The organism is Hydrogenophaga pseudoflava, assembly GCF_031020795.1.
GTDB lineage: Bacteria > Pseudomonadota > Gammaproteobacteria > Burkholderiales > Burkholderiaceae_C > Hydrogenophaga > Hydrogenophaga pseudoflava_A.
In genome coordinates this window covers 1-55,348 of sequence record NZ_JAVHJP010000003.1, presented here as the reverse complement: position 1 = coordinate 55,348, position 55,348 = coordinate 1, and the positions used below count along the sequence as shown (strand labels likewise).

Here is a 55,348-nt window from a genome sequence, read left to right as displayed (position 1 = left end):
CTCGGGCGTGAGGATGAGCGCGTTGCGCTTGTCGGCGGTCACGGTGGTCACGATGTCGGCGCCCTTCACCGCGTCGGCCGTGCTGGCGCAGACGGTGATGCGCAGGCCACTGCCCCGCAGGTTGGTCACCAGCTTGGCGCTGGCAGCGGGGTCCACGTCGTACAGGCGCAGGTCGGTGATGCCCAGCAGGTGCTGGAACGCCAGTGCCTGGAACTCGCTCTGGGCGCCGTTGCCGATCAGCGCCATCACCCGGCTGTCGGGGCGGGCCAGCACCTGCGCCGCCAGCGCCGACATGGCGGCCGTGCGCAGCGCGGTGGTCAGCGTCAGTTCGCTCAGGAACAGCGGCGCGCCGGTGGCCACGTCGGCCAGCACGCCGAAGGCCATCACGGTGGACAGACCCAGGCGGGTGTTGCCGGGGTGGCCGTTGACGTACTTGAAGCTGTAGCGCTGCGCATCGGCCACCGGCATCAGCTCGATCACGCCAACGTCGGAATGCGCGGCCACGCGCGCCGTCTTGTCGAAATCGCCCCAGCGCAGGAAGTCGGCGCGGATGTGGGCGGCGATGGCTTCGATGCAGTGGGCCACGCCAACGCCGGCCACGAGTTCGGCGGCTTCGGGGGCGCCCAGGTAGAGCGTGCCGGCTTCGACGAAGCGGGCGAGATCGGGGTTCTGGACGTTGGTTTTCATGGCTTGTCTTCGGGCAGCACAGGGGGAGCTGGCAGTGTGGAGGAGGGCGATGGCAATGAAAACCGCCAAAAATGTTCTGAAACGGCAGAAAATCTGTCACTTCGGCAGACTCACCTGACGTTTTGACCATGGACGACCTTGATCAACGACTCATTGCCCTGCTGCGGCAGGACGCGCGGCTCTCGGTGGCCGACCTCGCCCACAAGCTGCAGGTCTCGCGCGGCACGGTCACCAACCGGCTGCGCAAGCTCGAAGACACGCAGGTGATCGTGGGCTACACGGTGCGTCTCAAGCCCGAGGCCCAGCCCGAGCGCATCCGCGCCTGGATGGGGGTGCAGGTGGAAGGCAACCGCACGCGCGAGGTGATCGCCAGCCTGCTGGGCGAGCCCTCGGTGGCGGCCCTGCACGACACCAACGGGCGCTGGGACCTGCTGGCCGAGCTGGCGGTGGGGTCCATGGCCGAGCTGTCGCAGGCGCTGGAGCGCATCCGCCTGCTCAGCGGCATCCGCGGCACCGAGACCAGCATCCTGCTGACCTCGTACCGCTGAAAAAAGCCCGGCCGGGGCCGGGCTGTGAAGACCCTGGAAACGGATCAGGAGCCCACCTGGGCGGCCAGATCGTCGAGGCTGTTGTGGCGGATGTGGCCGGGGGCGTCGTCCTGACCGCGACCGCGGCCGCGCGGCTTGTTCTGACCCGGGGCGTTGACGGTGCCAATGGTGTTCAGGCCGGGGGCGGTCAGGGTGCCGCGACCGCGCACACGGCCATCGCTGTCGTCCGGTGCATCCACACCGCTGTCCTCGACGCCGCGGGGGCGGTCGCGCCCGCTCACGTGGCCGTCGGCGTGGTGGTTCGGGCCGTCGTCCGCACCGCGGCCGCGGCGCCCGCCGTCCGAGCTGCTGCTCGAAGAAGAAGACGAGGAACTGCTGGAGGACGAGGACGAGGACGAGCTCGAGCTGCCGCCGTCGTCGCCACCGCGTCCACGACCGCGGCCCCGGCCGCTGTCGCCCGAGCCGCCGCCTGAAGAGCTGCTGGACGACGACGAGCTGCGGCCGCCGTCGTCGCTGCCGCGGTTGCGACCGCCGTCGTCGCCGCCACGCCCGCGGCCGCCATCGGACGAGCTCGACGAGCCCCTGGAGTCGCCGCCGCGGCCGCGACCGGAATCGCCGTCCTTGGCCAGCAGGGCGCTGGAGGCCAGGCCCAGTACAAGGGCGGTGACCAGGGTGGCGAGCTGCGATTTCCTGAAATCGAACATGTCTTTCTCCTGAAGTGTGTGAACGGGTGGGGACCGGGTGATGCGCCGAGGGGACTCCTCTCACGCAGGGCTTCAGTATGTGTGGGAAAAATTCCCACGTCAATGGTTTGTGTGAATTTTTCCCACATGAAGTGTTAAACTTCGTGTCATTCCGTCTCAGCCCACCCAAGCCCTCCCATGCCCGAGCGCGAACCGTCTCCAGCCCTGCGGGGTGCCGCGCCCGGCGGGCCGTCGCCCGCCCTGGTGCGCGCGCTGCGCAAGCTGCTGCGGCCGCTGGTCCGGCTCATGCTGGCGCACGGCGTCACCTACACCTACCTGGCCGACCTGCTCAAGGGTCTGTTCGTCGAAGTGGCCGAGCAGGATTTCCGCCTCGACGACAAGCCGCCGACCGACAGCCGCGTGAGCCTGGTGAGCGGTGTGCACCGCAAGGACGTGGCGCGCCTGCGCGGTCTGCTGGCCAGCGCTGAGGCGATCGAACCGTCGGTGGTGCCGCGTGGTGCCCAGCTGGTGGCGCACTGGATGGGCCACCCGAAGTACCTGCTGGAAGATGGCGGCCCGCGGCCGCTGGCGCGCCTGGCGAGCGAAGGGGGCGAACTTTCGTTCGAGGCGCTGGTCGCCAGCGTCAACAGCGACATCCGCTCGCGGGTGGTGCTCGACGAATGGTTGAGCCTGGGCGTGGTGCACCTGGACGAGGCGGGGCGGGTCTGCCTGAATACGGCGGCCTTCGTGCCCTCGCGCGGCGCCGATGAAAAGGCCTTCTACCTGGGCCACAACCTGCACGACCACGCCGCGGCCGCGGTGCACAACCTGCTGGCCGGCCAGCCACCGTTCATGGAGCGCAGCGTGCACTACAGCGGGCTCGCGCCGGCTTCGGTGGAGCGGCTGAACAAGATGTCCGAGCAGATGGGCATGAAGGTCCTGCTGGCGCTCAACAAGGCGGCCATGGACGCCGAGGCACAGGACCAGGCGGACGCTGGGCGGGACGGCCTGCCACCGCCCGAGCAGCGCTTCACCTTCGGCATGTACTTCTACAGCGAGCGCAGCGCGGCGCCGCCCCCGCCCACGGACGGGCAGGAGGCCCCATGAAGCGGTGGGTGCTGCCTCTGCTGCTGGCGCTGGCCGGCTGCGGCGGCCTGGCGCCCCGGCATCCGGCGCCGGGGGCCGCAGCGTGCAGCGTGGCCTCGCTGCGCAACCCGGCGGCCGACCCTTCGGGCCTCGGGGGCACCGGCGCACCCGCGGTGCGCGGGCCAGACCCCGGGGGCATCGGTGGCACGGGCCAGGTCGCCACGGGCAATGGCCTGGGTGGCACCGGCATCGTGGGCGTGGTCACCGGCTTTGCGAGCATCTGCGTCAACGGCATCGAGGTCGAGTACGAGCCGTCGACACCGGTGGAGCGCGGGGGCCAGCCCAGCCCGCTGGGCGATCTGGCCGTCGGCCAGCTGGTGGCCCTGCAGGCCGGTGGCACGGGGGATCAGCTGCGGGCCATGCGGATCGCGGTGATCGATGCCGCTGTCGGCCCGCTGACCGCGCTGGACGCCGCGTCCGGCCGCTTCGAGGTGATGGGTCAGGTCGCCACCGCACTGGAGCGCGGCGATCTGCAGGGGCTGGCCGTCGGCGACTGGGTGCGTGTCAGCGGCCAGCGAGTGGCCAGTGGCGAGATCCGCGCGACCCGGGTGCAGCGGGCGGTCGCCGGTGAGGCAGTAGTCACCGGTCCGTATGTGCCGCCGGGCGCCGGTGGAGCGCGCGTGGGCGACACACCGCTGGCCTGGTCGCCAGCACCGGACGGTGTCGCGCCTGGGCAGGAGGTCGGCGTGCGTGGCCGCTGGGTGGGTGGGCGGCTCCAGGTGCAGGCGCTGCAGGTGCAGCCGACCCGGGCTGCCATGGGCGGCAGCCGGGAGGTGCTGTTGCAGGGCTATGTGCACGGGTTCAGCGGCCGGGAGTTGCGGCTGGGCTACGAATCGCTGGTGCTGGACGAAGCAGCCCGCGTCGAAGGCGGGGACCTGGCGGCGCTGCGCGTCGACCAGCCGGTCCAGGTGCGGGGGCGGGTGGACGAGCAGCAGCGCCTGCGGGTCGAGCGGCTGGAGTTCCGCAGCGAGGGCCGGCGCGGCGAGCGCCAGGTGTCTCCGGTCGTGCCCACCATTCCACCCGCCATCGCCGGCAGCAGCGCCGACGACAGCGGTCGCGGGCGTGGGCGCGGGCGGGGAGGCCGGGAGACCGGTGAATCAGGTCGCGGCGGCTCGTCCGGCAGTGGCTCGGGCGGTGACTCCGGTGGCGACAGCGGTCGGGGGCGCGGGCGGGGCGGCGACAGCGGGTCCTCGGGCAGCGGCTCTTCGGGCAGCGGTTCCTCGGGCAGCGGTTCCTCCGGAAGTGGTTCTTCCGGCAGCGGCTCCTCGGGCAGCGGCGATTCCGGTGGGGACTCCGGCCGCGGCCGGGGGCGGGGGCGCGGCGGACGCGACTGAGCCTGCGCGTTCAGGGCCTGGGCGCCACCTCGATGCGCCACCAGGCCGGCAGCAGGCGCCGCACCTCGGCCCGCGCAAACCGGTCGTCCAGCAGCCAGACGCAGCCCCGGTCCTGCTCGGACCGGATCACCCGGCCGGCCGCCTGCACCACCCGCATCAGGCCGGGGAACAGGTAGGTGTGGTCGTAGCCGTGGCCGGTGTGCTGCTGCAAGCGCTCGCGCATGCGCTCGTTCTCGGCGTTGACCTGCGGCAGGCCCAGGGTGGCGATGAAGGCGCCCACCAGCCGCTCGCCGGGCAGGTCGATGCCTTCGCCGAACGCACCGCCCAGCACGGCGAAGCCCACGCCCTGGCCGCCCTCGACGAAACGGGCCACGAAGGCGTCGCGTGCGGGTTCTTCCATGCCGCGCGTCTGCGCCCAGTGGGGCAGGTCGGGATGCCGCTGGGCCAACCGCTGGCGCGCCAGGTCCAGGTACTCGAAGCTGCTGAAGAAGGCCAGGTAGTTGCCGGGGCGCTCGTGGAACTGGGCGCCGATCACGTCCACCAGCGCGTCCAGCGAACGCAGCCGGTCGGGGTAGCGGGTCGAGATCCACGGAGCGATGCGCACGCGCAACTGCTCGGCCGCGAACGGCGAGGGCAGGTCGACATGGGCCGCGTCGGCCGGCACGCCGAGCATTTCCTTCACATGCTCGACCGGTGCCAGCGTGGCCGAGAACAGGGTGGCGCTGTGCGCCCCGGCCCATCGCGCCACGAGCCAGGGCGCCGGCACCACGTTGCGGATGCGCAGCGTCGGCAGCCGCCGGCCGCGGCCGCCCGGCGGTGCAGCCCCTGGCCCCGCCTCGCACAGCGAGTGCTCACCGAAGCCTTCGGCGATGCGCACGAAGTGCAGCGCCTCGAACACCCAGTTCTGCAGCGCCGGGTCGGGCGTCTGGCCGGTCTGCGGGGTCAGCAGATCCAGCAGGCTGTTGCAGGTGTTCTGCAGGGTGGTGGTCCAGTCGTCCGGCAGGCCGGCGGCCAGCGCCTGCGTGCCTTCGGCTGCCGGCAGGTCGCGGGCCAAGGCGCTCCAGCGCCGGTGCAGGGCGTCCATGATCTTGCGCACCTCCGGCGCCGCCTCGTGCCGCAGGCGCAGGAACTCGTGCGCGTGCAGCGTGGCGCTGTACATGCTGCGCGCACGCTCGATGAGGTTGTGTGCCTCGTCCACCAGCAGCGCGGCGCGCCAGCCCTGGTCCTCGGCCAGCGCGAACCAGTGCGCGCCCACATCGAACCAGTGGTTGTAGTCGCCCACCATCGCGTCGCACCAGCGCTGCATTTCCTGCCCCAGGTAGTAGGGACAGACGCTGTGTTCCAGCGCCAGCCTGCGCAGGCTCTCGCGGTCGAGCCAGCCGGCCTGTGCGGCCGCCTCGCGCGCGGCGGGCAGGCGGTCGTAGAAGCCCTGCGCGAGCGGGCAGGACTCACCGTGGCAGGCTTTGTCGGGATGCTCGCAGGCCTTGTCGCGCGCCACGCGTTCGAGCACCCGCAGCGGCAGGTGCCGGGGCGCTCCAAGGCGCTGCAGCGCGTCCAGCGCCAGCTGTCGCCCGGTCGTGCGGGCGGTGAGAAAGAGCAGGCGGTCGGTGCTCTGCCCGGGCATCGCGCGCAGGCTGGCGAACACCGTGGCCATGGTTTTGCCGATGCCGGTGGGTGCCTGCGCCAGCAGGTGGCGCGCGCGCGCGTGCGCCCGGTACACATCGGCCGCCAGCTCGCGCTGACCGGCGCGGAACGCGGGGAAGGGAAACGCCAGAGCCGTCAGTGCCGCGTCCCGGGCCTGGCGGTGGGCCTGCTCGGCCAGGGCCCAGGCGAGATAGCGCCCGCACAGATCCTCGAAGAAGGCCCGCAGCGCATCCGCGGTGCACGTCTCGGTCAGCACCGTTTCCTGTCCGCTGTCGATGTCGAAATAGACCAGGGCCACCTCGATCCGCTCCAGCCCCAGCTGTTCGCACAGCATCCAGCCGTAGACCCGGGCCTGGGCCCAGTGCAGGGCCTGGTGGTTGGCCGGTACACGGTCTGCATCGCCGCGGCGGGTCTTGATCTCCTCCACCCGCCGGGCACCGGCGTCGAAACCATCGGCCCGGCCCTGCACCACCAGCGGGCCGAAGCGGGCGCTCAGCGCCAGCTCGCGCTGGTAGCCGGCGCCGCGGCGCGCGGTCACGGTCTGGTGGCCCGCAATGCCTTCGACACCGCTGGGCGAGGGCGTGAAGCGCAGGTCGAGGTCGCCGCGGCGCGCGGTGAAGTGGCACAGCGTGCGCACCGACACGGCGATGTCGACGACCGGAAACATGGGCGGATGAACCAAGGGCAACACCAGAGGAAGTCGGGCATCGTACTGGATATATAGTCAGTTCATCATGGACCCCGCACCCGACTCTCTGCCCGACCCGGCCCCCGCGCTCACCCGCCTGCACCACCGGCGCCTGCGCGAGATCCACCGCTCGGCCGGCTGGCCGTGCCAGGACATGGTGGAAGTCGAGCTGCTGGCCGCGGGCCTGCTGGAGCGGCGGCTGGACGAGGGGCGGGAGACGCTGCGCGTGACCGAGGCGGGCATCCTGGTGCTGGCGCGCGTGTTCGCCGGCAACAAGGCGGCGCGCTCGGCCCACGAGGCCCTGGTGGAGCAGGTGGCCACGGCCATGGCCCGGTCGGGCCGCCTGGCCTGGCGCGGCCTTGCGCTGCGGGTCGCGCTGCCCATGGAGTTGCTGACGGGTGAGTCCTGCGAACCGTCGGTCGCCGAGCCGGGGCCTCAGGGGCTGTGGACCGAGCTGGCCGCCCCCGAGCCGCCCCCGGCGCACGGCTGGTGCATGGCCTGCCCCGACGTGTTTTCGATCCGCAATTCGTCGGTCGAGGCCTACCTGGAGCCGGTGGTGCACGAGATCAAGGTGCACCGCTCGGACCTGCTGGGCGACCTCAAGAAGCCGGCCAAGCGCGCCGCCTACCTGGGCATGGCCGGTGCCTGCTGGTACGTGCTGGGGGAAGACGCCAGGGGTCGGCCCATCGGGGCGCCCGACGAAGTCCCGGCCGAGTGCGGCGTCATGCTGGTCGAGCGGGGCGTGCTGCGGGTGGCGCGCGAGGCGCCCCGGCGCGCGGTGGAGCGGCTGCCCTTCCATGTGTGGATGGCGCTGGCCAAGGCCGGACCGGCCTGGCGCGAGGACGACCCGTCGCAACAGGCGCTCTGAGCGGGTGCCCAGGCGGCGCCGGCTACAATCGTCGGGTCATTGGGGAGTAGCCGCTCTTCATTCTGAAGAGGCCCGCGTCAACACACTTGTCCGTTCCCGGACATGGCGCTGGCAGTCCCGCACCTGGCAAGACCTTTGACCACGATGCTCCGCTGAGAGGCCGGGGTGCGTCGTGGTCAAACGCGTTCTGTGCCGGCCCCTGAAAGTTTCCCCACATGGAATCCCTGCTCGTCTCCACCGGTGTGGTCGCGCTCGCCGAAATCGGCGACAAGACCCAGCTGCTGGCCTTCATCCTCGCCGCACGCTTCAAGAAGCCGGTGCCGATCATCGCCGGCATCCTGCTGGCGACCATCGTCAACCACGGCCTGGCCGGTGCGCTGGGCGCCTGGATCACCGCGCAGGTCAGCCCCGAGGTGCTGCGCTGGGTGCTCGGCGCCTCGTTCATCGGCATGGCGATCTGGACCCTGATTCCGGACAAGATCGAGGAAGAGGAAACCCAGGTCGCACAGAAGCTGGGCGTGTTCGGCGCCACGCTGATCACCTTCTTCCTGGCCGAGATGGGCGACAAGACACAGATTGCCACCGTGGCCATGGCCGCGCATTACGCGACACCGCTGCTGGTGGTGATCGGCACCACGCTGGGCATGCTGATCGCCGACGTGCCGGCGGTGTTCGTGGGGGACCGGCTGGCCAACAGGATCCCGATGAAGCTGGTGCACTCGATCGCCGCAGGCATCTTTGCGGTGCTGGGCGCGGCCACTCTGCTGGGGGCGGGTGCTCGTCTCGGCTTCTGATGGGCGCCCGGCACCGGCGGCTATGGTAGCCTCGCGCCCGGCATTTCTAGGCAGAACGCGGGTACGCCGCACAGGAATCAGGACACCATGAGTGCACTCGGTGGCTGGCGCCAGTCGCCAGCGGTGCGGGACATCGCCGCGGGGCTGAAGAGCTGGCCCATCGTCAGCTTCATGGCGCTGAGTGATGTGCGGGCCCGCTACAAGCGCAGCGTGCTCGGGCCCCTGTGGCTGACGCTGGGCACGGCCATCGGCTCCATGGGGCTGGGGCTGCTGTGGAGCGAGCTGATGAAGGTGTCGGCGTCGCAGTTCGTCCCGACGCTCACCGCGGGCCTGATCCTGTGGCAGTTCATCGCCGGGGTGCTGAGCGAATCGAGCACCGTCTATGCGCGCCAGGCCTCGGTGATCCGCAACCTGAGCCTGCCGCTGTCGATCTACCCGCCCCAGCTGGTGCTGCGCCACCTGGTGAACCTGGTGCACAACCTGCCCATCTTCCTGATCGTGGCGCTGGTGTACGGCGTGCCGGTGAGCTGGCAGACGCTGCTGGTCGTGCCGGCCATGCTGCTGCTGACCCTGAACCTGTACTGGGTCTGTGTCGTGGTCAGCATCCTGGGCGCCCGGTTCCGAGACCTCGAGTACATCATCGGCGCGGTGCTGCCCCTGCTGATGTTCATCAGCCCGGTGTTCTACCGGCCCAACTACCTGCCGTTCAGCGAACGCATTCTCTGGTTCAACCCGCTGTCACACGCCATCGAGCTGGTGCGCTCGCCCCTGCTGGGGCATGCGCCGCCCGACTTCGTGGTCTGGTCCAACCTGGGCGGTCTGGCGCTCGGGCTGTGCCTGGCGTTCTGGCTGTTCAACAACAAGCGCGACCGCATCGCCTTCTGGATCTGACATGGCACGGCTGACCCTGAAGAACGTGACGGTGCAGTACCCGATCTACAACAGCCGCAGCTTCTCGCTGCGCAACCAGATCATGCGGGTGAGCACCGGCGGGCGCATCGAGAGCGAGGCCGGGCAGGTGAGCGTGGTCACGGCGCTCAAGGACGTGTCCTTCGACCTGCGCGACGGCGACGCGGTGGCGCTGATGGGCCACAACGGCGCCGGCAAGAGCACCATGCTGCGCACCCTGGCGGGGGTCTACACCCCGATCTCGGGCCAGATCGTGCGCGAGGGCCGGGTCTCGACCATGCTGGAACTCGGCGCTGGCATCGACGGTGAACTCTCGGGCTACGAGAACATCACCCGCATGGGTGTGCTGCTGGGCATGAGCCTCAAGGAGATCGAGGCCCATGTCCCCGACATCGAGCAGTTCTGCCAGCTCGGCGACTTCCTGCGGCTGCCGGTGCGCACCTACTCCTCGGGCATGTCGACCCGCCTGATGTTCGCGGTGGCCACCACCGTGCAGCCCGACATCCTGCTGGTCGACGAGATCTTCGGCATGGGCGATGCCGAGTTCCAGGTCAACGCCAAGCGCCGCATGGAGAGCCTCATCGAGAAGGTGGGCATCTTCGTTTTCGCCACCCACAACGACGAACTCATCGAGCGCTACTGCAACCGCTTCTTCCGGCTGGAGCACGGCAACGTCCGCGAGATGACGCGCGACGAGGCGCTGGCGGCCCATTACGCAGCCACCGGTCGCTGAGCGCTCAGACGATCCGGCTTGGGGCGGAGCGTGGGGCCTCAGTAGTGCGGCGGCAGCTCGTCGCGCAGACTGCGGAAGGCTGGCGGCTGCGACTCGTCGTTGCGTTGTCGCAGCTGCGCCACCTCGTGGATGAGCATCGCGATCTGGTCGTGCTGGCGCGCCACCATGGTGTTGAGCGTGTCGACCAGGTCTTCCAGATAGATCAGCTTGATCTCCAGCTGCGTCAGCCGCGCGTCGCCGAGCTCGCTCATGCCGGCAGGAACCCGTCGACCGAGAGGTAGCGCTCGCCGGTGTCGTAGTTGAAGCCCAGCACCTTGGCACCGGCCGGCAGCTCGGGCAGCTTCTGCGCGATCGCGGCCAGCGTGGCGCCCGAGGAGATGCCGACCAGCATGCCTTCCTCGCGCGCGCAGCGCCGGGCCATCTCGCGCGCCGGCTCGGCGTCGACCTGGATCACGCCGTCCAGCAGCTCGGTCTTGAGGTTGCCGGGAATGAAGCCGGCGCCGATGCCCTGGATCGGGTGGGGCGCCGGGCTGCCGCCGGAGATCACGGGCGAGGCCACCGGCTCGACCGCATACACCTTGAGCTGGGGCCATTGCGCCTTGAGCACCTGGGCGCAGCCGCTGAGGTGTCCGCCGGTGCCGACCCCGGTGATCAGCACATCCAGGCCTTCGGGAAAGTCGGCGAGGATTTCCTGCGCCGTGGTCTTGGCGTGCACGTCGATGTTGGCCGGGTTGTCGAACTGCATCGGCATCCAGGCACCGGGCGTGCTCGCCACGATTTCCTGCGCGCGGGCGATCGAACCCTTCATGCCCTTCTCGCGCGGCGTCAGGTCGAAGGTGGCGCCATAGGCCAGCATCAGGCGGCGGCGCTCGATGCTCATGCTGTCGGGCATCACCAGGATGAGCTTGTAGCCCTTGACCGCGGCCACCATGGCCAGGCCGATGCCGGTGTTGCCCGAGGTGGGCTCGACGATGGTGCCGCCCGGCTGGAGCGCGCCAGAGGCCTCGGCGTCTTCGACCATGGACAGGGCGATGCGGTCCTTGATCGAGCCGCCCGGGTTGCTGCGCTCGGACTTGATCCACACGCTCTGGCTGGCGCCGGGAAACAGGCGGTTGATGCGGATGTGCGGCGTGCCGCCGATGGTCTGGAGGATGTTCTGGGCTTTCATGTCGGGTCCTTGGGTTGCAGGTCGATGGAGGCGGAGTTCATGCAGTAGCGCAGGCCGGTGGGCGCAGGGCCGTCCTCGAACACATGGCCAAGGTGGGCGCCGCACTGGCTGCAGACGGTTTCGGTGCGCACCATGCCGTGGCTGCGGTCGGTGATCTCGGTGATGGCACCGGGCACGGCCTTCCAGAAGCTGGGCCAGCCGCAGCCGGCGTCGAACTTGGTGCCCGAGTCGAACAGGTGGTTGCCGCAGCAGATGCAGTGGTAGCTGCCGTCGGCCCAGATTTGCTCGTACTTGCCGGTGAAAGGGCGCTCGGTGTAGGCGTGGCGCGTGACCTGGAAGGCCGCGGGCTCGGCACCCTTCTCGGCCAGCAGCTCGCGCCACTCGGCCTCGGTTTTCTGGATCGGGAAGTTGCTCATGGCGGTACTCCGGAACACCCGCACGGGGGTGGAGCGGGCATTGTGCCTGCTGGCCGGCGAGCGTGCAGCGCTTCAGCCCGGGCCCACCGTGGTTTCCATCAGGCTGCGGCGCACCAGCGGCGGCGCCTCGCCGACGTGGAAGGCCAGCTTGCGCAGCCGCAGTGCCTCGTCGGCGGCGGTGACGCGCTCGAAACGCCGCAGGTGGTCGGTCCAGGATTCGTCCACGATCATTTCCACAAAACGCCCGGGGTCGTTGAGGTCGTGCAGCAGTTCCCATGAAAGCGCGCCGTGACGCAGCCGGCCGCTGCGCCCCTCGGTGAGCATCAGCTCGCGGAATTCTGCGATCCGGGCCGGGTCGATCTGGTATTCGATGGTGATCAGGACCCGCCCGTCGGCGGGCGGCGCGTCGTTGGTGGGCAGCGTGAAGACCCTTCTGGGCGTGAGGTCCGCGGGCTGGCTGGTGTCCGGCCGGAAGCGGTTGACTCCCCACATCACCAGAAGGCCCGACACCGCGGCGACGGCCAGGCAGGTGCGCACGTCGGTGGCGGTGGCGATCTGGCCCCACAGCGCGGCGCCCGCGGCGCTGGCGCCCATGATGGCCATCTGGTAGATGGACATGCCACGCGCGCGGACCCAGTCGGGCAGGTTCATCTGCATGGACACGCTCAGGGTGTTGGCGGTGGTGATCCAGGCCGCACCGCCCAGGAACATGGCCGGCACCGCGAGCCAGGGCGTGGTGACCGCCGCCATGGCCGCCATGGAGGCGGCCTGCAGTGTGGCACCGCGGAACACCAGGCCATCGCGGCTGTAGCGCTTGCGCAGCCGCGGCAGAAACGCCGTGGCCGAGATCGCGCCGGCACCCATCGAGGCCAGCAGCAGGGTGAACATGCCGGCGCCGCCGCCGTCCATGCCCCTGGCCAGCAGGGGCAGCAGGGCCATCAGCGCGGTGGAGTGGAAGAAGAAGATCGCGATGCGCAGCAGCGCGCCCTTGAGCGTGTCGGACTGCAGCACATGCTGCAGGCCCACCCGCATGGCGGACAGCAGGCGTTCGCGGCCGAGCGGGTTGGGCACGTGCTCGCGCTGCCAGCGGCTGATGATCACGGCGGCGCCGAGGGACAGCACGGCGTTCAGCAGGAAGACCCAGGCGCTGCCGGCGCTGGCGATCAGGGCCCCGGCCAGCAGCGGTCCGAGGATGCGGGACGCGTTCATCGACACGCCGTTCAGGGCCAGGGCCGCCGGCAGCTGCGGGCGCGGCACGAGCTCGGGAACGATGGCGGCGAAGACCGGCCAGCGCATGGCCAGGCCCACACCATTGGCGAAGGTCAGGGCCAGCAGCACCACGGGGGAGACCATGTCCAGGAACACCAGCACGCTCAGCACCGAGGCGATGACCGCCACCCAGAGCTGCGTGACGAGAAAGTAGCGCTTGCGGTCCAGTCCGTCGGCCAGTGCGCCGCTGGGCAGGCCCAGCAGGAAGACCGGCAGGGTCGACGCCGTCTGGACCAGGGCCACCCAGATGGGTTTGTCGGTCAGCGAGGTCATCATCCACGCCGCCGCCACGTCGTTCATCCACATGCAGACGTTGGCGAACAGCCAGGCGATCCACAGCATGCGGAAGTCCAGGTGCTTCAGCGGTGCCACCGGTGATGTGTCGGAAGGGGTGTCGGGCATGCGCGGGCTGAGATAGGAACAGCCTTGCACTCTCGCACAGGACGCGGCGTCGGGCCTACGTGGAAGTACGCAGACCCTGCGCGCAACGTCGCGCGCCGGCCGCCCGGCACGCCGGCCCGGGGGTGGGAAGCATGTCCGGTTTCGGGCATGATGTGGGGTTTTAAAACGAACGACCGTTCTTTTTTGACGGCAAACACAGGAGATACCCCATGCTGGGCCAGATGCAAAGCCAACCGCTGCTGATTTCCAACCTCATCGTCCATGCGGACCGCCACCACCACGGCACCGAGATCGTCTCGCGGCGGGTCGAAGGCGACATCCACCGCACCACCTGGGGCCAGGTCGCCGCCCGTGCGCGCCGCGTGGCCAACGCGCTGGACAGCCTGCACCTGTCGTTCGGTGACCGGGTGGGCACCCTGGCCTGGAACGGCTACCGCCATCTGGAGCTGTACTTCGGCGTCAGCGGTTCGGGCCGTGTGCTGCACACGCTCAACCCGCGCCTGCACCCCGAGCAGCTGGTCTGGATCGTCAACCACGCCGACGACCGCGCGCTGTGCTTCGACATGAGCTTCCTGCCCCTGGTGCAGGCGGTACACGCCAAGTGCCCCGGCGTCAAACACTGGATCGCGCTGTGCGATGCCGACAAGCTGCCGGCCGACACCGGCATCCCGAATCTGCACAGCTACGAGGCCTGGATCAACGCCGCCGCCGACACCTACACCTGGCCCGAGTTCGACGAGAACTGCGCCTCGAGCATGTGCTACACCAGCGGCACCACCGGCAACCCCAAGGGGGCCGTGTACTCGCACCGTTCCACCACGCTGCATGCCTACGGGGCGGCGCTGCCCGATGCGCTGGGCTGCTCGGCGCGCGACTCGATCCTGCCCGTGGTGCCGATGTTCCACGTCAACGCCTGGGGCCTGCCCTACTCGGCGGCGGCCGTGGGCTGCAAGCTGGTCTTCCCCGGCCCGGCGCTGGACGGCAAGTCGGTCTACGAACTGATCGAGGGCGAACAGGTCAGCATGGCCGCGGGTGTGCCCACCGTCTGGCAGATGCTGCTGGGCCACATGCAGCAGAACGGCCTGAAGTTCAGCACGCTCAAGCGCACCGTCATCGGCGGCTCGGCCTGCCCGCCGGCCATGATCGCGGCGTTCAACGACACCTACGGCGTCGAGGTGCTGCACGCCTGGGGCATGACCGAGATGAGTCCGCTGGGCACGGTCTGCACGCTCAAAAACGCGCAGATCGCGCTGCCCGCCGACGAGAAGATGAAGGTGCGCCTGAAGCAGGGCCGCAGCGTCTTCGGCGTGGACATGAAGATCGTCAACGAGATGGGCGAAGAGCAGCCCTGGGACGGCAAGGCCTACGGCGACCTGCTGGTGCGTGGCCCCTGGATCATCGCCAGCTACTTCAAGGGCGAGGGTGGTGACCCGCTGCAGTACGACGTGGCCGGCCGCGGCTGGTTCCCCACCGGCGACGTGGCCACCATCGACGCCGACGGCTTCATGCAGATCACCGACCGCAGCAAGGACGTGATCAAGTCCGGCGGCGAGTGGATCAGCTCCATCGACGTGGAGAACATTGCCATGGCGCACCCCGGCGTGGCCATGGCCGCCTGCATCGGCATGAAGCACCCCAAGTGGGACGAGCGGCCCATCGTGGTGGTGGTGAGGAAGCCGGGTGCGGAGTTCACGCGCGAGGAACTGCTGGCCTTCTATGAGGGCAAGATCGCCAAGTGGCAGGTGCCCGACGACGTGGTGTTCGTCGACGCGATCCCGCTGGGGGCGACCGGCAAGATGCAGAAGATGACGCTGCGCCAGCAGCTCGCCGGTTACACATTGCCGGGACTTTGAAGCCGTCGCGCAGGCGACCTGCGGCGCTACGGAAGTGCAAGCAGAGTCGCCTGTGCGATAGCGCCTAGGGCAATCCCTGAGCGTCGTGCAGAGGTCCGGCGCTACGCTGCCCACTTCACTTTCTCCAGGAGATGTCACGTGAAGTTCGCTCACCAGTCTGTCGCCGCCGCCGCCCTCCTGCTGGCCTTCGGTGCCGCCCACGCCCAGAAGGGCGAGACCGTCAAGATCGCCTGGATCGACCCGCTCTCGGGCCTGATGGCGCCGGTCGGTTCGAACCAGCTCAAGAGCTTCCAGTTCTTCGCCGAGAAGTTCAGCGCGAACAATCCGGCCGGCGTGAAGTTCGAAGTCATCGGCATCGACAACAAGCTCAGCCCGGCCGAGAGCCTGAACGCCTTCAAGGCCGCGCTGGACCAGGGCGTGCGCTACATCACCCAGGGCAACGGTTCGTCGGTGGCCGGTGCGCTGATCGACGCGGTCAACAAGCACAACGAGCGCAACCCGGGCAAGGAAGTCATCTTCCTGAACCACTCGGCGGTGGACCCCGATTTCACCAACAGCAAGTGCAGCTACTGGCACTTCCGCTTCGACGCCGACACCTCGATGAAGATGGAAGCGCTGACCACCTTCATGAAAGACAAGCCCGACGTCAAGAAGGTCTACCTGCTCAACCAGAACTACTCGCACGGCCACCAGGTCGCCAAGTTCGCCAAGGAGACCCTGGCCCGCAAGCGCCCCGACGTGCAGATCGTCGGCGAGGACCTGCACCCGCTGGCCCAGGTGCGCGACTTCGCACCCTACATCGCGAAGATCAAGGCCTCGGGCGCCGACACCGTGATCACCGGCAACTGGGGCTCCGACCTGGCGCTGCTGGTCAAGGCGGCCAACGAAGGCGGCTACACGGGCAAGTTCTACACCTACTACACCGGCGTCACCGGCACGCCGACCGCGCTGGGCACCGGCGCTGAAGGCCGCGTGTTCCAGATTGCCTACAACCACTACAACATGGGCGGGCAGGTGGGCAAGTGGACCGAGGAGTTCAAGGCCAAGTTCAAGGACGACTTCTACACCGGCTCGGTGATCCACATCTACAACGCGCTGGGCACGGCGATGGCCAAGGCCAAGTCGACCGACCCGGTCAAGGTGGCGGCCGCCATGGAAGGCCTGAAGTTCAGCAGCTTCAGCGGCGAGGTCGAGATGCGCAAGCTGGACCACCAGCTGCAGCAGCCGCTGTTCCTGACCGTGTGGCAGAAGGCGGACGCGAAGCACCCCTACAGCCCGGAGAACACCGGCATGACGCTGGCGCCGGTGAAGGAGTTCCCGGCGTACGTGTCGAGCACGCCGACGAGCTGCGACATGAAAAGGTGACCCCCCGCGCAGGATTTGACCCACCCCCGCGCCGCTTTGCGTCACCCCCTCCAGGGGGCAGCGCGAGCGGCCCGGCAAAGCCGGTTCCGCCGCGCTCTGGACTGGGCACTTCGCGCCGGTGCGTCCTATGGGGCTTTGATCGCCTGAGCGGGCCATACTCGGACCGCTTCCGTTTCTTCTCTCCCAACTCCTTCGCCCTCGAAAGGCCTGCTTCATGGAGTTCTTCATCATCTCCATGCTCAACGGCGTGAGCTATGGCTTGCTGCTGTTCATGTTGAGCTCGGGGCTGACGCTCATCTTCAGCATGATGGGCGTGCTCAATTTCGCGCATGCCAGCTTCTACATGGTCGGCGCCTATGTCGGCTATTCGCTGTCGGGCCTGATCGGCTTCTGGCCGGCGCTGGTGGTCGCGCCGCTGGTGGTGGGTGCCCTGGGGGCGCTGTTCGAACGGCTGTCGCTGCGCAAGGTGCACAAGTTCGGCCACGTGCCCGAACTGCTGGTCACCTTCGGCCTGTCCTACATCGTGCTGGAGCTGGTGCAGCTGGTCTGGGGCCGGACGGCGGTGGAGTTCGCTCCGCCCGAGGTGCTGCGGGGTCCGGCCTTCACCCTGGTCCACCACGCCAACGACAGCATCGGCATGGTGCTGGGCGCCGCGGGCCAAGCGGTCTGCAGCGCCGAGGGCGTCATCTGCACGCCGTTCCCGGCCACGCGCGCCTTCATGATGGGCATCGCGGTGCTGATGCTGGTCTCGCTGTGGCTGCTGCTCACGCGCACACGCATCGGCCTGGTGATCCAGGCGGCGCTCACGCACCCCGAGATGGTCGAGGCCCTGGGCCACAACGTGCCGCGGGTCTTCATGCTGGTGTTCGGCGCGGGCACGGGCCTGGCCGGGCTGGCCGGGGTGATCGGCGGCAGCACCTTCGTGACCGAACCGGCGATGGCCGCCACGGTGGGCTCGGTGATCTTCGTGGTGGTGGTGGTCGGCGGCATGGGCTCGCTCTCGGGTGCCTTCCTGGCCTCGCTGCTGATCGGCGTCATCCAGACCTTCGCGGTCGGCCTGGACCACTCTTTCGTGAGCGTGGCGCAGCAGCTGGGGCTGCAGCTGTCCGACGCGGCGCGGGCCAACTCGGTGCTCAAGCTCACCCTGTCGCAGGTGGCGCCCATCCTGCCCTACCTGTTCCTGGTGCTGATCCTGATCTTCCGGCCCAAGGGGCTGCTGGGCACCCGCGAAGGCTGATCCGACATGAGCAAGACCCACTACGAATTCAAACCCTGGAACGTCGGCCGCTGGATCGTCTGGTCGCTGTTCGCCATCGTGCTGCTGGTGGCGCCCAAGCTGTTCACCAGCAACCTCTCGGTCACCATGCTCACGCAGATGGGCATCGCCATCATCGCCTGCCTTTCCTACAACATCCTGCTGGGGCAGGGCGGCATGCTCAGCTTCGGCCATGCGGTGTACACCGGCCTGGGCAGCTATGTGGCGATCCACGCGCTCAACGCGGTGTCCGACGGGCAATGGCCCATCCCGGTCAGCCTGATCCCGGTGGTGGGCGGTTTCGCGGGGCTGTTCTTCGCCATCCTGTTTGGCTACGTGACCACCAAGAAGGCCGGCACACCGTTTGCCATGATCACGCTCGGCATGGCCGAGCTGGTGTTCGCGATGTCCCTGATGTTCTCCGACTTCTTCGGCGGCGAGGCCGGCGTCTCGGGCAACCGGGTGGTGGGCCAGCCCTTCATGGGCATCACGTTCGGGCCGCCGGTGCAGGTGTATTACCTGATCGCGGTCTACACCTTCGTCTGCGTGGCGCTGATGTTCGCCTTCACCCGCACGCCGCTGGGCCGCATCCTCAACGCGGTGCGCGACAACCCCGAGCGGGTGGAGTTCATCGGCTACAACACGCAGAAGGTGCGCTACCTGGCCTTCATGATCGCGGGCTTCTTTGCCGGCATCGCGGGTGGCCTGGGGGCGATCAACTTCGAGATCGTCACGGCGGAGGTGGTGGGCGCGGCGCGTTCCGGCGGCTACCTGCTGTTCACCTTCCTGGGCGGCGCCACCTTCTTCTTCGGCCCCATCATCGGCGGCGTGCTGATGGTGCTGGCCGCGGTGCTGCTGTCCGAGCTGACCAAGGCCTGGCTGCTCTACCTGGGCCTGATCTTCCTGTTCATGGTGATGTACGCGCCCGGCGGCATCGCCAGCCTGATCATGATGAACCTGCGTGTGGCCTCCTTCGGCCGGCTGCGCGAAATCTGGGTGTCCTACCTGGTGCTGGGCGTGACCGCGGTGCTGGTGCTGCTGGGCGCCGGTTCGATGGTCGAGATGATCTACCACCTGCAGCTGAACGCGGCCATGGGCGACACGGTGAAGTACCTGGGCGTGGAGCTGGACACCAGGGCGGGCACGACCTGGTTCGGCGCGGTGTTCGTCACGCTGACCTGTTTGGGCGTGTTCGAGATCGCGCGTCGCCAGTTCGCCGCCCAGTGGTCGGCGATCCAGACCGACATCGAAAAAGAGATCAAGCGCCGGGAGACGGAATGAGCACCGCGACCAACACCCCCGTGCGGCCGCACGAGCAGGCCATGAGCCATGTGCATTCGGGTGGCTACGCTTTGGAGCTGCGCGATCTGCGCAAGAGCTTCGGCAAGACCGAAATCATCCGCGGCGCCAACCTGGCCGTGCGCGCCGGTGAGCGCGTGGCCATCATCGGCCCCAACGGCGCGGGCAAGTCCACGCTGTTCAACCTGATCTCGGGCCGCTTCGCGCCGACCAGCGGCGAGGTCATCCTCAACGGCACGCGCATCGACGGCAAGAAGCCCTTCGAGATCAACCGCCTGGGCCTCTCGCGCAGCTTCCAGATCACCAACATCTTCCCCAAGCTCAGCGTGTTCGAGAACCTGCGCTGCAGCGTGCTCTGGAGCCTGGGCTACCGCTACACGCTGTTCCGCTTCCTGGCCGACCTGACCGACGCCAACGACCGGGCCGAAGAGCTGATGAAGATGATCCGGCTCGACAAGAAGCACGACACCCTGGCGATGAACCTGACCTACGCCGAACAGCGCGCGCTGGAAATCGGCATCACCATCGCCGGCGGGGCCAACGTCATCCTGCTGGACGAGCCCACGGCCGGCATGAGCAAGAGCGAGACCAGCCGCTTCATCGAACTGATCCGCGAGGTGACGGTGGGCAAGACCCTGCTGACCGTCGAGCACGACATGGGCGTGGTGTTCGGCCTGGCCGACAAGATCGCGGTGGTGGTCTACGGCGAGGTGATCGCCTTCGACACGCCCGAGGCCGTGCGCGCCAACCCCAAGGTGCAGGAGGCCTACCTGGGCTCGGTGCTCGCCGACGAGCAGGCCGCCTCGGCCGGCCATTGAAGGAGGCTGCAGAGATGCTGAAGATCCAGAACCTCCACGCCTACTACGGCAAGAGCCATGTGCTGCACGGCGTGTCCTTCGGGGTCGGGCAGGGCGAGATCGTCGCGCTGCTGGGCCGCAACGGCTCGGGCCGCTCCACCACCGCCAAGGCCATCATGGGCCTGGTCGACTGCGAGGGCACGATCGACTGGAAGGGCGAGGCCATCCGGGGCCACAAGCCTTTCGAGATCGCGCACCGTGGCATTGGCTATGTGCCCGAGAACCGCGACATCTTTCCCAAGCTCACCGTGCACCAGAACCTGCTGCTGGGCCAGAAGGGCAGTGGCAAGGGCTCGCGCTGGGGCTTCGACGACATGTACGCCATGTTCCCGCGCCTCAAGGAGCGCCAGCACACCGAGGCCGGCGTGCTCTCGGGCGGCGAGCAGCAGATGCTCACGCTGTGCCGCACCCTCATGGGCGACCCCGACCTGATCATCATCGACGAGCCCACCGAGGGCCTGGCGCCCAAGATCGTGGAGCTGGTGGGCGAGTACCTGCAGAAGCTCAAGGCCCGTGGCATCTCGGTGCTGCTGATCGAGCAGAAGCTGACCATCGCGATGGCGATCTCCGACCGCGCCCTGGTCATGGGCCACGGCAGCATCGTGTTCGAGGGCACGCCCGACAGCCTGCGCGCCGACCCCTACACCCGCAAGGAATGGCTGGAGGTCTGACCCCCAAGCGACAGAGGGTCATTGCGGCGCCGCACAAATTTCCTAAAATCGCACGACCGTTCGTTTTTTGAACTGTTTTCCCGTTTCACCCCAGAGGAGACCCCATGACCGCTGAGTACCAGGTCCACGGCGCCGTCGCCGTTATCACGCTGAACAACCCGCCGGTCAACGGCCTGGGCCTGTCCACCCGCCAGGCCATCGTCGACGGCCTGGAGAAGGCCGAGAACGACGCGGCGGTCAAGGCCATCGTGCTGACCGGTGCCGGCAAGGCCTTTTCCGGTGGCGCCGACATCCGCGAGTTCGGTTCGCCCAAGGCGATCCAGGAACCCAACCTGCTCTCCGTCATCCTGCGCGTGGAGAACACCTCCAAGCCGGTGATCGCGGCCGTGCACAGCGTGTGCATGGGCGGCGGCCTGGAACTGGCGCTGGGCGCGCACTACCGCATCGCCGCCCCCGGCTGCAACGTGGCCCTGCCCGAGGTGAAGCTGGGCCTGATCCCTGGCGCCGGTGGCACGCAGCGCCTGCCGCGCGTGCTGGGCGTGGAAGCCGCGCTGAACATGATCGTCAGCGGCGAGCCGGTGAAGAGCGAGATGCTGGCCCAACTGCCGGGCCAGAAGCTGTTCGACAAGCTGGCCGCTTCGCCCGAGTCGCTGGCCGAGGAGGCCCTGGCCTTCGCCCGCGAGATGGCTGCGAAGCACGCCGACGGCTCCGCCTTCCCGCTGGTGCGCAACCTGCCCTGCAAGCACAAGGACGGCGACGCCTACTTCCAGTTCGCGCGCAACATGGTCAAGGGCATGGCCAAGAACTTCCCGGCGCCCGCCAAGTGCGTGGACGCGGTCGAAGCCGCGACCAAGAAGAAGTTCAACGACGGCATGGTGTTCGAGCGCGAGATCTTCATCAACCTGATGTGGACACCCGAGTGCAAGTCGCTGCGCCATTTGTTCACGGCCGAGCGCGCCGCCAGCAAGATCCCGGACGTGCCGGAAGACACGCCGCAGCGCAAGATCGAGAAGGTCGCCGTCATCGGTGCCGGCACCATGGGTGGCGGCATCTCGATGAACTTCCTCAACGCCGGCATCCCGGTGAAGATCCTGGAGATGAAGCAGGAAGCGCTGGACCGCGGTGTCGGCGTCATGCGCAGCAACTACGAAGCCCAGGTCAAGAAGGGCAAGCTCAAGCAGGAGAAGTACGAGCAGCGCATGGCCCTGCTGTCCACCACGCTGAGCTACGACGAGATCGGCTCGGCCGACCTGGTGATCGAGGCCGTGTTCGAGGAGATCGGCGTCAAGGAAGCGGTGTTCAAGGAACTCGACCGCGTGATGAAGCCCGGTGCCATCCTGGCCTCCAACACCTCGACGCTGGACGTCAACAAGATCGCGAACTTCACCCAGCGCCCGCAGGACGTGGTGGGCATGCACTTCTTCAGCCCGGCCAACGTGATGAAGCTGCTGGAAGTGGTGCGCGGCGACGCGACCGCCAAGGACGTGCTGGCCACGGTGATGGCGATCAGCAAGAAGATCAAGAAGACGGCCGTGGTCTCGGGCGTCTGCGACGGCTTCATCGGCAACCGCATGATCGAGCAGTACGGCCGCCAGGGCGGCTTCCTGCTCGACGAGGGCTGCACGCCCGAGCAGGTCGACAAGGCGATGGAGAAGTTCGGCATGGCCATGGGCCCGTTCCGCATGGGCGACCTGGCCGGCAACGACATTGGCTGGGCGATCCGCAAGCGCCGCTACCAGGAAAAGCCGGACATGAAGTACAGCAAGACCGCCGACCTGCTGTGCGAGAAGGGCCGCTTCGGCCAGAAGACCGGCGCCGGCTGGTACGACTACGTGCCCGGCAAGCGCGACGCGATTCCGAACGCCGAGGTGGTGGCCATGATCGAAGAGCACCGCAAGGCCTTGGGCATCACGCCGCGCAAGATCTCCGACGAAGAGATCGTGCAGCGCCTGGTGTTCTCGCTGGTCAACGAAGCCGCGCACATCCTGGAAGAGGGCATCGCCAACAAGGCCAGCGACATCGACGTGGTCTACATCTTCGGCTACGGCTTCCCGGTGCACCGTGGCGGCCCTCTGAACTACGCCAACGAGGTGGGCCTGTTCAATGTGGTCCAGGCCATGAAGCGGTTCGCCAAGAACCCGCTGGACGACGCGAAGTTCTGGCAGCCTGCGCCGCTGCTGGCGAAGCTCGCCGCCGAAGGCAAGACTTTCTGATGACCGCACGAATCCAGATTTGAGGAACCCATCATGACCAACGCCGTCATCGTTTCCACCGCCCGCACGCCCCTGACCAAGAGCTGGAAGGGCGCCTTCAACATGACCCACGGCGCCACGCTCGGTGGCCACGCGGTGCAGCACGCCGTGCAGCGCGCCGGCATCGACGCCGCCGAAGTCGAAGACGTGATCATGGGCTGCGCCAACCCTGAGGGCGCGACCGGCGCCAACATCGCGCGCCAGATCGCGCTCAAGGCCGGCCTGCCCATCACCGTCTCGGGCATGACCGTCAACCGCTTCTGCTCCTCGGGCCTGCAGACCATCGCCCTGGCCGCCCAGCGCATCATCGCGGGCGAAGGCTCGGTCTACGTGGCCGGTGGTGTGGAAAGCATCTCCTGCGTGCAGCAGGAGATGAACCAGCACATGCTCAAGGACCTTGCGCTGGAGAAGCAGAAGCCCGAGATCTACTGGAACATGCTGCAGACCGCCGAACAGGTGGCCAAGCGCTACAACATCGGCCGCGACGCCATGGACGAATACGGCGCCGCCAGCCAGCAGAAGGCCGCGGCCGCGCTGGAAGCCGGTCTGTTCAAGGCGGAGATCGCCCCCATCACCGTGACCGCCGGCGTGGCCGACAAGGTCATGGGCCTGATGACCAAGCAGGTCACGGTCGAGAACGACGAAGGCATCCGTCCCGGCACCACCTTCGACAGCATCCACGGCCTTCGCTCGGCGCTGCCGGGTGGCCTGGTGTCCGCCGGCAATGCCAGCCAGTTCAGCGACGGTGCGGGCGCCTGCGTGGTGATGGACGAGGCCCTTGCCAGTAAAAAGGGGCTGCAGCCCCTGGGCCGCTTCCTGGGCTTCGCCGTGGCCGGCTGCGAGCCCGACGAAATGGGCATCGGCCCGGTGTTCGCCATCCCCAAGGTGCTGTCGCGCCTGGGCCTGAAGATCAGCGACATCGACCTGTGGGAGCTCAACGAAGCCTTCGCCGTGCAGGTGATCTACTGCCGCGACAAGCTGGGCATTCCGGGTGATCGCCTGAACGTCAACGGCGGCGCCATCGCCGTGGGCCACCCCTACGGCGTGTCGGGCCAGCGCCTGACCGGCCACGCGTTGATCGAAGGCAAGCGCCGCGGTGCCAAGCGCGTCTGCGTGACCATGTGCATCGGTGGTGGCATGGGCGCCGCCGGCGTCTTCGAAGTGCTGTAAACCGTCGCACCGCCGGTCCGCGCAGGAGACCCGAATCGTGAGGCCCCACCGGATCGGCGCAGGCGCAGGCTATGCCGGGGACCGGATCGATCCGGCCCTCGACCTGGCCGAACGCGGGCGGCTCGACGTGCTGGTGTTCGAGTGCCTGGCCGAGCGCACCATCGCGCTGGCACAGTTGCGCCGCCGCGCCGACCCGTCTCAGGGTTTTGACCCGCTGCTGGCCGCACGCCTGCGCGCGGTGCTGCCGGCCTGCCTGAAGCAGGGCACCACCATCGTCACCAACATGGGCGCGGCCCACCCGCTGGCTGCCGGGCACGCCGCGCTGGCGGTGGCGCGCGAGCTGCAGCTGCCGCGGCTGCGCGTGGCGGTGGTGCTGGGCGACGACGTGCTGGACTGGGTGCGACAGAACGACGCGCCGCTGCTCGACAGCGACGACACGGTGCGTTCGCTCGACGGCCGGCTGGTCTCCGCCAACGCCTACCTGGGTGCCGACGCGCTGCTGCCGGCCCTGGCGGCGAAGCCGGATGTGGTCGTCACGGGTCGTGTCGCAGACCCCTCGCTGTTCCTCGCGCCGTTGATGCAGCACTTCGGCTGGGCGGCCGACGACTGGCCGCTGCTTGGCAAGGGTCTGGCCGTGGGCCACCTGCTCGAATGCGCGGCCCAGGTCAGCGGTGGTTACCTGGCCGACCCGGGCAGGGTGGACGTGCCCGGGCTGCACCGCGTGGGCTTTCCGCTCGCCGAGGTGGATGCCGACGGCGGCGTGGTCGTCACCAAGCTGCCGGGCACCGGTGGCCGGGTGGACCGGCTCAGCTGCACGGCGCAGCTGCTCTACGAGGTGGAAGACCCGGCGGCCTACCTGCAGGCCGATGTGACCGGCGACTTCTCACAGGTGGGCCTCACCGAGCTGGGCGACGACCGCGTGCGGGTGGACGGTGCCAGCGGGCGCGCGCGGCCCGAACAGCTCAAGGTCAGCCTGGGCTACACCGACGGCTTCATCGGCGAAGGCCAGATTTCCTACGCCGGACCGGGTGCCCGCGCGCGCGGCGACCTCGCGCTGGACATCCTGCGCCATCGCCTCGCCGACACTGGTCTGCTGCCGTCGCTGGCCGGGTGCGAGCACCGCGCCGAACTCATCGGCGTCAACGCCATGCACGGTGCCGCGCTGGGCAGCGACCGCGAGCCCTACGAGGTGCGCGTGCGACTGGCGGTGCGCTGCGCCACGCGCGCGCAGGCCGAACGCGTGGGCGAGGAGGTGGAGGCTCTTTACCTCAATGGCCCGGCGGCCGGTGGCGGCGTCACGCAGTCGGTGCGCGAGGTGGTGGCGGTGGCCTCCACGCTGATCCCGCGCGAGGCGGTGCAGACCCGCGTGGAGGTGCTGGAGTGGGCGGCATGACGACACCGCGCCGCATCCTGCGGGACATCGCGCTGGCCCGTTCCGGCGACAAGGGCAACCGCGCCACGCTCAGCGTGATCGCGCTGGACCCGGCAGACTTTCCCCTGCTGGAGCGGCTGCTGACGGCCGGGCGCGTGCAGGCGCATTTCGCGGGTGTGGTGGGCGGCGGGGTCCAGCGCTTCGTGCTGCCGCAGCTGCACGCCGTGCACTTCGTGATGCATGATGCCCTGGCCGGTGGGGTCACCCGTTCGCTGGCGCTGGACGCACACGGCAAGACCCTGAGCGCGGCGATCCTGGACCTGCCGCTGGACGACTGAATTCCGATTCACAACACAAGGAGACAAGACGATGCGAACCCTGACCCGAGTCATCGCCGCCGCCGCGGCCACGCTGGCCTGCACCGCCGCCCTCGCGCAGGCCTGGCCCGACAGGCCGATCAAGGCCGTGGTGCCGTTCGCCGCCGGCAGCGCCACCGACCAGATTGGCCGCGCCTTCACGCAGAAGATGCAGGAGGCCCTGGGCCAGCCCATCGTGATCGACAACAAGCCGGGCGTGAACGGCATGCTGGGCGCCGACGCGGTGGCCAAGGCGGCTCCGGACGGCTACACCCTGCTGATCGGCACCAACAGCACCAACGCGGCGCTCAAGAGCCTGATGAAGCAGCTGCCCTACGACCAGGACAAAGCCTTCGCACCCGTGGCCTACATGGGCTCGGTGCCGCTGATCATCGCGGTAAATCCGGACGTGCCGGCCAAGACGCTGAAGGAACTGGTGGACCTGGCCAAGGCCAAACCGAAGAGCATCAACTTCGCCAGCGCCAGCACCTCTCAGCTGGTCTCCACCGAGATGCTCGCCGGCATGGCGGGCATCGAGCTGACCAATGTGCCCTACAAGAGCGGCCCCGCCGCCATGACCGACCTGATCGGCGGCGTGGTGCAGATGTTCAGCGCCGACTTCGCGGTGATGCTGCCGCAGGTCAAGGCCGGCAAGGTGCGCGGCCTGGCCGTCACCTCCACCAAGCGTTCGCCCGCCGTGCCCGAGCTGCCCACGGTCAACGAAGCCCTGGGCCTCAAGGACTACGAACTGATCGCCTACTTCGCCATGTACGTGCCCGGCGGCACGCCGGCCGACGTCATCGCCAAGCTCAACAAGGCGGCCAACGCCGCGGCCAACAGCAAGGAAGTGCAGGACAAGTTCGCCGGCATCGGTTTTGTCGTGGAGCCGGGCACGCCCGAAGACCTGGCCAGGCGCGGCGTGAGCGAAACCGCCAAGTGGGCCAAGGCCATCAAGGACGCCAGGATCGAACCGCAATAAGCCGTCAACCTCACCGTTCCCGCCGACCATGAGCCTGCGCCCCACCATCGACTTTCTGCTCAACGACTGGCTGTCGGTCGAGCGCCTGAACCAGCGCGAACGTTTCGCCGACCACAGCCGCGAGACCTTCGATGCGGTGCTCGACACCTGCGAGCGCATCGCGCGCGAGAAGTACGCGCCGTTCAACCGGCTGGTGGACACGCAGGAGCCCCACTTCGACGGCGAGAAGGTGGTTCTGCCGCAGGCCACGCACGATGCGCAGAAGGCCTACGCGGAGAGCGGCATGCTGAGTGCGGCGCAGGACTATGAAGTCGGCGGCATGCAGCTGCCCTACACGGTGGAGGCGGCGGCCAACGCGTTCTTCGCGATGGCCTCGGTCTCCATCGGCAGCGGCATGCTGTCGGTGGGCAACGCCAACCTGCTGATGGCACACGGCAGCGATCTGCAGAAGCAGGTGTTTGCGCTCAACGAGTTTTCGGGCCGCTGGTCGGGCACCATGTGCCTGTCCGAGCCACAGGCCGGTTCCAGCCTCAGCGACGTGGCGACGCGCGCCGTGCCGGATGGGGCGGACTTTGAAGGCGATCCGCTGGGTCCGCGCTACCGCCTCAAAGGCCACAAGATGTGGATCTCCGCCGGCGAGCACGAACTGACCGAGAACATCGTCCACCTGGTGCTGGCCAAGATCCCCGACGAACACGGCAAGCTGGTGCCGGGCGTCAAGGGCATCTCGCTGTTCATCGTGCCCAAGAAGCTGGTGGACACCGACGGTCAGCTGACCGGTGAACGCAACGACGTGGCGCTGGCCGGCCTGAACCACAAGTGCGGCTGGCGCGGCACCACCAACACGCTGCTGAACTTCGGCGAAGGCAAGTACCCGGTGCGGGGCAGTTCTGGCGCCATCGGTTATCTCGTCGGCCAGCCCGGCAAGGGCCTGCAGTGCATGTTCCACATGATGAACGAGGCCCGCATCGGCGTCGGCATGGCCGCCACCATGCTGGGCATGGCGGGCTACCACGCGTCGCTCGACTACGCGAAGAACCGCCCGCAGGGGCGGCCCATGGGCGCGGGCGGAAAGGATGCGGCTGCGCCCCAGGTCCGCATCATCGAACACGCCGACGTCAAGCGCATGCTGCTGGCCCAGAAGAGCTACGCCGAAGGCGCGCTGGCGCTCGAACTCTATTGCGCCCGTCTGGTGGACGAACAGCACACGGGCGCGCCCGCAGCCGCCGACGACGCGCGCCTGCTGCTGGAGGTGCTCACGCCCATCGCCAAGAGCTGGCCCAGCGAGTGGTGCCTGGAAGCCAACAGCCTGGCGATCCAGGTGCACGGCGGCTACGGTTACACGCGCGACTTCCCGGTCGAGCAGTACTGGCGCGACAACCGCCTGAACATGATCCACGAGGGCACGCACGGCATCCAGGGCATGGACCTGCTCGGCCGCAAGGTGCTCATGGAAAACGGCAAGGGTCTGGCGCTGCTGGCCGGCCGCGTCAACGCCACCATCGAACGCGCGATCCAGATCCCCGAACTCGCCGCGCACGCCAACGCTCTGGGCAAGGCCCTGCAGGACGTGGGCGCCACCACCAAGGCCGCCTGGGCCACCGCCAACCCGACCGAGGCGCTGGCCAACGCCGTGCCTTACCTGCAGGCCTTCGGCCACACAGTGCTGGCCTGGATCTCGCTCGACGTGGCCCTGGCCGCGCACGCTGCCGAAGACAGTCCTGCGCGCACCGGCCGCCTGGCCGCGGCCCGCTTCTTCTTCCACTACGAACTGCCCAAGATCGGCGCCTGGCTGCAGGTGGTGCGCACGCGCGACCTGACCTGCGCCGATCTGGCCGAAGACGCTTTCTGATTCCACACATCCACAGGAGACATCACATGACCCGCAACATCCAGCAACTGTTCGACCTCAAGGGCCAGACGGCGCTCATCACCGGCGGCTCGCGCGGCCTGGGCCTGCAGATGGCCCATGCCCTGGGCGAGGCCGGCGCGCGCGTGGTGATCAGCTCGCGCAAGGCCACCGATCTGGAAGAGGCCACGGCCGAACTGCAGGCCGCCGGCATCGACGCGCGCTGGATCGCCGCCGACTGCCAGCACGAGGAAGACATCCGCCGCCTCACCAGCGAGACCCTGCAGCGCGTGGGCGACGTGGACATCCTGGTGAACAACGCGGGCGCCGCCTGGGGCGCACCCGCCGAGGACCACCCGCTCGAGGCCTGGGACAAGGTGATGAACCTCAATGTGCGCAGCTACTTCCTGCTCAGCCAGCTCATCGCCAAGGGCAGCATGATCCCGCGCAAGAAGGGCAGCATCATCAACACCGCGTCCATCGCCGGCCTGGGCGGCAACCCGCGCGGCATGAACACCATCGCCTACAACACCTCCAAGGGCGCGGTCATCAACTTCACCCGCGCGCTGGCCGCCGAGTGGGGCGCGCATGGCATCCGCGTCAACGCCATCTGCCCGGGCTTCTTCCCGAGCAAGATGACCCAGGGCACGCTCAAGGCCATGGGCGAGGAGCAGCTGGCCGCGCACGCGCCGCTGGGCCGCCTGGGCGACGACGAAGACCTCAAGGGCCTGACCGTGCTCTACGCCTCCGACGCGGGCAAGCACATCACCGGCCAGTGGCTCGCCGTCGACGGCGGCGTGTCCGTGATCACCGGAGGCTGAGTGCAGTTCTCTGTCCGCATCCCCTTCGTCGAGCTGCTCGGCTTCGAACTGCAACAGTTCGAGGGTGGCGAAGCCACGATCCGCTTCGACCCCAAGCCCGAGCACCAGAACTCTTTCAACGTGGTGCACGGCGGCGCCAGCATGACGCTGCTGGACGTCGTGATGGCGCACGCGGCGCGCTCGGTCGAGCCGGCCATGGGCTGTGTGACGGTGGAGATGAAGACCAGCTTCATGCGGCCCGCCAAGGGCGCGCTGACGGCGCACGGCACGCTGCTGCACCGCACGCCCACCATGGCCTTCACCGAAGGGCGCATCGTGGACGCGGCGGGCAAGCTCTGCGCCCACGCCACCGGCACCTTCAAGTTCGTGCCGCGCCTGCCGGTGGGCAAGGGCACCCAGGCCCTGAACACCTTGAAGACCGACTGATGACGAACGAACACAAACCCGTCGCCTTCGTCACCGGTGCCGCCCGCGGCATCGGCCTGGCCATCGCGCGCTGGTTCTTCCACCAGGGCTACCGGGTCGCGGTGATCGACAACGACGCGCCGACCCTGACCGCCACCGAGGCCACCCTGCGCGCCGAACTCGGTGCGCGCGCGAGCGACCTGCTGGTGATCCACGGCGACGTGTCCGACCCGGCCCAGGTCGCCAGCGCGGTGCAGCGCATCGAGCAGACCTTCGGCCGGCTCGACGCCCTGGTCAACAACGCGGGCGTCGCCACCTTCAAGCCCATCGGCGAGACCACGTTCGACGAATGGCGCTGGGTGATGGCGACCAACCTCGACGGCCCCTTCCTGTGCGTGCAGGCCTGTGCGCCGCTGATGCTCAGAAGCGGTGGCGGCGCGGTGGTCAACATCGCGTCCATCTCGGGCCTGCGCGCCAGCACGCTGCGCGTGGCCTACGGCACGTCCAAGGCCGCGCTGATCCACCTCACGCGCCAACAGGCGGTCGAATATGGCAACGCCGGCATCCGCGTCAACGCCATCGCGCCCGGCCCGGTGGAAACCGAGATGGCCAAGAAGGTGCACACCCCCGCCATCCGTGCGGACTACCACGACACCATCCCGCTGGCCCGCTACGGCAGCCTGGAAGAGATCGCCCACGCGGTCGGCTTCCTGTGCAGTCCGCAGGCCAGCTACGTCAACGGCCAGGTGCTGGCGGTCGACGGCGGCTTCGACGCCGCCGGCGTCGGCCTGCCCACGCTGCGCCGCCCCGCCCCCTGAACATTCCAAGGAGACACACCATGGCCACCAACCGCCAGATCCTGCTCGACAACCGCCCCGAGGGCGAAGCCACCGTGAACAACTTCAGGCTGGTCACCACCGAAACCGCGCCGCTCAAGGACGGCAAGGTGCTGGTGCGCCACCACTACCTGAGCCTGGACCCCTACATGCGCGGCCGCATGAACGACAGCAAGAGCTACGCCGCCTCGCAACCGCTGGGCGAGGTGATGATCGGCGGCACCGTCGGCGAGGTGGTCGAGTCGCGCCATCCCAAGTTCATGCGCGGCGACCAGGTCGTGGGCATGGGCGGCTGGCAGGAGTACAGCGTGGTCGACGCGCTGCAGCCCGGCGCGCTGCGCAAGGTGGACACCACGCACGTGCCGCTGTCCTACTACCTCGGCGCGGTCGGCATGCCCGGCGTGACCGCCTGGTACGGGCTGGTGAAGATCATCGCGCCAAAGGCCGGCGAGACCGTGGTCATCAGCGCCGCCACTGGCGCGGTGGGCAGCGCCTTCGGCGCGCTGGCCAAGGCGCGCGGCTGCCGCGTGGTCGGCATCGCAGGCGGGCCGGAGAAGTGCGCCTACGCCGTGAACGAACTGGGCTTCGACGCCTGCATTGATTACAAGCTGCACAAGGACATGTACAGCCTGGCCAAGGCGCTCAAGCAGGAATGCCCGAACGGCATCGACGGCTACTTCGAGAACGTGGGCGGCATGATCCTGGACGCCGTGCTGCTGCGCATGAACGCCTTCGGCCGCATCGCCGTCTGCGGAATGATCGCCGGCTACGACGGCCAGCCGCTGCCCCTGGCCAACCCGGCACTGATCCTGGTGAACCGCCTCAAGGTGGAAGGCTTCATCGTCAGCGAGCACATGGAGGTCTGGCCCGAGGCGCTGACCGAACTCGGCACGCTGGTGGCGCAGGGCAAGCTGCGCCCGCGCGAGACGATTGCGCAGGGCCTGGAGAACGCGCCCGAGGCGTTCATGGGCCTGCTCAAGGGCAAGAACTTCGGCAAACAATTGGTGAAGCTGATCTGACGTCACCGCGCGGAGGCTGGCATGAACACGACCCACGAAGTCTTCAACCAGCCCGAGCCGCTGGTGGACGTCAACCTGTTCGACGGCAACCGGCCGATGCAGGACGCGCTGAAGTTCAACGCGCCGGCGCTGGTCACCACCCACCTGAGCGCGCTGGGCCAGCAGGTCGGCAGCGCCGAGATGCAGCAGCACGCGCGGCTGGCCAATGTGTTCACGCCGCAGCTCAGGAGCCACAGCCGCTTCGGCCACCGCATCGACCAGGTGGAGTTCCACCCCAGCTACCACGTGCTGATGACGGCGGCCACGGCGGCGGGCCTGCACGGCACACCGTTCTCCGACGCCGAACAGGCCTCGGGCACGGCGCATGTGAACCGGGCCGCGGCCTTCATGCTCTTCACCGAACTGGAGCCGTCCATCCTCTGCCCGATCTCCATGACCTATGCGGTCACGCCCGCGCTGCGTGACAACCCGGCCATCTACGCCGACTGGGCGCCGCAGCTCACCAGCCGCGCCTACGACCCGGCCCTGAAGCTCTGGAAGGACAAGCCCGGCGTGACCATGGGCATGGGCATGACCGAGAAGCAGGGCGGCTCGGACGTGCGCGCCAACACCACGCAGGCCGTGCCCGATGGCTCGGACGCCTGGGGCCAGCGTTTCAAGGTGACGGGCCACAAGTGGTTCTTCTCGGCACCGATGTGCGACGCCTTCCTCATCCTGGCGCAGACGCCCAGCGGGTTGAGCTGCCTGTTCCTGCCGCGCGTGCTGCCCGACGGTTCGCTCAACCAGCTGTTCATCCAGCGCCTGAAGGACAAGCTGGGCAACAAGGCCAACGCCAGCAGCGAGGTGGAGTTCGCGGGCGCCAGCGCCTGGCTGGTGGGTGAAGAGGGCCGGGGCGTGCCGCAGATCCTGGCCATGGGCACGATGACGCGGCTGGACTGTGCCCTGGGCACCAGCGCGCTCATGCGCCAGGCCCTGTCCATTGCGCTCAACCACACCACGCAGCGCAAGGCTTTTGGCAAGGCGCTGATCGAGCAGCCGCTGATGCAGAACGTGCTGGCCGACCTCGCGCTCGAATCCGAGGCCGCCACCGCGCTGGCCCTGCGCCTGGCGCGCAGCTTCGACCGCGCCCCCACCGACGAGCACGAACGCGTGATGCAGCGCCTGCTCACGCCCGTGGCCAAGTTCTGGATCTGCAAGCGCGGCAGTTATTTCGCGCAGGAAGCCATGGAATGCCTGGGCGGCAACGGCTATGTGGAAGAGGGCGGCGAAGGCATCATGGCCCGCATCTACCGTGAGATGCCGGTCAACAGCATCTGGGAAGGCGCGGGCAACATCATGGCGCTGGACCTGCTGCGTGCACTGCGCAAGGCGGATGCGGTCGCGGCGCTGGCCAAGGAACTCGCGCCCGCCCAAGGCATGCACCCGGCGCTGGACCACCTGGCCGCCAGCCTGCCCACCCGCGTGGAGCTGATGGCCACCGAGATGGAAGCCCGGCGCCTCGCACAGGACGTGGCGCTGGCGGTGCAGGCCGCGCTGCTGGCGCAGACCGCGCCGCCCGCCGTGTTCGCCGCCTTCTGCGACTCGCGCCTGGCCGGGCACTGGGGCCACAGCTTCGGTTCGCTCGGCGCGGGCACCGACTTCGCCACCATCATCGCCCGCGCCCAACCCCGCTGACGCCATCCACCCGAGGGAGACACCATGACCACGCCCATCCTGCACCACTACCCCATGTCGCCCTTTGCCGAAAAGGCGCGGCTCATGCTCGGCTTCAAGGGGCTGGCCTGGCAGAGCGTGTACATCCCCAGCGTCATGCCCAAGCCCGACGTGGTGGCGCTGACCGGCGGCTACCGCCGCACGCCGCTGCTGCAGATCGGGGCCGACATCTATTGCGACACGGCGCTCATCGCCACGGTGCTCGAACACCTGCAACCCGAGCCGGCGTTGTTCCCGGAGCACCTCAAAGGTCTGGCGCGCATCGTCGCGCAGTGGGCCGACACGGATCTGTTCTGGCCGGCCATGGGCTACACGCTCAGCCCCAAGGGCGCGGCCGCCCTGTTTGCCAACCAGCCGCCCGAGGCCGCGCAGGCCTTCGCGGTCGACCGCAGCGCCATGCGCGCCGGCATGACCAGCCTGCGCCCGGGCGACGCCACCAGCGCCTACCGCAGCCACCTGCGCCGCCTGGCGAACATGCTGCACGAGCAGCCCTTCCTGCTGGGCGAGGCGCCCTGCATCGCCGACTTCGCCGCCTACCACCCGCTGTGGTTCACCCGCGTGGTCAACCCCGCCATGGCCGGCATTCTGGACGCCACGCCCGGCGTGCTGGCCTGGATGGACCGCATGGCCGCCATCGGCCACGGCAAACCCTCCAAGCTCACGTCCACCGAGGCGATCACCGTCGCCGCCGCGGCCGAACCGGCCCCGCTGCCCGACGAAGCCTTCCAGGACGACCACGGCATCACCCTGGGCAGCCGCGTCACCGTGGCGGCGCTGAGCTTCGGCACCGAAACCACCGAGGGCACGCTCGTGGCCGCCACGCGCACCCACTACACGCTGGCGCGCACCGACGACCGGGCCGGCCGCCTGCACGTACATTTCCCCCGCATCGGGTATGTACTGAAGGAAGTGAAAGCTTGACCGGAACCACCGTTTTCCCCCGCGGCGCCGCCCTGCAGTGGCGCTGCCTGCCATTCCACGCGCTGAGCGCCGACACCCTCTACCGCCTGCTGCGCCTGCGCAGCGAGGTGTTTGTGGTCGAACAGGCCTGCGTGTTCCTCGACATGGACGGGCTGGACACGCAGTGCCTGCACGTGCTCGGCGAGGTCGTCGATACGGACGGCAGCCCGCACCTGCACGCCAGCACACGCCTGGTGCCGCCCGGTGTGGCCTTTGCCGAGGCCAGCATCGGCCGCGTGGTCACCGCGCCGGCCGCGCGTGGCGGCGGCATCGGCCACGCGCTGATGGCCGAGTCGGTGCGTTTGCTGGAGACGCTCTGGGGCCCGCAGCCCATTCGGATCGGCGCGCAGGCGCACCTCGAAGCTTTCTACAACCGGCACGGGTTCGTGTCGGACGACAAGCCCTACATCGAGGACGGCATCCCTCACATCGAGATGCTGCGCCGCTGACACAAGACACCACAGAAGGAGACAAGACGTGATCACTGACTTCCAAGGCAAGACCGCCGTGCTCACCGGCGCCGGCTCCGGCTTCGGCCTCGAATGCGCGCGCATCGGCGCCCAGCTGGGCATGAACCTCGTGCTGGTCGACGTGCAGCCCGACGCACTCGACAAGGCCCAGGCCGAACTCGAAGCGGCCGGCGCCCAGGTGCTGGCCCGCAAGGTCGACGTGTCCAGCGCCGAGCAGATGGCCGCGCTGGCCCAGGCCGTGCAGCAGCGTTTTGGCGCGCCGCACTTCGTCTTCAACAACGCGGGCGTGGGCTCGGGCGGCCTGGTCTGGGAAAACTCCGTCAAGGACTGGGAGTGGGTGCTGGGCGTCAACGTCTGGGGTGTCATCCACGGCGTGCGTCTGTTCACGCCCATGATGCTGGCCGCCGCCAAGGCCGACCCCGCTTACCGTGGCCACATCGTCAACACCGCCAGCATGGCCGGCCTGCTGACGCCGCCCAACATGGGCATCTACAACGTCAGCAAACACGCGGTCGTCAGCCTGAGCGAAACGCTCTACCAGGACCTCAAGCTGGTGACGGACCAGATCGGTGCCAGCGTGCTCTGCCCGTACTTCGTGCCCACCGGCATCAGCCAGAGCCACCGCAACAAGCCCGCCGAACTCTCAGACGAGAAGCCCACGCAGAGCCAGCTGATCGGCCAGGCCATGAGCGACAAGGCCGTGAGTTCGGGCAAGGTCACCGCCGCGCAGGTGGCCGAGATGGTGTTCCACGCCATGCGGCACGACCAGTTCTACATCTACAGCCACCCCAAGGCGCTGGGCAACGCGCAGAGCCGCTTCGACGCCATCGTGGCCGGCACCAACCCGCCGGACCCGTTTGCGGAGCGGCCCGAGATCGGAGAAGGGCTGCGGCAGGCGCTGCGGGCGGGCTGACCTCCGAAATGGACAGCACCGCCGGCCACACCCTGTTCGAAACCGCCATCGGCGTGTGCGGCATGGCCTGGGGGCCGGCGGGCATCACCGCGGTGCAGCTGCCCGAGCCCACGCCAGAGGGCACGCGGCAGCGGCTGCTGCGCAATCTGCCAGCGCCGGTGCCCGAGGCCGAACCGCCGCCCGTGGTGCAGTCGGCCATCACCGAACTCAAAGCCGCCCTGCGCGGTGAGCGGCCGGCCGACCTGCGCCACCTGCCGCTGGACATGTCGCGCCTCACGCCCTTCCTGCAGCGCGTGTACGAACGGGCCCGCGCCATTCCGCCCGGGCAGGTGCTGAACTACGGCGAGCTTGCCGCCGAGATGGGCGACAGAAACATGGCCCGCGCCATCGGCCAGGCCATGGGCGCCAACCCGTTCGCGCCCGTCGTGCCCTGCCACCGCGTGCTGGCGGCGGGCGGCCAGGCCGGCGGCTTCTCGGCCAGCGGTGGCGCCCTCACCAAATGGCGCCTGCTGGCCATCGAGGGCTACCAGCCCGGCGGTCAGCCCTCGCTGTTCGACTGAGGCTGGCCTCCGCGCGGCAAGGTTGTTCCGGTTGAGCCGGGCGGCATTTTTGCTGCGCCGCGACAATCCGCCGATGCTTTCCCGTTATCTCAAGATGGCCCTGGTCCTGGGCCTGCTCTCGGCCATCGGCCCCTTCGCCATCGACATGTACCTGCCCGCGCTGCCCGACATCGGGCGCAGCCTCGGCGCCGAGGTGGGGGCGGTGCAGCTCACCCTCACCGCGTTCTTCCTGTCCATCGGCCTGGGGCAGCTGCTCTACGGCCCGGTGTCCGACATGGTGGGCCGCAAGCCGCCGCTCTACGCCGGCCTGGCCCTGTTCACGCTGGCCAGCATCGGTTGCGCGCTGGCCACCGACATCCACACCCTGGTGGCCCTGCGCTTCCTGCAGGGCCTGGGCGCCGCGGCCGGCATGGCGATTCCGCGCGCCATCGTGCGCGACCTGCACACCGGCGCCGAGGCCGCGCGCCTCATGTCGCTGCTGATGCTGGTGTTCAGCGTCTCGCCCATCCTCGCGCCGCTGGCGGGCAGCGGCGTGATCGCGCTGACCGGCTGGCGCGGCGTGTTCTGGGTGGTGGCGCTGGCGGCGGTGGCCGGCATGCTGCTGGTGCGCGGCGCGCTGGCCGAAACGCGCAGCGAGGCCGAGCGCGTGGACAGCAGCCTGGGCAGTGCGCTGCGCGCCTACGGTGTGCTGCTGCGCGACCGGCACTACCTGGGCCTGGTGCTCATCGGCGCCTTCGCCATGGCGGGCTTTTTCGTCTACCTGGCCGGCTCGCCCTTTGTGCTGATCAACCACTACGGCCTGAGCCCCACGCAGTACAGCCTGGCCTTCGGCCTGAACGCCGCCGCCTTCATCGGTTCCGCGCAATTCACCGGCCCGCTGGGGCGGCGCTTCGGGCTGGCGCCGCTGGCCAAGGGGGCCGTCACCGCCTGCGGTGTGGTGATGGCGACGCTGCTGGCTTATTACCTCGGCGGTGGCGACCGGCTGCTGGTGCTGGTGTCGCTCTACTTCGTGGCCAGCGCCTTCATGGGGCTGGTGATTCCCACGGTGTCCGTGCTGGCGCTGGAAGCGCACGGCGCGATCGCGGGCACCGCATCGGCCCTCATGGGCACGCTGCAGATGCTCTGCGGCGCGGTGGCCATGGGCGTCGTGGGCCTGTTCGCCAACGGCCAGCCGCTGCCCATGGTGGCGGGCATGGCGTCCGGCGCGCTGACCGCGCTGGCGCTGACCTGGGTCACCCTGCGCCACCGCCCGCACGCCTTCCCCGTGCGGCACAGGCAGGCGGGCTGATTCAGCGGCCCGGCGCTTCCCCGGCCGCCAAGCCCTCCGCCAGCGCTCGCGCCGACAGCGGCGCACAGCCCTCGGCCTTGTTGCTGATCGTCACGTAGGCGTTCTGCCCCGCGCCCGTCACGCCGCGCACCGTGCGCACGATCAGCGCGCGCGTTTCGGCGTCCACGTCGTGGATGCGGTCGTAGGGCTCGTAGGAGCGCTGCGCGTCCTCGTAGCCGTAGGCGCCGTGCAGCGGGTTCAGGTTCCAGCGGCAGACCATCGGCCCGGGCCAGAGCGCGCGCAGGAGGGGCAACTGCTCGGCCAGCCGCGGCATCTTGGCGTGCAGGCCCAGGCAATACGTGGCGCCGGTCTCCTTGAGCACGGCCGCCAGCTGCGGCGCGATGGCGGGCGAGAGCCATTCCGGGTCGCGCACCTCCACCGCCACCACGCCGTCGGGCGTGGCGCCGCGCACATCGGGCAGCGCCCGCAGCAGGGCGCGCAGCCGCTCCAGCAACAGCGGCAGGCGCTGCAATTGCGAAAACGGCAGCGGGCTGAGCTGGAACACCAGCGCGCCCACCTTGTCGCCCAACCCCGCCAGCGCGGGGGTGATGAACTCCTGCGTGGCCAGCACCGGGTCCAGAAACGCCGTGTTGGGCTGGCGGCCCTGGCCCTGTTCGCCGCGCACCAGCGCGTCTGTCACCAGCGCCGGCGCCTTCACCACGAAGCGGAAGTCGTCGGGCACCTGGCCCGCGTAGCGCGCGTACTGCCCCTCGGTCAGCGGGCGGTAGAACGACCGGTCAATGCCCACGCAGCGCAGCAGCGGGTGCTGCGCGTAGGCCGCCAGGCCGTTCTTGGCCAGCACCGCCTCGGTGTACGGCCCTTCGTTCCACACGATGCCGGCCCAGCCCGGGTAGCTCCAGGTCGAGGCGCCCAGGCGGATGCGCGGGTTCAGGCGGGTGGCGAGGGCGCGGGTGGTGTCGTCGGGGGGAAGGGGGAGGACTTCGGTGGAGCGGCGGCGGGATGGGGCTGGCGCGGCGTTGTCATCGTCAATCGAGCTGTGTGCGATATCAGACGGCTTCGGTCGTGTGGCAGGTTGCGCGGGCTGTGATCCGAACAAGTCGTTCTGCATGCTGGGTTTGGTTACTACCTATAACGTATGCGTTTCATGAACTGTCAGGCGCTTGCTCCAAGCCTGTGACAACAAATTGCATAGTTGGTCGCGGAGCGTAAAACTATCGGATAAGTTTGGAGCCGATGAGGCTATGACCACTGCTTGTCGGTACAGCCGAAAGGTGGGGTCGAACTGTCGTGAGAAGTGGCTTGCCGTGATTTTGGTCTAGGAAAAAGGCGAGACCTCACCCCACAATGGCAATATGCTGACTATTTCCTAAGAAGAGATTTATGGCGAAAATTACTGAAACTATTGCCCCATTTTGCTTTGGTTATCTCACCCAGTATTGGTTTGGGACGCTTAGTCCTATGCCGAACAAACCCCTGCTTGAAACAGTGAACGGTCATAGAGTTGTCGCGTTTTCTGAAGATATTGGACTGGGTGTTGTTGCCTATATTCTTCAGAATGGCTTGGTGCGGTTTGATATGGAGAAATTCAAAGGAAATGGCGTTATTATCTATCGATATGAGGATTCTCCTGAAGGGTCGAGAAGACTTAGTGCTGCGAATTTAGAAGTTCGAGAAAAGGAGCTTCAAGAGATGGCATTTCGTTTGATCCAAATTCACGCGGTGCTGCTGGATAATGCTCGGAGGATACTTGAAAACTGTGCGTCTTATGCTTCGCGTCCGAACCGTATTAGCGAAATGCTACGTGGTTACGACGTAACGGATCCGATAAGAACTCTTGATCCTGACTTTAAATATTGGTATCCGTTATCAGAGCGCGTGGCTAGGCGCTCGCTTGAGGATCTTCGAAAGGTGGTTCTAGATTCCGAGGGATTGTTTCAGCTAGTTGAACTGTATTCCTTCTCATTGACTCATTTTTTGGAGCGGCGATTCTCGGAGGCATTAATTCTATATTGGGCCGCGATTGAGGCGTCAATCAATGTTCTTTGGAACAGGCTTTTGTCATCGGAAAAGGAGCACTCGGAGATTGGTCTTTCTAAGCAAAGAAAGGATCGGTTGACGGGTCCTAACTCGTTTACTGCTTCAGTCATGATTGAGTCTCTATATCTCTTACGGCTCTTGCCCTCGGGGGTGTATGAGGAGTTAGGTGTAGTGCGAAAGAGGAGAAATGATTGGATGCATAAGCTGCAGCCAATCGATGAGAAGGCAGCGCTTGAGGCTCGTAAAGCTTGCGAAAATTTGATTCGTCACGTGTTTGCTTTTGATATTGAAGGAACGATTGGTGGGCCCGGAGGGGCTGGTGGGGGTATGTATAAAGAGGTGTTTTCTCAGCGGTATCCAAACAAGACGAGGCTATTTGAGTTTCGCTCAGAGTAAATTGGTTCTTGTGCGTCGTTCACGCCTTCGAGTTGATGCGGCCGAGAATAGGACTACAAGCTTTTCGCGCCTAAGGGCTCTTTCCCAAGGCCTCCTCCCACCCCTGTGGCAAACTCGCCCGCTTCGTTGAAACCGGGCCGCTGGCGCCCCTTGGGACATGCAGAAAATCATCGCGCAGATCGCGCAGGAGATCAGGGTTGAGGCGCGGCAGGTGCTGGCCGCGGTGGAGTTGCTGGACGGGGGGGCGACGGTGCCCTTCATCGCCCGCTACCGCAAGGAAGTGACCGGCGGGCTGGACGACACCCAGCTGCGCGAGCTGGAGTACCGCCTGGGTTATCTGCGCGAGCTGGAAGACCGCCGCGCGACCGTGCTGAAGGCGATTGACGAGCAGGGCAAGCTGACCGACGCGCTGCGTGTGGCGATTGCCCAGGCGCCGACCAAGCAGGAGCTGGAAGACATCTACCTGCCGTTCAAGCTCAAGCGCCGCACCAAGGGGCAGATCGCCCGGGAATTCGGCATCGAGCCGCTGGCCGACAAGCTGTTTGCCGACCCGACGCTGGACCCGCTGGCCGAGGCGGCGGCCTTCACCAAGCCGCCCGAGGTGCTGGACGACGGCAAGCCGGGCGCGGACTTCTCGACGCCGCAGGCGGTGCTGGACGGGGTGCGCGACATCCTCTCCGAACGCTGGGCCGAAGACCCGGCGCTGGTGCAAAGCCTGCGCGAATGGCTGTGGACCGAGGGCCTGCTCAAGAGCACGCGCGTGGCGACCAAGGACGAGCACAACCCGGACGTCGCCAAGTTCCGCGACTATTTTGAATACGACGAGCCGATCGGCCGCGTGCCCTCGCACCGCGCGCTGGCGGTGTTCCGCGGCCGGGCGCTGGAAATTCTGGACGTGAAGCTGGTGCAGCCGGTGGAGCCCGAGCCGGGCAAGCCGTCGCTGGCCGAGGGCAAGATTGCCCTGCACCTGGGCTGGAGCCACCAGGCGCGCAAGGCGGACGACCTGATCCGCAAGTGCGTGGCCTGGACTTGGCGCGTGAAGCTGAGCCTGAGCACCGAGCGCGACCTGTTCACCCGCCTGCGCGAGAGCGCCGAGGCGGTGGCGATCAAGGTGTTTGCCGACAACCTGCGCGACCTGCTGCTGGCCGCGCCCGCCGGCCAGAAGGCGGTGATGGGCCTGGACCCGGGCATCCGCACCGGGGTGAAGGTGGCGGTGGTGGACGCGACCGGCAAGCTGGTGGCCACCAACACGGTGTACCCGCACGAGCCGCGCCGCGACTGGGACGGCGCGCTGCACACGCTGGCGCTGCTGTGCCGCCAGCACGGCGTGCAGTTGATCGCCATTGGCAACGGCACCGCCAGCCGCGAGACCGACAAGCTGGCCGGCGACCTGATCAAGATGCTGGCCAAGGCGGGCATCGAGGGCGTGCAGAAGGTGGTGGTGAGCGAGGCGGGCGCCTCGGTCTATTCCGCCAGCGAGTTTGCGGCGCTGGAAATGCCGGACGTGGACGTGAGCCTGCGCGGCGCGGCGTCGATCGCCCGTCGCCTGCAGGACCCGCTGGCCGAGCTGGTGAAGATCGACCCCAAGAGCATCGGCGTGGGCCAGTACCAGCACGACGTGAACCAGAGCGAGCTGGCGCGCACCCTGGACGCGGTGGTGGAAGACTGCGTGAACGGCGTGGGCGTGGACCTGAACACGGCCAGCGTGCCGCTGCTGACCCGCGTGTCGGGCCTGTCGGCTTCGGTCGCGAAGTCGGTGGTGCGCTGGCGCGAGTCGCACGGCGCGTTCAAGAGCCGCCAGCAGTTGCTGGAGGTGAGCGGCCTGGGCGCCAAGACCTTCGAGCTGGCGGCGGGCTTCCTGCGCATCCGCGACGGCGACAACCCGCTGGACATGACCGGCGTGCACCCGGAAACCTACCCGGTGGTGGAGCAGATCATCGCCAAGACCGGCCAGCCGGTGGCGAACCTGATGGGCCGGGCCGACATGCTCAAGACCCTGCGGCCCGAGCTGTTCGCCAACGAGAAGTTCGGCGTCATCACGGTCAAGGACATCCTGGGTGAGCTGGAAAAGCCGGGCCGCGATCCGCGCCCGGACTTCCAGGTGGCGCGCTTCAACGAGGGCGTGGACGACATTGCCGACCTGAAGGAAGGCATGGTTCTGGAGGGAACGGTGTCCAACGTCGCGCAATTCGGCGCTTTTGTCGACCTGGGCGTGCACCAGGATGGGCTCATCCACGTCAGCCAGCTGAGCCACAAGTTCGTCAACGACGCGCGCGAGGTGGTCAAGACCGGCGACATCGTCAAGGTCAAGGTCTTGGAAGTGGATGTGGCGCGCAAGCGCATCAGCCTGACCATGAAGCTGGACGCCGCGCCGGCCCGCCGGGACGGCCCGCGCGACAACCGCTACGAGCCTGCCCGCGGTGGCCCGCGCGGCGGCTACTCGGGCGGGCAGGGCGGCGGTAACCGCCAGCCCGAGGCGGCCGGCGCCATGGCCTCGGCCTTTGCCAAGCTACAGGGCCTGAACAAGCGCTGATCTTCCGCCGCTGAAAGCGCGGGCTGGAGAGGGCGGGCGGGGAGGGCGCGCGGGCCTCAAGTCGGGGGCGGGTTGGTCGATACAGGTGTCAGACCGATCCACCCAGCCCTTGGACTTCAGACCATGGAACTCGAAGCCCTGCTCAACTACCCCCGCGCCCTGCCGGCGATGCCGCGCGCCGTCTCGGACCTGCTGGCCGAGATGAACAAGGAAGACCCGAGCCCCAGGCGGGTGGGGGAACTGATCGGGCGCGATCCGGCGCTCACCACCCGCGTGCTGCGCCTGTCCAACTCGGCGTTTTTCCGGGTCAGCCGCAAGATCGGCAGCGCCGACGAGGCGGTGGCCCTGCTGGGCATGACCCATGTGCGTTCGCTGGTCATGGCCGCGGCGCTGGGGGGCAGCTTCAAGAGCGTGCCCGGCATCGACCTCAAGCAGTTCTGGCGCTACAGCCTGCAGGCGGCGGACATCGCCAAGTCGCTGGCCGGCCTGCTGCACCAGAACCAGGGCAACGCCTTCACCGCAGGCCTGATCCACGCCATCGGCATCCTGGTGATGCACATCGCCATGCCCGACCGCATGGAGCCGCTGGACTTCAGCACCCCGCCGCTGGACCTCAACCGCGCCGCCGCCGAACGGGCCACCCTGGGCTACACCTACGCCGAAGTGGGTGCCGGCATGGCCGAGAAGTGGCAATTCCCGGAAGAAATGGTGTCGGCCCTGGCCAACCAGTTCAGCCCGTTCGAGGGTGAGTCCTACGACCCGCTGGCCGGCCTGCTGCACCTGGCGTCCTGGCGCGCGCGCGCCCAGGAGCTGCAGCTGGACGACAACGGCCTGGCCGCCACCTTCCCCGACATGGTGGGCCTGACCCTTGGGCTCGACCTGGACAGCGTGCTGGGCAAGGACCCGTCCGAGTGGTCTTTCTCGCAGGCGCTGGGCGCTTTCGTTTCCTGAACCGGCGGGCCCTCAAGTCCGCGCGCATACCGTCGAAATCACTTCACACCAACGGCGGTTTTTTCACCAACCAAGGATGTCTGCCATGCAGCTCGAAAAACTCCTCAAGCAGCCCAACGCCCTGCCTTCTGCCCCCAAGGTGGTCCGCAAGCTGATGGAAACCTTCGAGCAGGACGACGTCGACCTGATGAAGGCGGCCGCCCTGATCGAGGACGACCCGGTGCTGACCGCCAAGCTGCTGAAGATGGCGAACTCGGCCTTCTTCGGCCTGCACCGTTCGGTGACCAGTGCCCGCGAGGCGATCAACGTGATGGGCCTGATCAAGGTGCGTGCCCTGGTGATCGGCGCGGCCCTGGGCGACGGCTTCCACAGCGTCGGTGGCATGAACCTCAACCAGTTCTGGCGCTACAGCCTCAACAGCGCCAACCTCTCGCGCTACCTCGCCCTGCCGATCCGCATCGACGAGAGCACCGCGTTCACAGCGGGCCTGGTGCACTGCATCGGCGAGCTGGTGATGCACGCGGGCATGCCCGAGGCCATGATCGACCTGGACCGCAGCATTCCCATGCTCGACCTCAAGCGGGCGCGCGCCGAGCGCGGCCTGTTCGGCTACAGCTACGCCGACGTGGGCGCAGCCCTGGCGCGCGAGTGGAAATTCCCCAAGAAGATGATCGACTCGATCGAGCACCAGGTGGCGCCGTTCGACAACGACGTCTATGAGCCCATCGCCGGTGTGATCCACATCGCGTCCTGGCGCGCACGCGCTGCGGAGCTGTCGCTGGGCAGCGAGGCACTGATCAACACCTACCCCGACCCGGTCGGGCTGGTGCTGGGCATCGATCCGGACATCGTGATCGGCGAGGAGATTCCTTCGCTCACGCGCGAGGAAGCCGTCACGCACGAGGGCTGAGTCCCGCGCCGTGGCCGCCTCAGCTCTTGAGGCGCAGCATCATGGTCACCGCGCTGGCGATGGCCTGCTCGATGGTGAGCTGGTCGGCAAAGTCCTTGCCGTGCTGCAGCGCACCGAGCCACTTCTTCTCCTGAAGCGACTGCACCCAGGCCGGGTGCTGCGTGGCCGCGACCACGATGCGCCGCAGGTTCTCGCGGTCCGCCTCGGCCACCTGGCCCGGGCCGAACACCGCGCGCCAGTTGCCCAGCTCGGTGTTCACGCCCTGTTCGGTCAGCGAGGGCACGCCGTACAGCGTCTTGCGTGAGGAAATCGCCAGTGGCGTGAGCGCCTTTTTCTCGATGTCGGCCTGGAACTCGCTGTAGCTGGAGATCGCCACCTGGGCATCCCCCTTGTCCAGCAGCGCCGTCGCCTCGCGGCCGCTGGCGGTGGGCAGGTACTTCAGCTTGGTCACGTCCAGCCGCAGCTGGCGGGCGATCATGCCGGCGAGCATGTGGTCCACGCCGCCGGCCGAGCCGCCGGTGAAGCCCACGCTGCCCAGGTCCTTGCGCATGGCCTCCACCAGCGCGGCCATGGTGGCCGGCTGTGAACCCGTCTTCGCCACCAGCACCATGTAGTCGTTGGTGAGCCGGGCCACCGGGCTCACCTGCGCCAGCGTCACCTCGGGACGGCCGACCGCGATGGCGCCCAGCATCACCATGCCACCGACCAGCAGGGCGCCCGGGTCGCTGTTGTAGCGGGCCACGAAGTCGGCCAGGCCAATGGTGCCGCCCTTGCCGCCCTTGTTCTCGTAGCCGACCTTGCCGGCCAGGCCGGCGGCCTGGATGGCCGCGCCGAGCGCGCGGCCGGTCTGGTCCCAGCCGCCGCCTTCGCCGCCGGGGATGTAGATGCGCATGGACGCCAGCGGCTTCGGTGCGACGCCCGACGGTGCCTGCGCGCGCAGCAGCGGGTGGACAACGGCGGCGCTGGCCGCCCCGGCGAGCAAGAGCTGTCGACGATGCATGCGCGTGTCTCCTCGGGTTTCGGTTCCAATCGGCATTTCAGTTGCCCCATCTGTCACTCTGCTGTCAAAGGCGTCCGGGTTAACCCGGTGCCCTCCGAATCCGTGTCCACACCCTCACTGCGCTTCTACGCCGGCCCCGCGGCCCTTCGCCACCTGCGCGAGCAGGGCCTGGGCCCGCAGCACGTCGGCGCCATTCCCGCCGCGGCGGGTGGCCCCAAGGGGTTGATCCTCGGTCCGCTGGACCGCTTCATCTTCGGCCGGTGGCTGGCGCAGAGCGCGCAGCCCGTCGATCTGGTGGGCGCGTCCATCGGCGCCTGGCGCATGGCCACCGCCTGCCTGCGCGACCCGGCCGCGGCGCTGATGCATCTGCAGCGCGAATACATCGCCCAGCATTTCGAGCTGCCGCCCGGAAAGAAGCGCGCCACGCCCGACCAGATCAGCGGGCAGTTCGCGAGCAACTTACAGCGCTTCTATGGCGGCCGTGTGAACGAGGTGCTGACGCACCCGCGCTACCGCCTGCACATCGTGGCCTCGCGCGGGCGCCACGTGCTGGCGCGCGACGGCGCCTTGCGCACGCCGCTGGGCTACCTGGGTGCCTTCGTCAGCAACGCGGTGGGCCGCAAGGCGCTGGGCGCCTGGCTGGAGCGCGTGGTGTTCTCCTCGGCCCCGTCGGCCCCGTCGGGCCAGGCGGCGGCGCTGCCGTTCGCCACGCACGACTTCCGCACCCGCCAGATTCCGCTCAGCGCCGACAACTTCATGCCGGCGCTTCAGGCCAGCTGCTCCATCCCCTTCGTGCTGCGGCCGGTCCAGCACATCCCGGGCGCGCCGGCCGGCGCCTACTGGGACGGCGGCATCACCGACTACCACCTGCACCTGCACTACCGCACGCCCGAGGCGGCGCCCATCGTGCTCTACCCGCATTTCCAGCAGGCGGTGGTGCCGGGCTGGCTGGACAAGGCCTGGAAGCGGCGCCACCTGTCCAGCCACGCGCTGGACCGCATGCTGGTGATCGCGCCCGACCCTGGCTGGTTGTGCACGCTGCCCGAAGGCAAGCTGCCCGACCGCAGCGACTTCACCCGCTTCGGCCAGGACCTGGCGGGCCGCATGAAGGTGTGGAACGGCGCCACGGCGGCGGCCGAACAACTGGCCGACGAATTCGCGCAGTGGCTGGAGAAGCCCGACCTCTCGCGCGTCGAACCGCTCTGAGGCGCCGCGCTCAGCCGGCCGGCAGCAGCCGGAGGTAGCGGCCGTACTTGTCGGCCAGGTGCTTCTCGGCGTGTTCGAGCATGAAGTAGCGGAAGGCCTCGGCCGAGGGAGAGAGCAGCTTGGACAGTGTGTGCACCACGTTCCAGGCGCGCACGATGGGCGTGCCCTCCACGTCGAGGATGGCGATCAGGCCGTGTTCCAGTTCGAGACCCAGGGTGTGCAGCGAGAGGAAGCTGATGCCCATGCCGGCCATCACCGCCTGCTTGATGGTCTCGTTGCTGCCCATCTCCATCACCACGCGCGGCTCCATGCGCGACTTCTCCAGGAATTTTTCCATCGCCGCACGGGTGCCCGAGCCCGGCTCGCGCAGGATGAAGCCATAGGGCTGCAGGCTCTCCACCGTGGGGTGGCCCACGCGCATCAGCGGGTGGTCGACCGGCGCCACGAACACGTGCGGGTGCGCCGCGAAGGGCTCGGTGCGCGTGGCCAGCTCCTTGGGTGGCCGGCCCATGATGGCGATGTCCACCTCGTTGCCCTGCAGCATCTTCACCAGCTGCTCGCGGTTGCCCACCTCCAGCCGGATCTCGACGCCCGGGTGCTCGTGCTGGAACTGCGCCAGCAGCGGCGGCAGGAAGTACTTGGCGGTGCTGACCATGCCGATGGTGAGCTGCCCGGCCTCCACCTGCTTGAGGCGCGCGGCGGTGTCCTCGGCGTCCTTGAGCGTGGCCAGCACCTTGCGCGCGTAGACCAGCATGTACTCGCCCGCCGTGGTCAGGGCCACCTGCCGGCCCGAGCGCTCGAACAGCGGCAGGCCCACATGCCCCTCCAGTTCCTTGATCTGCATGGTGACCGCGGGCGGCGTCAGGTGCAGGGCCTCGGCCGCGCGCGCAAAGCTGAGGTGGCGGGCCACCTCGTTGAACACCCGCAGCTGCCGGAAGGTGGCGTTCTTCATTCAGTAATTGCTTAAGTGAAAGTCAATGATATGTGAATTTACCTTATTTGAATTGCTACCTACAGTCCGTCTCACCCCGCCAATCCCATTGCATGAAAAGGTGAACGGACATGCTCAAGGCCCTGATCTTCGACGTTGACGGCACGCTGGCCGACACCGAAGGCCTGCACCTCGAAGCCTTCAACCACGCCTTCCGCCAGGAAGGGCTGGACTGGCGCTGGGGGGTGGACGAGTACATCCGCCTGCTGGACATCTCCGGCGGGCGCGAGCGCCTGATGCACTACTGGCAGAGCGTGAACCCCGACCACAAGGAGGTCGACGCCGGTGCGGTGAAGGACCTGGTGGCCCGGCTGCACGAGGTCAAGACCGCGTACTACGAGAGCGCGGTGAACCAGGGCGCCGTGACCCTGCGGCCCGGCGTGCTGGCGCTGATGAGCGAGGCGCGCGCCCAGGGTCTGCAGCTGGCGATCGCCACCACCACCTCGCCCGTCAACATCGCGGCCCTGCTGCGCACCGCCATCGGCCCGGACTGGCGCAGCCACTTCCTGTCCATCGGCGACGCCAGCAACGCGCCGCTGAAGAAGCCGCACCCGCAGGTCTACATGAAGGTGCTGGCGGACCTGGGCATGCGCGCCGCCGACTGCGTGGCCTTCGAGGATTCGTCCAACGGCCTGCGCGCCGCGACGGCCGCCGGCCTGAAGACGGTGATCACGCCCAACCGCTTCACCGCCCACCACGACTTCAAGGGCGCGCTGCGCACCGTGACCGACCTGACCCAGGTCAGCGTGCCGCGGCTGCGCGAGTGGCATGCCCAGTGAGGCACGCCCTGTGATTCCCTCCCCCGCCACCGTCCGACCGCCCACCATGTCCGCCATCCGCATCGCCCCTTCCATCCTCTCGGCCGACTTCGCCCGCCTGGGTGAGGAGGTGCGCGCCATCGAAGCCGCCGGCGCCGACTTGGTGCACTTCGACGTGATGGACAACCACTACGTGCCCAACCTCACCATCGGGCCGCTGGTGTGCGAGGCGATCCGTCCGCACGTGAAGATCGGCATCGACGTGCACCTGATGGTCGAGCCGGTGGACGCGCTGATCCCGCTGTTCGCCAAGGCCGGCGCCAACCTCATCAGCTTCCACCCCGAGGCCAGCCGCCACGTGGACCGCACGCTGCAGCTGATCCGCGACCACGGCTGCAAGGCCGGCCTGGTGTTCAACCCGGCCACGCCGCTGGCCCACATGGACCATGTGATGGACAAGCTGGACCTGGTGCTGCTGATGAGCGTGAACCCCGGTTTCGGCGGCCAGAAGTTCATCCCGTCCACACTGGGCAAGCTGCGCAACGCGCGCCGCCGCATCGACGCGGTGAAGACCGAGACCGGCCGCGACATCTGGCTCGAAGTGGACGGCGGCGTGAAGGTCGACAACATCGCCGAGATCGTGGCCGCCGGGGCCGACACCCTGGTGGCCGGCAGCGCCGTGTTCGGCGCGCCCGACAACGACGGCGGCTACCGCAACGTGATGCGCCAGCTTCGCCAGAACGCCGCCCAAGCCTCGAATTCCTGAAACCCCCGAAAGTCCCCGCCATGACCACGCGCCGCCGCTTCACGCTCACGCAATACCTGATCGAACAACGCCGCCGCTTTCCCGGCGCCAGCGGCGACTTCAACGCCCTGCTGCTGGACGTGGCCCTGGCCTGCAAGGCCATCGCGCGCTCGGTCGCCTTCGGTGAACTCGGCGGCGTGCTGGGCAACCCCGGGGCCGAGCCCGAGGTGAGCACTGGGGTCAACGTGCAAGGCGAGGTGCAGAAGAAGCTCGATGTGATCAGCAACGAGTACTTCACCCAGATGACGGAGTGGGGCGGCCACCTCGCGGGCATGGCGTCCGAAGAGATGGACCACCCCTACCAGATCCCCGAAACGCAGCAGCGCGGCAAGTACCTGATGGTGTTCGACCCTCTGGACGGCTCCAGCAACATCGACGTGAACGTGACCGTGGGCTCGATCTTCTCCATCCTGCGTGCGCCGCAGGACGTGATCGACTCCGGCCGCGACGTGGTCGAGGCCGACTTCCTGCAGCCCGGCACACAGCAGATGGCCGCGGGCTACGCGCTCTACGGCCCCACCACCATGCTGGTGCTCACGGTGGGCAACGGCGTGGCGGGCTTCACGCTGGACCCGAACCTGGGCCAGTTCATGCTGACCCACCCTCAGCTCAAGGTGCCCGAGGACACGCAGGAGTTCGCGATCAACGCCTCGAACACGCGCTTCTGGGAGGCGCCCGTGAAGCGCTATGTGGACGAGTGCCTGGCCGGCAAGACCGGCCCGCGCGGCAAGGACTTCAACATGCGCTGGATCGCGTCCATGGTGGCCGAGGCGCACCGCATCCTCATGCGCGGCGGCGTCTTCATGTACCCGCGCGACACCAAGGACGCCAGCAAGCCGGGCCGCCTGCGCCTGCTGTACGAGGCCAACCCCATCGCCATGATCATGGAACAGGCCGGCGGCCGCGCCAGCACCGGCCGCGAACCCATGCTCACCGTGCAGCCGACATCGCTGCACCAGCGCATCGGCCTGGTGTTCGGCAGCAAGAACGAGGTCGAGCGCATCGAGCGCTACCACCACGAACCGGTCGCCTACAAGGACGACAACCCGCTGTTCGCCGAGCGAAGCCTCTTCCGCGCCTGAGCGCCGCCCCGCATTTTTCATCTCCGGAGACAAGCCATGTCAGAACGACACCCCATCATCGCGATCACGGGCTCCAGCGGCGCGGGCACCTCGACGGTGACGCGCACCTTCCAGAACATCTTCCGCCGCGAGGAACTGACCGCCGCCGTCATCGAAGGCGACAGCTTCCACCGCTACGACCGCAAGGCCATGAAGAAGCTCATGGCCGAAGAAGAGGCCAAGGGCAACCGGCACTTCAGCCACTTCGGTGCCGACGGCAACCTGTTTCCCGAAATCGAGGCGCTGTTCCGCCAGTACGCCACCGACGGCACCGGCAAGTGCCGCAAGTACCTGCACAACGCCGAAGAGGCCGCGCCCTACCAGCAGGAGCCCGGCACCTTCACGCCCTGGGAAGACATTCCCTCCGGCACCGACCTGCTGTTCTACGAAGGCCTGCATGGTGCGGTGAAGACCGACACCGTGGACATCGCGCGCTACCCCGACCTGCTCATCGGCGTCGTGCCCTCGATCAACCTGGAGTGGATCCAGAAGCTGATCCGCGACAAGACCCAGCGCGGCTACAGCCAGGAAGCGGTGGTGGACACCATCCTGCGCCGCATGCCCGACTACGTGAACTACATCGTGCCGCAGTTCGGCCTGACGCACGTGAACTTCCAGCGCATCCCGGTGGTGGACACGTCCAACCCCTTCATCGCGCGCGACATTCCCAGCGCCGACGAGAGCATGGTGGTGATCCGCTTCGCCAAGCCCAAGGGCATCGACTTCCAGTACCTGCTGTCCATGATCAACGGCTCGTGGATGAGCCGCGCCAACACCATCGTCGTGCCCGGCGGGAAGATGGAGATCGCCATGCAACTCATCTTCACACCCTTCATCTGGCGAATGATGGAGCGCAAGAAGCGCGCTCTCGGTCTGGGTTGAAAAGAACAAGGAGACACACCATGAACACCCCGACGCCCGAATTCGCCCGCCAGATGGCCAACGCCATCCGCATGCTCGCTGTCGACGCGGTGGAAAAGGCCAGGAGCGGTCACCCTGGCGCGCCCATGGGCATGGCCGACATCGCCGAGGTGCTGTGGAACCGGCACCTCCAGCACAATCCGGCCAACCCGCTCTGGCCCGACCGCGACCGCTTCGTGCTGTCCAACGGCCACGGCTCCATGCTGATCTATGCGCTGCTGCACCTGACCGGCTACGACCTGCCGATGAGCGAGCTGCAGAACTTCCGCCAGCTGCACAGCAAGACCGCGGGCCACCCCGAAGTGGGCGTCACGCCCGGTGTGGAAACGACCACTGGCCCGCTGGGCCAGGGCATCAGCAACGCGGTGGGCATGGCGCTGGCCGAGAAGCTGCTGGCGCAGGAGTTCAACCGCCCGGGCCACACCATCGTCGACCACTTCACCCACGTCTTCCTGGGCGACGGCTGCATGATGGAAGGCATCAGCCACGAGGCCTGCGCGCTGGCCGGCACGCTGCGCCTCTCGAAGCTGGTGGCCTTCTACGACGACAACGGCATCTCCATCGACGGCCACGTCGAGGGCTGGTTCACCGACGACACGCCCCAACGTTTCGAGGCCTACGGCTGGCACGTGATCCCCAACGTGGACGGCCACGACCCCGCGGCCATCGAGGCCGCGCTGGTGGCCGCGAAGCAGCAGGGCGCGCGCGCCGACGGCAAGCCCACGCTGATCTGCTGCAAGACCGTGATCGGCATGGGCTCACCCAACAAGGCCGGCACGCACGACGTGCACGGCGCCGCCCTCGGTGCGGCCGAGGTGCAGGCCACGCGCGACGCGCTGGGCTGGACGGCGGCACCGTTCGAGATCCCGGCCGAAGTCGCCGATGCGTGGAACGCCCGCGAGCGCGGCGCCGCGGCCGAGCGCGCCTGGCGCCAGCGCTTCGAGGCCTACCGCACCGATTACCCCACCGAGGCCGCCGAGTTCGAGCGCCGCATGGCCGGCGAGTTGCCGCACGACTTCGAAGTCCGCCTGCCGGCGTTGTTCGAGTCCATCAGCGCCAAGGCCGACCCGGTGGCCACGCGCAAGGCCAGCCAGAACGCACTCGATGCGCTGGCGCCGCTGCTGCCCGAGTTCTTCGGTGGCAGCGCCGACCTGACCGGCTCCAACCTGACCAACTTCAAGGGCTGCATCAAAGCCGGCCGCGATGTGTGGGGCAACCACCTGAGCTACGGCGTGCGCGAGTTCGGCATGGCGGCCATCATGAACGGCATCGCCCTGCACGGCGGCTACATCCCCTACGGTGGCACCTTCCTCACGTTCAGCGACTACAGCCGCAACGCGATCCGCATGGCCGCGCTGATGAAGCAGCGGGTGGTCCACGTGTTCACGCACGACTCCATCGGCCTGGGCGAAGACGGGCCGACCCACCAGTCGGTGGAGCACGTGCCGAGCCTGCGCCTCATCCCCGGTCTGGATGTGTGGCGCCCGGCCGACGGGCTGGAGACGGCGGTGGCCTGGGCCTGCGCCATCGAACGCCGCGACGGGCCGAGCGCGTTGTGTCTGTCGCGCCAGAACCTGCCGCGAGTGACCGCGCAGATCTTGGCCGGCGACATCTGCAAGGGCGGCTACATCCTGTCGGAGATGGAGCAGCCGCAGGCGGTGATCGTGGCCACCGGCTCGGAGATCGAGATCGCGCTGGCGGCGCAGAAGGCGCTGGCCGCCGACGGCCTGCGCACCCGCGTGGTCTCCATGCCCAGCACCAGCGTGTTCGACCGCCAGAGCGAGGCCTACCAGGACCAGGTGCTGCCGCTGGCCCTGCCCACCGTGGCGGTGGAGGCCGCGCACCCCGACTTCTGGCGCAAGTACGTGGGCCGCACCGGCGTGGTGGTGGGCATCGCCAGCTTCGGCGAATCGGCTCCGGCCAAGGACCTGTACGCACACTTCGGCATCACGGCGGAAGCGGTGACGGCCGCGGTCAAAGGGCTGCTGGCGTGATGGCCCGCCCGTTTGATCTGGTGCTGTTCGACCTCGACGGCACCCTGGTGGAGACCGCCCCCGAGATTGCGGATGCGGTCAACGACACGCTGACTGCGCTGGGCCATGCGCCCGTGCCGCTGCAGCAGGTGAATCACTGGATCGGGCACGGCACGCGCGAGCTGCTGATCAAGGCCCTGGCCCAGGCCGTGGACATTCCGCCGGAGGAGGTGCGGGCGTCCGAGGCCTTCGGCCCCATCGAGGCGGATTTCGGCCGCCACTACCAGGCGCGCTGCGGCACCCGCAGCCACCTCTACCCCAAGGTGCGCGAAAGCCTCGAAGCGCTGCGCGCCGCGGGTGTGAAGCTGGCCGTGGTGACCAACAAGGAAGGGCGCTACACGCAGACCGTGCTCGACGTGCACGGTCTCACGCCGCTGTTTCACCGGGTGGTCAGTGGCGACACGCTGCTGGTGAAGAAGCCCGACCCGGCCGCGGTGCACGACTGCCTGCAGCGCTTCGGCGTGGCGCGCGAGCGGGCCCTGTTCGTGGGCGATTCCTCCATCGACGTGGCCACGGCGCGCAACGCCGGCATCGCCGTCTGGGCTCTGCCCTATGGCTACAACATGGGCGAGCCGATCGAGGCCTGCGGCCCCGACCGCGTGATCCCCGACCTTTCGGCGTTGACCACCTGGCTCACTTTGCGCGCAGGCGCCGAGGCCGCCTGAACGCCTTTTTTTCTTTCATCCGGAGACAAAAGACATGAGCCTCAAGATTGGCATCAACGGCTTTGGCCGCATCGGCCGCATGGTGTTCCGCGCGGTGGCGCAGGAAGCGGAATTCAAGGACATCGAGGTGGTCGCGATCAACGACCTGCTGGAGCCCGACTACCTGGCCTACATGCTGCAGCACGACTCGGTGCACGGCCGCTTCAAGGGCAGCGTGGCCGTGGACGGGAACCACCTCGTGGTCAATGGCAGGAAGATCCGCCTGACGGCCGAGAAGGACCCGGCGAACCTGCGGTGGAACGAGGTGGGCGCCGACGTGGTCGTCGAATCCACCGGCTTCTTCCTGACCAAGGACAGCTGCCAGAAGCACATCGACGCGGGCGCGAAGAAGGTGGTGCAGTCGGCGCCGTCCAAGGACGACACGCCCATGTTCGTCTACGGTGTGAACCACGCCACCTACGCGGGCGAGGCCATCGTGTCGGCGGCGTCCTGCACCACCAACTGCCTGGCCCCGGTGGCCAAGGTGCTGAACGACCGCTTCGGCATCAAGCGCGGCCTGATGACCACGGTGCACGCGGCCACCGCCACGCAGAAGACGGTGGACGGCCCGTCGAGCAAGGACTGGCGCGGCGGCCGCGGCATTCTGGAAAACATCATCCCCAGCAGCACCGGCGCGGCCAAGGCCGTGGGCGTGGTGCTGCCCGCGCTGAACAAGAAGCTCACCGGCATGGCCTTCCGCGTGCCGACCTCCGACGTGTCGGTGGTGGACCTGACGGTCGAACTGAACGCCGAGGCCAGCTACGACGACATCTGCGCGGCCATGAAGGCGGCGTCCGAAGGTGAACTCAAGGGCGTGCTGGGCTACACCAGTGACAAGGTGGTCTCCACCGACTTCCGCGGCTGTGCCATGCCGTCCATCTTCGACGCCGACGCGGGCATCGCGCTGGACAAGAGCTTCGTGAAGGTCGTGAGCTGGTACGACAACGAGTACGGCTACACCTGCAACATGATGCGCTTCGTGCAACACGTGGGCGCGAACTGAACCGGGAGCCCGCCATGAAATGCCTCCGATTCAGCGACGTGTGCCGCAGCGGCTTTGCCCGCGGCAAACGCGTCTTCATCCGCGCCGATCTGAACGTGCCGCAAAACGACGCGGGCGAGATCACCGAAGACACGCGCATCCGCGCCTCGATCCCGGCCATCCGCATGGCGCTGGACGCCGGGGCCGCGGTGATGGTGACTTCGCACCTCGGCCGCCCGACCGAAGGTGAGTTCAAACCCGAGGACTCGCTGGCGCCTGTGGCGCGGCGCCTGTCCGAACTGCTGGGCATCGAGGTGCGCCTGGTGTCCGGCTGGGTGGACGGTGGCTTTGCCGTGGGGCCCGGCGAGGTGGTGCTGCTGGAGAACTGCCGCCTGAACGTGGGCGAGAAGAAGAACAAGCCCGAGCTGGCCGCCAAGCTGGGCAAGCT

52 protein-coding genes and 1 riboswitch are annotated in these 55,348 nt (G+C 68.2%); of the genes, 42 read left to right on the top strand and 10 right to left on the bottom strand.

All coding sequences use genetic code 11. The features are described 5' to 3' along the window. On the bottom strand, window positions 1-687 hold a 687-nt coding region (locus tag RCO38_RS09820; protein ID WP_308328133.1), incomplete at its 3' end, for an ornithine cyclodeaminase. Between the two features lie 128 nt (window positions 688-815). Here RCO38_RS09820 and RCO38_RS09815 point away from each other — a divergent pair. After that, entirely contained in the window at window positions 816-1,235 is a 420-nt protein-coding gene (locus tag RCO38_RS09815) for an Lrp/AsnC family transcriptional regulator (RefSeq protein ID WP_066156652.1), read from the top strand. 44 nt (window positions 1,236-1,279) lie between these two features. Here RCO38_RS09815 and RCO38_RS09810 read toward each other — a convergent pair whose 3' ends face one another. Beyond that, window positions 1,280-1,939, bottom strand: a complete 660-nt coding sequence (locus RCO38_RS09810; protein ID WP_308328132.1) for a hypothetical protein — start codon at window positions 1,937-1,939, stop codon at window positions 1,280-1,282. Between the two features lie 177 nt (window positions 1,940-2,116). On the opposite strand from RCO38_RS09810, the gene RCO38_RS09805 reads away from it, so the two are divergent. Continuing rightward, the gene (locus tag RCO38_RS09805; RefSeq protein WP_308328131.1) at window positions 2,117-3,025 is read left to right on the top strand and encodes a DUF6502 family protein; all 909 of its coding nucleotides are present in this window, start codon (window positions 2,117-2,119) and stop codon (window positions 3,023-3,025) included. Beyond that, the gene (locus RCO38_RS09800; protein ID WP_308328130.1) at window positions 3,022-4,398 is read left to right on the top strand and encodes a DUF5666 domain-containing protein; all 1,377 of its coding nucleotides are present in this window, start codon (window positions 3,022-3,024) and stop codon (window positions 4,396-4,398) included. Before RCO38_RS09805 ends, RCO38_RS09800 begins: the two co-directional genes overlap by 4 nt. 10 nt (window positions 4,399-4,408) lie before the next feature. Here RCO38_RS09800 and RCO38_RS09795 read toward each other — a convergent pair whose 3' ends face one another. Beyond that, window positions 4,409-6,709 carry an ATP-dependent DNA helicase gene (locus RCO38_RS09795; protein WP_308328129.1) on the bottom strand — a complete coding sequence of 767 codons (2,301 nt, stop codon included), beginning with the start codon at window positions 6,707-6,709 and terminating at the stop codon, window positions 4,409-4,411. 67 nt (window positions 6,710-6,776) lie between these two features. Here RCO38_RS09795 and RCO38_RS09790 point away from each other — a divergent pair, with 67 nt between their 5' ends. From RCO38_RS09790 to RCO38_RS09775, 4 genes are all read left to right on the top strand, one after another. After that, a complete protein-coding gene (locus RCO38_RS09790) occupies window positions 6,777-7,598 on the top strand; it encodes a hypothetical protein (protein WP_308328128.1) in 822 nt (273 codons plus the stop codon). A 29-nt stretch (window positions 7,599-7,627) separates the two neighbouring features. Beyond that, a riboswitch (yybP-ykoY riboswitch) is annotated at window positions 7,628-7,796 on the top strand. 17 nt (window positions 7,797-7,813) lie between these two features. Continuing rightward, on the top strand, window positions 7,814-8,392 hold the full coding sequence (locus RCO38_RS09785) for a TMEM165/GDT1 family protein (RefSeq protein WP_308328127.1): 579 nt from the start codon (window positions 7,814-7,816) through the stop codon (window positions 8,390-8,392). 87 nt (window positions 8,393-8,479) lie between these two features. Continuing rightward, a complete protein-coding gene (locus RCO38_RS09780) occupies window positions 8,480-9,283 on the top strand; it encodes an ABC transporter permease (RefSeq protein ID WP_308328126.1) in 804 nt (267 codons plus the stop codon). A 1-nt stretch (window position 9,284) separates the two neighbouring features. Then, a complete protein-coding gene (locus RCO38_RS09775) occupies window positions 9,285-10,034 on the top strand; it encodes an ABC transporter ATP-binding protein (RefSeq protein WP_308328125.1) in 750 nt (249 codons plus the stop codon). A 38-nt stretch (window positions 10,035-10,072) separates the two neighbouring features. Here the strand turns inward: RCO38_RS09775 and RCO38_RS09770 are convergent, their stop codons facing one another. The 4 genes from RCO38_RS09770 to RCO38_RS09755 form a co-directional block, all read right to left on the bottom strand. Further along, window positions 10,073-10,285, bottom strand: coding sequence for a SlyX family protein (locus RCO38_RS09770; protein ID WP_308328124.1), 213 nt, complete (start codon window positions 10,283-10,285; stop codon window positions 10,073-10,075). Next, a complete protein-coding gene (gene cysK / locus RCO38_RS09765) occupies window positions 10,282-11,202 on the bottom strand; it encodes a cysteine synthase A (RefSeq protein WP_308328123.1) in 921 nt (306 codons plus the stop codon). Before cysK ends, RCO38_RS09770 begins: the two co-directional genes overlap by 4 nt. Beyond that, window positions 11,199-11,618, bottom strand: a complete 420-nt coding sequence (gene msrB, locus RCO38_RS09760) for a peptide-methionine (R)-S-oxide reductase MsrB (RefSeq protein ID WP_308328122.1) — start codon at window positions 11,616-11,618, stop codon at window positions 11,199-11,201. Before msrB ends, cysK begins: the two co-directional genes overlap by 4 nt. A 72-nt stretch (window positions 11,619-11,690) precedes the next feature. Then, a complete protein-coding gene (locus tag RCO38_RS09755) occupies window positions 11,691-13,289 on the bottom strand; it encodes an MFS transporter (protein ID WP_308328120.1) in 1,599 nt (532 codons plus the stop codon). A gap of 209 nt (window positions 13,290-13,498) precedes the next feature. Between RCO38_RS09755 and RCO38_RS09750 the strand changes: the two genes are divergently transcribed. The 22 genes from RCO38_RS09750 (at window position 13,499) to RCO38_RS09645 (ending at window position 37,552) form a co-directional block, all read left to right on the top strand. Continuing rightward, on the top strand, window positions 13,499-15,142 hold the full coding sequence (locus RCO38_RS09750; protein ID WP_308328119.1) for a 3-(methylthio)propionyl-CoA ligase: 1,644 nt from the start codon (window positions 13,499-13,501) through the stop codon (window positions 15,140-15,142). Between the two features lie 138 nt (window positions 15,143-15,280). Then, the gene (locus tag RCO38_RS09745; RefSeq protein ID WP_308328118.1) at window positions 15,281-16,507 is read left to right on the top strand and encodes a branched-chain amino acid ABC transporter substrate-binding protein; all 1,227 of its coding nucleotides are present in this window, start codon (window positions 15,281-15,283) and stop codon (window positions 16,505-16,507) included. A 214-nt stretch (window positions 16,508-16,721) separates the two neighbouring features. After that, window positions 16,722-17,744 (top strand): branched-chain amino acid ABC transporter permease, encoded by a 1,023-nt coding sequence (locus tag RCO38_RS09740; protein WP_308328117.1) that lies wholly within the window; start codon window positions 16,722-16,724, stop codon window positions 17,742-17,744. Between the two features lie 6 nt (window positions 17,745-17,750). After that, on the top strand, window positions 17,751-19,043 hold the full coding sequence (locus RCO38_RS09735; RefSeq protein WP_308328116.1) for a branched-chain amino acid ABC transporter permease: 1,293 nt from the start codon (window positions 17,751-17,753) through the stop codon (window positions 19,041-19,043). A gap of 41 nt (window positions 19,044-19,084) precedes the next feature. Next, the gene (locus RCO38_RS09730) at window positions 19,085-19,879 is read left to right on the top strand and encodes an ABC transporter ATP-binding protein (RefSeq protein ID WP_308328805.1); all 795 of its coding nucleotides are present in this window, start codon (window positions 19,085-19,087) and stop codon (window positions 19,877-19,879) included. Between the two features lie 14 nt (window positions 19,880-19,893). Beyond that, window positions 19,894-20,589 carry an ABC transporter ATP-binding protein gene (locus RCO38_RS09725; RefSeq protein WP_308328115.1) on the top strand — a complete coding sequence of 232 codons (696 nt, stop codon included), beginning with the start codon at window positions 19,894-19,896 and terminating at the stop codon, window positions 20,587-20,589. A gap of 104 nt (window positions 20,590-20,693) precedes the next feature. After that, window positions 20,694-22,802: a 3-hydroxyacyl-CoA dehydrogenase NAD-binding domain-containing protein gene (locus RCO38_RS09720; protein WP_308328114.1), complete on the top strand. Its 2,109-nt coding sequence runs from the start codon at window positions 20,694-20,696 to the stop codon at window positions 22,800-22,802. A 33-nt stretch (window positions 22,803-22,835) separates the two neighbouring features. Beyond that, window positions 22,836-24,011 carry an acetyl-CoA C-acyltransferase gene (locus RCO38_RS09715; RefSeq protein ID WP_308328113.1) on the top strand — a complete coding sequence of 392 codons (1,176 nt, stop codon included), beginning with the start codon at window positions 22,836-22,838 and terminating at the stop codon, window positions 24,009-24,011. 37 nt (window positions 24,012-24,048) lie between these two features. After that, on the top strand, window positions 24,049-25,404 hold the full coding sequence (locus RCO38_RS09710) for an acyclic terpene utilization AtuA family protein (protein WP_308328112.1): 1,356 nt from the start codon (window positions 24,049-24,051) through the stop codon (window positions 25,402-25,404). Then, window positions 25,401-25,721, top strand: coding sequence for an AtuA-related protein (locus tag RCO38_RS09705; RefSeq protein WP_308328111.1), 321 nt, complete (start codon window positions 25,401-25,403; stop codon window positions 25,719-25,721). Before RCO38_RS09710 ends, RCO38_RS09705 begins: the two co-directional genes overlap by 4 nt. A gap of 31 nt (window positions 25,722-25,752) precedes the next feature. After that, complete coding sequence (locus tag RCO38_RS09700; RefSeq protein ID WP_308328110.1) at window positions 25,753-26,718, top strand: Bug family tripartite tricarboxylate transporter substrate binding protein; 966 nt, start codon at window positions 25,753-25,755, stop codon at window positions 26,716-26,718. Between the two features lie 28 nt (window positions 26,719-26,746). Beyond that, window positions 26,747-28,570 (top strand): acyl-CoA dehydrogenase, encoded by a 1,824-nt coding sequence (locus RCO38_RS09695; protein WP_308328109.1) that lies wholly within the window; start codon window positions 26,747-26,749, stop codon window positions 28,568-28,570. 26 nt (window positions 28,571-28,596) lie between these two features. Then, window positions 28,597-29,388, top strand: coding sequence for an SDR family oxidoreductase (locus tag RCO38_RS09690; RefSeq protein ID WP_308328108.1), 792 nt, complete (start codon window positions 28,597-28,599; stop codon window positions 29,386-29,388). After that, entirely contained in the window at window positions 29,389-29,814 is a 426-nt protein-coding gene (locus RCO38_RS09685) for a PaaI family thioesterase (RefSeq protein ID WP_308328107.1), read from the top strand. Continuing rightward, entirely contained in the window at window positions 29,814-30,611 is a 798-nt protein-coding gene (locus RCO38_RS09680) for an SDR family NAD(P)-dependent oxidoreductase (protein WP_308328106.1), read from the top strand. Before RCO38_RS09685 ends, RCO38_RS09680 begins: the two co-directional genes overlap by 1 nt. A gap of 20 nt (window positions 30,612-30,631) precedes the next feature. Next, the gene (locus RCO38_RS09675; RefSeq protein ID WP_308328105.1) at window positions 30,632-31,648 is read left to right on the top strand and encodes an NADP-dependent oxidoreductase; all 1,017 of its coding nucleotides are present in this window, start codon (window positions 30,632-30,634) and stop codon (window positions 31,646-31,648) included. 21 nt (window positions 31,649-31,669) lie between these two features. Continuing rightward, a complete protein-coding gene (locus RCO38_RS09670) occupies window positions 31,670-33,322 on the top strand; it encodes an isovaleryl-CoA dehydrogenase (protein WP_308328104.1) in 1,653 nt (550 codons plus the stop codon). A 24-nt stretch (window positions 33,323-33,346) separates the two neighbouring features. After that, a complete protein-coding gene (locus RCO38_RS09665; RefSeq protein WP_308328103.1) occupies window positions 33,347-34,282 on the top strand; it encodes a glutathione S-transferase family protein in 936 nt (311 codons plus the stop codon). Next, window positions 34,279-34,770 carry a GNAT family N-acetyltransferase gene (locus RCO38_RS09660; protein WP_308328102.1) on the top strand — a complete coding sequence of 164 codons (492 nt, stop codon included), beginning with the start codon at window positions 34,279-34,281 and terminating at the stop codon, window positions 34,768-34,770. The genes RCO38_RS09665 and RCO38_RS09660 overlap by 4 nt, the downstream gene beginning before the upstream one ends. 28 nt (window positions 34,771-34,798) lie before the next feature. After that, window positions 34,799-35,704, top strand: coding sequence for an SDR family oxidoreductase (locus tag RCO38_RS09655; protein ID WP_308328101.1), 906 nt, complete (start codon window positions 34,799-34,801; stop codon window positions 35,702-35,704). Window positions 35,705-35,712: 8 nt separating this feature from the next. Next, window positions 35,713-36,264 carry a methylated-DNA--[protein]-cysteine S-methyltransferase gene (locus RCO38_RS09650; RefSeq protein ID WP_308328100.1) on the top strand — a complete coding sequence of 184 codons (552 nt, stop codon included), beginning with the start codon at window positions 35,713-35,715 and terminating at the stop codon, window positions 36,262-36,264. A gap of 73 nt (window positions 36,265-36,337) precedes the next feature. Next, entirely contained in the window at window positions 36,338-37,552 is a 1,215-nt protein-coding gene (locus tag RCO38_RS09645; protein ID WP_308328099.1) for a multidrug effflux MFS transporter, read from the top strand. A gap of 1 nt (window position 37,553) precedes the next feature. Here RCO38_RS09645 and RCO38_RS09640 read toward each other — a convergent pair whose 3' ends face one another. Continuing rightward, the gene (locus RCO38_RS09640) at window positions 37,554-38,660 is read right to left on the bottom strand and encodes a DUF72 domain-containing protein (protein ID WP_308328098.1); all 1,107 of its coding nucleotides are present in this window, start codon (window positions 38,658-38,660) and stop codon (window positions 37,554-37,556) included. Between the two features lie 272 nt (window positions 38,661-38,932). Here RCO38_RS09640 and RCO38_RS09635 point away from each other — a divergent pair, with 272 nt between their 5' ends. The 4 genes from RCO38_RS09635 (at window position 38,933) to RCO38_RS09620 (ending at window position 44,379) form a co-directional block, all read left to right on the top strand. Beyond that, window positions 38,933-39,985, top strand: coding sequence for a hypothetical protein (locus RCO38_RS09635; RefSeq protein WP_308328097.1), 1,053 nt, complete (start codon window positions 38,933-38,935; stop codon window positions 39,983-39,985). Window positions 39,986-40,142: 157 nt separating this feature from the next. Further along, window positions 40,143-42,518, top strand: a complete 2,376-nt coding sequence (locus RCO38_RS09630; RefSeq protein WP_308328096.1) for a Tex family protein — start codon at window positions 40,143-40,145, stop codon at window positions 42,516-42,518. Window positions 42,519-42,641: 123 nt separating this feature from the next. Beyond that, complete coding sequence (locus RCO38_RS09625) at window positions 42,642-43,469, top strand: HDOD domain-containing protein (RefSeq protein ID WP_308328095.1); 828 nt, start codon at window positions 42,642-42,644, stop codon at window positions 43,467-43,469. An 85-nt stretch (window positions 43,470-43,554) separates the two neighbouring features. Next, window positions 43,555-44,379: an HDOD domain-containing protein gene (locus tag RCO38_RS09620; protein ID WP_308328094.1), complete on the top strand. Its 825-nt coding sequence runs from the start codon at window positions 43,555-43,557 to the stop codon at window positions 44,377-44,379. A 19-nt stretch (window positions 44,380-44,398) separates the two neighbouring features. Here RCO38_RS09620 and RCO38_RS09615 read toward each other — a convergent pair whose 3' ends face one another. Then, window positions 44,399-45,379, bottom strand: coding sequence for a Bug family tripartite tricarboxylate transporter substrate binding protein (locus RCO38_RS09615; RefSeq protein WP_308328093.1), 981 nt, complete (start codon window positions 45,377-45,379; stop codon window positions 44,399-44,401). 102 nt (window positions 45,380-45,481) lie between these two features. Here RCO38_RS09615 and RCO38_RS09610 point away from each other — a divergent pair, with 102 nt between their 5' ends. Continuing rightward, window positions 45,482-46,585: a patatin-like phospholipase family protein gene (locus RCO38_RS09610; protein ID WP_308328092.1), complete on the top strand. Its 1,104-nt coding sequence runs from the start codon at window positions 45,482-45,484 to the stop codon at window positions 46,583-46,585. A gap of 10 nt (window positions 46,586-46,595) precedes the next feature. Here the strand turns inward: RCO38_RS09610 and RCO38_RS09605 are convergent, their stop codons facing one another. Continuing rightward, entirely contained in the window at window positions 46,596-47,537 is a 942-nt protein-coding gene (locus tag RCO38_RS09605; protein ID WP_308328091.1) for a LysR family transcriptional regulator, read from the bottom strand. A gap of 110 nt (window positions 47,538-47,647) precedes the next feature. On the opposite strand from RCO38_RS09605, the gene RCO38_RS09600 reads away from it, so the two are divergent. From RCO38_RS09600 to pgk, 8 genes are all read left to right on the top strand, one after another. After that, window positions 47,648-48,355, top strand: a complete 708-nt coding sequence (locus tag RCO38_RS09600; protein WP_308328090.1) for an HAD-IA family hydrolase — start codon at window positions 47,648-47,650, stop codon at window positions 48,353-48,355. Between the two features lie 46 nt (window positions 48,356-48,401). Continuing rightward, a complete protein-coding gene (gene rpe, locus RCO38_RS09595; protein WP_308328089.1) occupies window positions 48,402-49,100 on the top strand; it encodes a ribulose-phosphate 3-epimerase in 699 nt (232 codons plus the stop codon). A 20-nt stretch (window positions 49,101-49,120) separates the two neighbouring features. Then, window positions 49,121-50,221 carry a class 1 fructose-bisphosphatase gene (locus tag RCO38_RS09590; RefSeq protein ID WP_308328088.1) on the top strand — a complete coding sequence of 367 codons (1,101 nt, stop codon included), beginning with the start codon at window positions 49,121-49,123 and terminating at the stop codon, window positions 50,219-50,221. Between the two features lie 36 nt (window positions 50,222-50,257). Next, complete coding sequence (locus RCO38_RS09585; RefSeq protein ID WP_308328087.1) at window positions 50,258-51,142, top strand: phosphoribulokinase; 885 nt, start codon at window positions 50,258-50,260, stop codon at window positions 51,140-51,142. A 20-nt stretch (window positions 51,143-51,162) separates the two neighbouring features. Beyond that, a complete protein-coding gene (gene tkt, locus RCO38_RS09580) occupies window positions 51,163-53,175 on the top strand; it encodes a transketolase (protein ID WP_308328086.1) in 2,013 nt (670 codons plus the stop codon). After that, complete coding sequence (gph, locus tag RCO38_RS09575; RefSeq protein ID WP_308328085.1) at window positions 53,175-53,879, top strand: phosphoglycolate phosphatase; 705 nt, start codon at window positions 53,175-53,177, stop codon at window positions 53,877-53,879. Before tkt ends, gph begins: the two co-directional genes overlap by 1 nt. Before the next feature lie 34 nt (window positions 53,880-53,913). Next, complete coding sequence (gap, locus tag RCO38_RS09570; protein ID WP_308328084.1) at window positions 53,914-54,921, top strand: type I glyceraldehyde-3-phosphate dehydrogenase; 1,008 nt, start codon at window positions 53,914-53,916, stop codon at window positions 54,919-54,921. Between the two features lie 14 nt (window positions 54,922-54,935). After that, a partial coding sequence (gene pgk / locus RCO38_RS09565; RefSeq protein WP_308328083.1) for a phosphoglycerate kinase occupies window positions 54,936-55,348 on the top strand: 413 nt, incomplete at its 3' end.

What these genes read in the sequence shown, in the direction of transcription:
- RCO38_RS09815 (WP_066156652.1), top strand. Translation starts at nt 816, where the DNA reads ATGGACGACCTTGATCAACGACTCATTGCCCTGCTGCGGCAGGACGCG.
- RCO38_RS09810 (WP_308328132.1), bottom strand. Translation starts at nt 1,939, where the DNA reads ATGTTCGATTTCAGGAAATCGCAGCTCGCCACCCTGGTCACCGCCCTT.
- RCO38_RS09805 (WP_308328131.1), top strand. Translation starts at nt 2,117, where the DNA reads ATGCCCGAGCGCGAACCGTCTCCAGCCCTGCGGGGTGCCGCGCCCGGC.
- RCO38_RS09800 (WP_308328130.1), top strand. Translation starts at nt 3,022, where the DNA reads ATGAAGCGGTGGGTGCTGCCTCTGCTGCTGGCGCTGGCCGGCTGCGGC.
- RCO38_RS09795 (WP_308328129.1), bottom strand. Translation starts at nt 6,709, where the DNA reads ATGTTTCCGGTCGTCGACATCGCCGTGTCGGTGCGCACGCTGTGCCAC.
- RCO38_RS09790 (WP_308328128.1), top strand. Translation starts at nt 6,777, where the DNA reads ATGGACCCCGCACCCGACTCTCTGCCCGACCCGGCCCCCGCGCTCACC.
- RCO38_RS09785 (WP_308328127.1), top strand. Translation starts at nt 7,814, where the DNA reads ATGGAATCCCTGCTCGTCTCCACCGGTGTGGTCGCGCTCGCCGAAATC.
- RCO38_RS09780 (WP_308328126.1), top strand. Translation starts at nt 8,480, where the DNA reads ATGAGTGCACTCGGTGGCTGGCGCCAGTCGCCAGCGGTGCGGGACATC.
- RCO38_RS09775 (WP_308328125.1), top strand. Translation starts at nt 9,285, where the DNA reads ATGGCACGGCTGACCCTGAAGAACGTGACGGTGCAGTACCCGATCTAC.
- RCO38_RS09770 (WP_308328124.1), bottom strand. Translation starts at nt 10,285, where the DNA reads ATGAGCGAGCTCGGCGACGCGCGGCTGACGCAGCTGGAGATCAAGCTG.
- cysK (WP_308328123.1), bottom strand. Translation starts at nt 11,202, where the DNA reads ATGAAAGCCCAGAACATCCTCCAGACCATCGGCGGCACGCCGCACATC.
- msrB (WP_308328122.1), bottom strand. Translation starts at nt 11,618, where the DNA reads ATGAGCAACTTCCCGATCCAGAAAACCGAGGCCGAGTGGCGCGAGCTG.
- RCO38_RS09755 (WP_308328120.1), bottom strand. Translation starts at nt 13,289, where the DNA reads ATGCCCGACACCCCTTCCGACACATCACCGGTGGCACCGCTGAAGCAC.
- RCO38_RS09750 (WP_308328119.1), top strand. Translation starts at nt 13,499, where the DNA reads ATGCTGGGCCAGATGCAAAGCCAACCGCTGCTGATTTCCAACCTCATC.
- RCO38_RS09740 (WP_308328117.1), top strand. Translation starts at nt 16,722, where the DNA reads ATGGAGTTCTTCATCATCTCCATGCTCAACGGCGTGAGCTATGGCTTG.
- RCO38_RS09735 (WP_308328116.1), top strand. Translation starts at nt 17,751, where the DNA reads ATGAGCAAGACCCACTACGAATTCAAACCCTGGAACGTCGGCCGCTGG.
- RCO38_RS09730 (WP_308328805.1), top strand. Translation starts at nt 19,085, where the DNA reads ATGAGCCATGTGCATTCGGGTGGCTACGCTTTGGAGCTGCGCGATCTG.
- RCO38_RS09725 (WP_308328115.1), top strand. Translation starts at nt 19,894, where the DNA reads ATGCTGAAGATCCAGAACCTCCACGCCTACTACGGCAAGAGCCATGTG.
- RCO38_RS09720 (WP_308328114.1), top strand. Translation starts at nt 20,694, where the DNA reads ATGACCGCTGAGTACCAGGTCCACGGCGCCGTCGCCGTTATCACGCTG.
- RCO38_RS09715 (WP_308328113.1), top strand. Translation starts at nt 22,836, where the DNA reads ATGACCAACGCCGTCATCGTTTCCACCGCCCGCACGCCCCTGACCAAG.
- RCO38_RS09705 (WP_308328111.1), top strand. Translation starts at nt 25,401, where the DNA reads ATGACGACACCGCGCCGCATCCTGCGGGACATCGCGCTGGCCCGTTCC.
- RCO38_RS09700 (WP_308328110.1), top strand. Translation starts at nt 25,753, where the DNA reads ATGCGAACCCTGACCCGAGTCATCGCCGCCGCCGCGGCCACGCTGGCC.
- RCO38_RS09695 (WP_308328109.1), top strand. Translation starts at nt 26,747, where the DNA reads ATGAGCCTGCGCCCCACCATCGACTTTCTGCTCAACGACTGGCTGTCG.
- RCO38_RS09690 (WP_308328108.1), top strand. Translation starts at nt 28,597, where the DNA reads ATGACCCGCAACATCCAGCAACTGTTCGACCTCAAGGGCCAGACGGCG.
- RCO38_RS09680 (WP_308328106.1), top strand. Translation starts at nt 29,814, where the DNA reads ATGACGAACGAACACAAACCCGTCGCCTTCGTCACCGGTGCCGCCCGC.
- RCO38_RS09675 (WP_308328105.1), top strand. Translation starts at nt 30,632, where the DNA reads ATGGCCACCAACCGCCAGATCCTGCTCGACAACCGCCCCGAGGGCGAA.
- RCO38_RS09670 (WP_308328104.1), top strand. Translation starts at nt 31,670, where the DNA reads ATGAACACGACCCACGAAGTCTTCAACCAGCCCGAGCCGCTGGTGGAC.
- RCO38_RS09665 (WP_308328103.1), top strand. Translation starts at nt 33,347, where the DNA reads ATGACCACGCCCATCCTGCACCACTACCCCATGTCGCCCTTTGCCGAA.
- RCO38_RS09650 (WP_308328100.1), top strand. Translation starts at nt 35,713, where the DNA reads ATGGACAGCACCGCCGGCCACACCCTGTTCGAAACCGCCATCGGCGTG.
- RCO38_RS09645 (WP_308328099.1), top strand. Translation starts at nt 36,338, where the DNA reads ATGCTTTCCCGTTATCTCAAGATGGCCCTGGTCCTGGGCCTGCTCTCG.
- RCO38_RS09640 (WP_308328098.1), bottom strand. Translation starts at nt 38,660, where the DNA reads ATGCAGAACGACTTGTTCGGATCACAGCCCGCGCAACCTGCCACACGA.
- RCO38_RS09635 (WP_308328097.1), top strand. Translation starts at nt 38,933, where the DNA reads ATGGCGAAAATTACTGAAACTATTGCCCCATTTTGCTTTGGTTATCTC.
- RCO38_RS09630 (WP_308328096.1), top strand. Translation starts at nt 40,143, where the DNA reads ATGCAGAAAATCATCGCGCAGATCGCGCAGGAGATCAGGGTTGAGGCG.
- RCO38_RS09625 (WP_308328095.1), top strand. Translation starts at nt 42,642, where the DNA reads ATGGAACTCGAAGCCCTGCTCAACTACCCCCGCGCCCTGCCGGCGATG.
- RCO38_RS09620 (WP_308328094.1), top strand. Translation starts at nt 43,555, where the DNA reads ATGCAGCTCGAAAAACTCCTCAAGCAGCCCAACGCCCTGCCTTCTGCC.
- RCO38_RS09615 (WP_308328093.1), bottom strand. Translation starts at nt 45,379, where the DNA reads ATGCATCGTCGACAGCTCTTGCTCGCCGGGGCGGCCAGCGCCGCCGTT.
- RCO38_RS09605 (WP_308328091.1), bottom strand. Translation starts at nt 47,537, where the DNA reads ATGAAGAACGCCACCTTCCGGCAGCTGCGGGTGTTCAACGAGGTGGCC.
- RCO38_RS09600 (WP_308328090.1), top strand. Translation starts at nt 47,648, where the DNA reads ATGCTCAAGGCCCTGATCTTCGACGTTGACGGCACGCTGGCCGACACC.
- rpe (WP_308328089.1), top strand. Translation starts at nt 48,402, where the DNA reads ATGTCCGCCATCCGCATCGCCCCTTCCATCCTCTCGGCCGACTTCGCC.
- RCO38_RS09590 (WP_308328088.1), top strand. Translation starts at nt 49,121, where the DNA reads ATGACCACGCGCCGCCGCTTCACGCTCACGCAATACCTGATCGAACAA.
- RCO38_RS09585 (WP_308328087.1), top strand. Translation starts at nt 50,258, where the DNA reads ATGTCAGAACGACACCCCATCATCGCGATCACGGGCTCCAGCGGCGCG.
- tkt (WP_308328086.1), top strand. Translation starts at nt 51,163, where the DNA reads ATGAACACCCCGACGCCCGAATTCGCCCGCCAGATGGCCAACGCCATC.
- gph (WP_308328085.1), top strand. Translation starts at nt 53,175, where the DNA reads ATGGCCCGCCCGTTTGATCTGGTGCTGTTCGACCTCGACGGCACCCTG.
- gap (WP_308328084.1), top strand. Translation starts at nt 53,914, where the DNA reads ATGAGCCTCAAGATTGGCATCAACGGCTTTGGCCGCATCGGCCGCATG.